The following is a 50,114-nucleotide window of genomic DNA, read 5'->3' on the forward strand; positions in this document are numbered from 1 at the left end:
CAAACGATCCAGAATATGCGTGCTCGTGATGTAGTTCATATCAAATGGCGGGTCTTGGCGTAGCCAGATCACATCCATTTCAGATAGATCGACATGGCGTTCAGGGCCAAGAAGGGCGTGTTCGCCTTGAATACGCTGCACCGTGAAATCATGGCCGCGCGCGGTCACGCGTCCTTCTTCATAGGCCAGCATATCCGGCGCGTAATAAAAAAGCTCATGGCCGCGCGCTTGCGCCTCTTCGGCCAAACGAAATGAGCTGTCCGCGTCAATGTTGACGTCCTCTATCGGGTCCATCTGGAATGCGATTTTCATGCACGGTCCTTTTTATTCTGCCCAACTTACATGGCGCAGCCTAGCTGCGGGTGCAATGGGCAGGCTATCAAAAGGCGGCGATAGCGTTCTCACAAATATGTATACGGCCCTGTCCATCAACAAATGCAGCGTCGATGCGCATCGGGGTGAGCGCGCCATTTGGCAATTGTGCGATGTATTCTTCGGCAGCAAGACACAGGCGTTGTTGCTGACGTTGTGAAATGCGATGGGCCGCGTCTTGCAAGCGACGCGCCTTTTTTACTTCAACGAAAATGATGTCGCCTTTCGCGGCAGCAAAAATCAGATCGATTTCGCCGGCCTTTCCGCGCCATCGACTTTCGCGCAAAATATGTCCTTGTTGCTCGTAGCGTGCTGCAACCTGCGTTTCGGCGCTTTGGCCCGAAAGATACGCGAGTTGTCCAGCAAGCTGTTTATTCATCAGAGCGATCTAATCCCAAGGCCATTTGATACACTTTGCGCCGCGCCATCCCGTGCGCACCCGCAACAAGTTCAGACGCATCTTTGACGGTCATCCGCGTCAGCGCCTCTCTCAGCTCTGCTTCTATGTCAGAGGTGTTAACAGAAACTTTCCCGGCGCGATCAATCACAACGACAATCTCACCCTTGGGCGGCGCTTCTTTCACGGAGGTCAGTATTTCAGACAAAGTTCCGCGCCGAATTTCTTCGAATTTCTTGGTCAATTCGCGGCACATTGCAGCTGGACGATCCCCTAAAACACCCTGCGCATCTTTCAACATGGCGCCGACGCGTTTGGGTGATTCGTAGAAAACCAGTGTCGCAGGCACTTCTTTCAGTGCCTCAATCGCGGAAATTCGCGCATTTTTCGTGCTTGGCAAAAAGCCCGCGAACAAAAATTTATCGGTGGGCAAACCGGCTAAAGTGAGCGCGGTCGCGATCGCTGTTGGTCCCGGCGCAGAGGTAACAAGATACCCTTCTGCTGCCGCCTCTTTGGAGAGGTCATAACCCGGATCGGCAATCATCGGTGTGCCCGCTTCGCTGGCATAGGCGACAGAGCAGCCTTCAGCCAAGTATTGCATTAATTTTGGCCTTGTTCGGCCCCCATTATGGTCATGATAAGAGAGCAATCTTCGCTCGCCTAAAGCAATGCCGTGGATGTCCATGAGGCGACGCAAGGAACGGGTGTCTTCAGCTGCCAAAACGTCTGCGGACGCGAGGATATCAAGCGCGCGCAAGGTGATGTCACGGGCTGTCCCGATGGGCGTGGCAACAAAGTATAAACCTGCCGCCAAATTGACTGTCTTTGCATTCACCTCTGGACCCGCCTTTCATGACGTTTATTATACCGCCTTGACCGACGGATCACTCACAGGCCGTCAATCAGGGGGTTTTTACTATGTTTGCTTTTTTGTCTTCGGCCCGCAAGGTGCTGACGCGCGGTGTTTTTGTTTCGGCGACCTTGGCTTTGGCTGCGTGTCAGCCGATTTCTATTGGCGGTATTGGTGGCGGCACCTCCGGCGGTGGATCAGGTCCGACAATCGATACATCTGTGCCTGTTCCAGTCGCGCTGCTTGTACCTAAATCGAACAAGAATGCCAGCTCAGTTGCAACATCGCTTGAAAACGCTGCGCGTTTGGCGATGGCTGATCTGACCAATGTGAAAATCGATCTACGCGTCTACGACACCGCAGGATCAACCGAACAAGCGGCATCGCTCGCTCAAAAAGCTGTGGCAGACGGTGCGAAGATTATTCTTGGCCCACTCTTTGCAGACGCGGCGAACGCTGCTGGCGTCGCAATCACGGGTCAAAATGTAAATGTCTTAAGCTTTTCGAACAACACATCGATCGCAGGCGGAAACGTTTTTGTGCTTGGGCCAACATTTGAAAACACCGCAGAACGTTTGATGAGCTTTGCAGCGCGCCAAGGCAAAACCAAAGTATTGATTGCACATCCAAACAACATCGAAGGACAGTTTGGCCGCAACGCAATTCAACAAGCCGCCACACGCAACGGGATTGCGGTAGCCTCCGTAAACGACTTTGAATTCAGCCAGCCAGGCGTTGTTGCCGCCGTGCCGCAAATCAAATCAGCAATGGATAGCACCGGCGCCGATACGATTGTTTTGACATCTAACTCGGCTGGCGCTCTGCCGCTTCTTGGCCAAATGCTGCCAGAGGCCGGCGTAAACCCGGCTAATGTTCAGTACATGGGTCTTGCGCGCTGGGACGTTCCTGCACAAACGCTAGAATTACCCGGTCTTCAAAACGGTTGGTTCACTATGCCTGATCAAGGCACTGTGAAGAATTTTGAAGCACGTTACACGCAAGCCTACGGCAACGCGCCTCACCAATTGGCAGGGCTTGCATATGATGGTATTGCGGCAATCGGCGCACTTGTGGAAGCAGGCAATAGCAAAGCACTTACATCAAGCGCGCTGACGCAAGGCGCTGGGTTCCAAGGGGTCGCTGGCGCGTTCCGCTTGCGCCCGAACGGAACCAACGAACGTGCCCTTTCCGTGGCAATGGTTCGTGACAAACAGGTGGTAATAATTGACCCTGCACCAACAAAATTCGCAGGCGCAGGTTTCTGAGCCAAAACTTATTCTTACACGTCCTGCGCCGGATAATTTGATCCTATCGGCGCAGGACATTTTTGACGCCCCATCTGTCTTAGGTCTTATCGAGACAGAAATAGCAGATGCAAAAGATGCGATGGCCGTGCGCAAGATCACGGTTACGCACCTTCTTGCCGCGCGAAAATCTGGCATGGCTGCAATCGCACAAGCGTTGCGCGACAATCCGTATGCTGCGCGTCCAATGACGCGTTCATATACGTTCCTGACCGATTGCTTGGTTGAGGCAGCTTTTCTCGTCGCCTCGAAAATATTGCACCCACTGTCAAATCCGACGGAACAAGAGCGCATCGCCTTGATCGCGGTTGGTGGTTATGGACGGGGTGAAATGGCGCCGCAGTCCGACGTCGATTTGCTTTTTGTGACGCCCTACAAAGTGACCCCTTGGGCCGAGAGCGTTATTGAATCGATGCTCTATATCCTTTGGGATTTGCGCCTAAAGGTGGGCCATGCGAGCCGCACGATTCGTGACTGCATCCGGCTTGGTGGCGAAGATTTCACTATCCGAACCTCCATGTTGGAGCTTCGGTTCCTGACAGGCGAGCAATCTCTTTCTGACAGTTTAGAAGAGCAGCTTTGGGCAGAATTGTTTTCGGGGACGACACGCGAGTTCATCGAAGCAAAACTCGAAGAGCGCGAAATTCGACATGAAAAGCAAGGCGGCCAGCGTTATGTCGTAGAGCCGAACATCAAAGAGGGCAAAGGCGGTCTGCGCGATTTGCAATCTTTGTTCTGGATCGCAAAATATGTTCACGGTGTTCAGGATGTTGCCGAGCTGGTTTCAGTGAATGTCTTCACTGAAGAAGACCTCGCAACGTTTGAAGATGCTGAGTGTTTCCTATGGGCTGTACGGGGGCATTTGCACTTAATTGCTGGCCGACCGATGGAACAGCTAACGTTTGATCTACAAGTCGAAGTCGCATCGCAAATGGGCTATGTCGATGTGAACGGGCGCCGCGGCGTTGAAATCTTCATGCAAGATTATTTCCGTCATGCAACCGCTGTTGGTGATTTGACGCGGATATTCTTAACGAAACTTGAAGCCATTCACGCCAAAAGCGCTCCACTCTTAATGCGTATCTTCCGTCGCAAACCGCGTATGAAAGCACCCTACACGGTTGTTCATGGGCGTCTCACAATCGGCGATTCAGAAGCGTTTCTCAGCAGTGGGCTCAATATTCTCAAGCTCTTTGAAGAAGCGCTGCGCACTGGCCTTCTCCTGCATCCTGACGCAATGCTGCTGGTCAAAGCCAATCTACATTTGATCGACGACAAAATGCGCGAAACGCCTGAAGCGCGCCGCATATTCCTTGATCTCATGTTGAAACACGGCAACCCAGAACGCTCTCTTCGGCGCATGAACGAACTAGGCGTGCTGTCTGCATTCATTCCTGAGTTTGAGCCCATCGTCGCGATGATGCAGTTCAACATGTATCATCACTATACGGTTGATGAACACACGATCCAATGCATCAAGAACCTTGCCGAAATCGAACGGGGAGAGCTGGAAGAAGAGCTGCCGGTTTCGACAGAAATTCTGACCAAAGATATCAACCGCAGGGTTCTTTATGTCGCCATGTTGCTGCATGATATCGGCAAGGGCCGCCCTGAAGATCACTCAATCCTCGGCGCTAAAATCGTGCGCAAGGTTGCACCGCGTCTTGGTCTTAATAAAGCCGATACCGATACAGCCGAATGGCTGGTGCGCTATCACCTCTTGATGTCTGATATGGCCCAAAAACGCGATATCGCTGATCCCCGAACTGTGCGCGATTTCGCGAAAGCCGTTCAGAACGTTAAGCGCCTCGACCTTTTGACCGTCCTTACCGTTTGCGACATTCGCGGCGTTGGTCCTGATACGTGGAACAATTGGAAAGCCGTGCTCATCCGCGCGCTTTATCGCCAAACGCGTTACGCGTTGGAGAATGGTCTCGAAGACCTGAACCGCGAACAGCGTGGGGCAGATGCGAAACGTGCCTTGCGTGCAGCCCTGCCCGATTGGTCCAAGAAAGATCTCAAGACAGAAACATCGCGTCATTACCCGCCTTATTGGCAAGGTCTTCACGTTACAGCGCATGTCATTTTCGCGAACCTTCTACGCAGTATCGTAGACGATGAAATCTCTTTCGACATCCACCCCGACGAAGACCGTGACGCGACGCGCGTGTGTTTTGCCATGGCAGATCACCCGGGAATTTTCTCGCGCTTGTCAGGTGCCTTAGCTTTAGTCGGCGCGAATGTTGTCGACGCGCGAAGCTTCACATCCAACGACGGCTACGCAACTGCTGCTTTCTGGATTCAGGATGGCGAAGAAGGCCCTTATGAATCTGCGCGTATTCCACGCCTTAAGCAGATGATCGAAAAGACCCTAAGTGGCGAAGTCGTTGCAACAACTGCCATTGCTGGTCGTGACAAAATCAAGAAACGCGAACGTGCTTTCAAAGTTCCAACGCATATCACGTTCGACAACGAAGGTTCGGAAATCTACACGATCATCGAGGTTGATACACGCGACCGTCCAGGTTTGCTCCACGATCTTACGCGTTGTTTATCCAGTATGAACGTTTACATTTCCTCCGCCGTTATCGCGACTTACGGTGAACAGGTGGTCGATACGTTCTATGTAAAGGATATGTTCGGTCTGAAATTCCATGCTGAATCCAAACAACGTACATTAGAGGCCAAACTACGCGAGGCCATCACACAAGGCGCAAAGCGGGCGACTGAATCATGAGTGCGGCGCGGATGTTATCAGGGATCTTTACGGTCAGCGTCTGGACGCTACTCAGCCGCGTACTTGGTTTTGTACGCGATGCATTGATCTTGAACTACCTCGGAACTGGGCCCGCTTATCAGGCTTTTGTCGTCGCATTTCGCCTGCCAAACATGTTCCGCAAATTTTTCGCAGAAGGCGCCTTTAACCTCGCCTTTGTGCCAATGTTCTCGAAACGGCTCGAAGCGAACGAAGACCCCAACGGTTTCGCAAACGAGGCATTTGCAGGTCTCGCAACGATCTTGATCATTCTCACCATCATTGCTCAAGCGACCATGCCGTGGCTCATCTATGCACTTGCGAGCGGCTTTGCCGGTACGCCCACATTCGATCTTTCTGTTGAGTTCGGGCGCATTGCGTTTCCTTACATTCTATTCATCTCGCTTGCCGCGCTTGCGTCAGGCGTTTTGAATGCAACCAAGCGCTATACGGCTGCAGCGGCTGCGCCTGTTCTTTTGAATGTCTTACTCGTGTTGGCCGTTCTAGTTGCTGCCCGTACAGGCGCAGACATCGCCCGCGCGCTCGTCTGGATGATCCCACTCGCTGGCGTCGCGCAATTCGTACTGGTTTGGGTAGCTGCCCGAAATGCAGGGTTTACGCTCAAAATGCAGCGCCCCCGCTTCTCCAAAGATATGAAAACTCTGGTCAAAGTGGCAATTCCTGCCGCGATGACTGGCGGCGTGATGCAGATCAACCTTTTGGTTGGTCAACAAGTTGCAAGTCAATTTGACCGCGCTATTGGCTGGCTCTTTGCGGCTGATCGCCTTTACCAATTGCCCCTTGGGGTCGTTGGGATCGCAGTGGGAATTGTCCTTCTGCCTGATCTCGCCCGGCGTGTGCAAGCTGGTGATGTAAGCGGTGCGAAAGCTGCTTTTTCTCGCGCGAACGAAATCTCTTTGGCGCTCACGATTCCCGCTGCCGTTGCTTTGATGGTTATCCCACTCCCTCTGGTGACAGTGCTATTCGAACGCGGTGCAATGACGTCGGATGACAGTGCAGCCATAGCAGTTGCCGTTGCAATCTATGGCCTCGGCTTGCCTGCATTTACGCTGCAGAAAACACTGCAGCCCTTATTCTACGCACGCGGCGATTCAAAATCGCCGTTTCGCTATGCATTGATCGCGATGGCCGTGAACGCGGTTCTTGCTTTCGGCCTTTGGCCCTTCATTGGGTGGATCGCTCCTGCGATTGCGACGACGATTGCAGGTTGGGTCATGGTCTATTGCTTTGCGGTCGGCGCACGAACTTTAGGCGATGTTGCCCGTTTTGATGCGCGCCTGAAAAGCCGGATTTGGCGCATTTGTCTCGCATCTGCAGGAATGGGCACCGTTTTGTGGCTCTTGACGGCCTTCATGTCGACATTCCTCGGAATGCCCGGTTGGCGTTATCTTGCCCTAGCGGTTTTGGTCACCATCGGGATCATCACCTACTTCGCCCTTGCACATCTATTTGGCGCTATGCGTATGTCAGAACTCAAAGGCGCGATGCGTCGAAGCGGTTAAGCCCTTTCGTCTTTCCAAATAAACTTCGGGGGACTCTGCCAAAGGCAGAGGGGGGCTGGCCCCCTCTTCGCGGCTCAATCGCGACGGAGTTTATCGCGGAGACGGGTAAATCCACCGGGGCTAAGGACAAAAGACATTGCAAACCCCGCGATAAAGCCAACACCATCCGCAACCCAATCGTTATGCCCGCCAAAGAGCAGTCCAAACACCAACTGGATACCCATAAGAAACCCAATGAGACTAAAGGCGCGAACTTGCTGTGCACCGAGTTCCCCGAGGCGCAGCCATAGCAAATAGGTAAACGCGCCGATCAACCCATAGACACCCGGGAAACCACCGATAAGCGGGGCTTGATCGTCGAGCAACGCAGCATAAGCAAGCGCTCCAATCACGCCAGAGCCAACAAACACCATCAGCGTTGCGAAACCGGAAAAGACTTCCCCTACCATTTTACCCAGCGCGAGTAGCATGACGCAGACCATTAGCGCATGGGTAAAACTACCATGGATAAAGAGATAGCTTACAAAGCGGATCAAGTGTTCTGTGGGCCAAATTCCATTGCTCCACATCCAGTCGTAGATCACGCCAGAAAACGCATAGGTTTGGATCGTTTCCAGCCGCCAGCCAATGCCACCCGGTCCACCAATGATACCGCGCGCCGCCAGCGACAAGGTCGCCTCAATCCCGACAATCATCAAAAACAGCGCCACCACAACAGGTGGCAACGGGTTCACAGGGCTGATCGTTTCGGGAGAGTCATAGGGATCTTCGGACATTCTGCTTTGCCTGCTTTGCTTGACGATGCTCACCCTCGTGGGTAAGCCAACCAGACCTATAATTCCAGATGGAGATTTATCATGACAGAGGTGGTCCACACACCCCGTGTCTTTTCAGGCATTCAGCCTTCGGGTGGCCTGACCCTTGGCAACTATCTTGGCGCGATCAAGCGCTTTGTCGATATGCAGGAAAGCGGCATCGAAACGCTGTATTGCATGGTCGATTTGCATGCCATCACTGTCTGGCAAGACCCTGCTGATCTGCGCCACAACACGCGCGAGCTGGCAGCCGGCTATATCGCCGCCGGTCTTGATCCCGCAAAATCCATCCTGTTCAATCAAAGCCAAGTGAGCGCGCATGCGGAGCTTGGCTGGATTTTCAACTGTGTGGCCCGCATGGGCTGGATGAAGCGCATGACCCAGTTCAAAGACAAAGCTGGCAAGAACGCTGAAAACGCATCGCTTGGTCTGTTTGGCTACCCGTCCCTAATGGCGGCCGACATTCTGATCTACCACTCCACGCACGTTCCAGTGGGCGAAGATCAAAAGCAGCACCTTGAGCTGACGCGCGACATCGCGGCCAAGTTCAATCATGATTTCGGGGTGGATTTCTTCCCGATCACCGAACCTGTGATCGAGGGCGCAGCAACCCGCGTGATGAGCTTGCGCGATGGGTCCAAGAAGATGTCCAAGTCTGATCCTTCTGATGCATCCCGCATCAACATGACGGATGACGCCGAAGCCATTGCCAAGAAAATTCGCAAGGCGAAAACCGATCCTGATGCGCTTCCTTCAGAGGCCGAAGGGCTAAAGGATCGTCCAGAGGCACGCAATTTGGTCAATATCTTCGCAGCGCTCAACGATCAATCGGTCGATGCCGTGCTTTCTGATGTTGGCGGCAAGCAGTTCTCGGAATTCAAGCCTATGCTGGTCGATCTTGCTGTTGATAAGCTATCGCCAATCAGCGGCGAGATGGCTCGTTTGATGAACGATCCGGCCGAGATTGACCGTATTCTTGGCGACGGTTCTCAGCGCGCGCGCAAGATCGCCAATCCAATCCTTGAAAAGACATACGACATCGTCGGTATGATCCGCTCGTAACACACTATGTAACAAGGCGCGCTAATCTGCGCCTTGTTACAAAACCTTTGCCTCACTGTCGCATTTCAGAGTCTGTGCACGCGTAATTCGCCCCTATCGAAAGCTAACCGATAGGAGAGCCACATGGCCCACGATGAGATTTCATTCGACGACTACGACGAACACATTAACCCAGCTCCAGAAACGACCGATTTCGACGATGTCGTCGAAACAGCACTGAGCCGTCGTGGATTTCTTGGCGGTGTTATGGCCTTTGGCGCGGGTACATTTGTTCTTGGAACGACAGCGCTCAGCACACCAGCCAGCGCAAGCGCAGATCGCTTCGGGTTTGAGCAAGTCGCAGCGAATAATCTGGATACAATCACGGTTCCGAACGGCTTTGAATGGAAGCCTGTCGCGCTTTGGGGCGATCCGCTTTGGTCCGATGTTCCTGAGTTTGATGAGGCCACACGCGGCACCGCAACCACGCAAGCGCGCGCATTTGGTGACAACAACGACGGCATGTCTGTATTCAACCAACATGGCAAAACGGTCATGGTTGTGAACAATGAATACACCAACCGCAAACTGCTGTGGGGCAATCGCCCGGATGCGAAACCAGCAAATGATGATGATGTCGAAAAGGGCATGATGGCGCATGGTGTTTCCGTGTTCCAAGTCACGGCTGAGGCCGATGGCTGGAGCATTGCGAAAGACAGCGATCTCAACCGCCGTATTACCCCGCGCACAGAGATGGACCTTACAGGCCCAGCAGCGGGCCATGATCTGATGAAGACAGACGCTGACCCAACAGGCACGAAAACGCTCGGCACTTGGAACAACTGCGGTAATGGCGAAACGCCTTGGGGCACGTACCTTGCGTGTGAAGAAAACTTCAACGGCTACTTCTCTGCAGAAGACGAAGCACATGAAGTCAGTGCAGAGCTGAAGCGCTATGGCGTGTCGTCCAAAGATTGGGGCTACGGCTGGGCGCAGGTTGATGAACGTTTCGACGTCTCAAAAAACCCGAACGAGCCAAACCGCGCAGGTTACGTTGTCGAAATCGATCCATTCGATCCGACATCGACACCAAAGAAACGTACCGCACTGGGCCGTTTCAAACATGAAAACGCCGAAGTCGTGATCGCCGCTAATGGCCGCGTCGTCGTCTACATGGGCGACGATGAGCGCGGCGAATATCTCTACCGTTTCGTTTCAAACGGCATCTACACACCAACCGGCAGTACCGAAGGTTTGCTGGATGATGGCACGCTTTACGTTGCAAAATTCAATGAGGATATGACAGGCGAATGGCTCGCACTTACGACAGAGACGACTGGGATGAGTTCTGCAGAGATCTGCATTCACACGCGCATGGCAGCGTCCAAAGTAGGCGCAACGACGATGGATCGCCCCGAATGGGTTGCGGCCAACCCTGCAAAGGTGGAGGCCTATGTCGCTTTGACCAACAACAAGAACCGCGGCGTGAAACCGAATGCGGGCGGTGATGATACATCTGCGAACGCGGTAAACCCCCGCGAGGAAAACCATTACGGTCAGATCGCGCGCTGGGTGCCAGATGCGGCGGATCACACGGCAAACGGTTTCATCTGGGATTTGTACGCTTTGGCAGGCAACCCTGAGGTCCACGACGACGCCAATGCAGGCTCGGACAACATCAACGCGGGTAATATGTTCAACTCGCCGGATGGTTTGGTCTTTGACAGCAATGGTCTGCTTTGGATCCAAACCGATGGAAACTACAGCGATGCGGACGGGTTTGCAGGTATGGGCAACAACCAGATGCTGGTTGGCGACACGTTCACTGGCGAAATTCGTCGTTTCCTCGTGGGGCCAAAAGAATGCGAAGTGACAGGTATGTGCTGGTCCCCTGACCGCCGCACGATGTTTGTCGGCATTCAGCACCCGGGCGAAAGATCAGGCAGCAACTTCCCACATGGCGGTGATGCGCTCGCGCGTTCAGGCGTTTTCGCAGTTTCTCGCACAGATGGGGCTGTTATCGGGTAACCGTCATACAACTGCAACAAATTGGGGCTAGCTTACTTATACCAGCCCCAAGTTTCCCTAAACGACGGGGATTTTAGAAAAGTCATTTCAAAAGTTCTGCCCCAAAGACATCACTGTCTTTGGGGCTTTCTTTTCTACATTCCGGTCCGTCACTCAATTGCGAAACCCGTTGCGCCGCTTCGGTCCTTGCGTCATGATCAACCTCGGCTTTCAAGGGGCGATGATATGCGGAAATTTCTTGTAGTTTTGGATGACAGCCGCGAATGTCTGAACGCAATGCGGTTCGCCGCGATGCGCGCGGCCCACACGGGTGGCGGCGTGGAAATTCTTTCCGTGATTCCACCAGATGAATTCAACCATTGGATCGGTGTCGGGGATATCATGCGCGAAGAAGCGCGCGAGCGTATCCATGCCCATTTCGAAGTGTTCGCCAAGTGGATGCGCGACAAACAAGGTGTTGATCCCGAACTCGTGATCCGCGAGGGCAACCCGGTCACAGAGATTCTCGCGCAGTGTAGCGATGATCCAGACGTCGGGGTTTTGGTCCTTGGTGCCAGCTCTGACAAGAAAGGGCCCGGCCCCTTGGTGACACAGCTCACACGCAATTCTGGAACGCTTGAAATTCCGATCACGATTGTACCGGGTGAGTTGAGCAAAGAACGGTTGGAAGCCATTACCTAACTACTTCGAATAGGAGCCAAGGCGATGGCCCAGCACATATCTGCCTTCGCAATTGTCGTGCCTGATTACGATGAGGGCATTGATTTCTATGTAAATACGCTCGGTTTTGAGTTGATCGAAGACACACGACAGAGCGATACAAAACGTTGGGTTCTGGTCGCCCCCAAAGGTGCTGACACGCGAATTTTGCTCGCTAAAGCAGTTGGCGCTGAACAATCAGCAGCGATTGGCAATCAAACAGGTGGGCGCGTCGGTTTTTTCTTGAACACGGATGATTTCGAGACCGACTATAAAAACATGAAAAACGCTGGCGTCTATTTTGAAGAAGACCCGCGATATGAACCATATGGCAGTGTTGCGGTTTTTCAGGATCCCTTTGGCAATCGTTGGGACTTGCTCCAGCTCAACGCTTAGTTTAGAATTATTCTAAATGTTGACAATGTGCTTCACGCCACACATATCAAAAGCAGGCTGTTAGAGAGACGCAAAATGTTTATTCAAACTGAATCCACTCCGAACCCCGCAACCCTCAAGTTTCTGCCGGGTCAAACCGTGCTTGAAATGGGGACAGCAGATTTCCCAAGCCCTGTTGGCGCGGAAGTCTCTCCGCTCGCTGCGCGTATTTTCGCGGTCGATGGTGTGAACGGCGTTTTCTTTGGAACGGATTTCGTGACGGTTACTAAAACCGATGCGGTTGAATGGGATCACATCAAGCCTGCGATCCTCGGCGCGATCATGGAGCATTTCCAATCTGGCGCAGCCGTCATGGCCGGCGACACAGCGCAGCCCAATTCAGGTCACGCAGAGCACACAGGCGAAGACGGTGAAATCGTCGGTCAGATCAAAGAGCTTCTGGATAGCCGTGTACGTCCTGCCGTTGCCCAAGATGGCGGCGACATCACGTTCCACGGTTTTGAACGCGGCGTCGTGTACCTGCACATGCAGGGTGCCTGCGCGGGTTGCCCATCGTCCACTCTGACGTTGAAAATGGGTATCGAAAACCTGCTGCGCCATTACATCCCTGAAGTCACCGAAGTGCGCCCTGTCGCTGTCTAAATGACTGCAATGACGATCACAGCGCGGTGCTATTGCGGTCATGTCGAGATGCGTAGCGAACTCGCGCCTGTGACCGTCGCCTTTTGTCATTGCATTGATTGCAAACGTTGGACAGGCAGCCCAGCGCCCGCGTTTGCGGCGTTCGACGTTGGCGCGGTACAGGCGACCCCAGACCTTGGTGCACCTGTTGTGACCAACGCGGGTGTTGAACGGTGGAATTGCCCGAAATGCGGCTCCCCCCTTGGTGCAACCTTTGACTATCTGCCTAATCAGTTTTACGTCCCACTCGGCCTAATTGATCAAGCCGACGCACTGCCTGCCGCGATACATTGTCATAGCGCACAACAACTGCCATGGCTGCGCATTCACGATAACGCGGACCGCGCCGCTAGGTCAGCGCGAGACACATTGAAAGTCAGCAAAACATGATCGTCCTCGGCTTTGACACCAGCACAGGCCATTGCGCTGCGGCTTTGGTAAAGGACGGTAAGATTCTCGCTGAAAAACGCGAAGAAATGAAGCGTGGCCAAGCGGAACGGCTTATGGTTTTGCTTGAAGAAATACTCGCTAGCCAAAGCGTGACATGGGGTGATCTCGACGCGATTGGAGTTGGCGTTGGCCCCGGAAATTTCACGGGTATTCGGATTTGCGTAAGCGCCGCTCGTGGCTTGGCGCTTGGGCTTGGCGTCCCTGCCATCGGCGTGAACCGTTTTGACATTATCAACTCTTATGACCTGAATGGTCTGCCTTGCGTCGTCGCACCCCAGAATAAGGTCTATGTTCAACGCGACGGGGGGCACCCTGAACATATGGCGCTGGAAGAGGCGGAGCAGCTTGGACAGCCTTTGGTGTTTGAGCCTGAGGACGTAAACCAAGCCATCGCGATTGCCCAGATTGCATCCAAGAGGGTCGGCAGCGATCAACCGCGCCCCGCACCGCTCTATATCAAAGCAGCGGACGCGGCCCCTGCCCGCGATGCACCGCCAAAGATCATCGCATGACGCCGCACGAATTGGCAGCGCTTCATACGCGCGCGAGCACATCGCCTTGGTCTGTGCAAAGTTTTGAAAACCAGCTCGCGCAAGCAGGCACGCTTTTATCTTGTTCGCAGAATGCCTTTGCAATTGGGCATGCTGTCTTGGACGAAGCAGAGCTTTTGCAAATTGCCACAGCCCCTGAGTTTCAGAACCAAGGGTTGGGTCGCAAAATGTTGCACTCCTTTGAACATGCGGCGAAAGCCAGAGGCTGTATGCGCGCATTTTTGGAAGTCGCCGAGAGCAACACACCTGCCCGTGCACTTTATTCAGGCGCTGGATGGAAAATCGACGGGACGCGTAAGGGATATTATAAACACCCCGATGGAACCCGCGAAGATGCCATTCTGATGTCAAAATCCCTCTGATCACAGATGCTTAGAAGTTGTGCTACGTGACGCTAAGTCAAGGCAGTTCAACCAAATTCACAAGGTTGAAAGCACAAGAATCGGTTGACCCCGCCGCGTCACTACGTCCTAATCGCTTGATGGAAGCGCAGATCAATGCGCCGAGGCTCGGCTCGTACGATTTGTGCGACGCGCTTATAATCCGAAATCAATTGGGAGAAACCAATGTCTGTAATGAAAAAAATCCTCGGCGGCGCAGCTGCTCTAGCACTCTCTGCTGGTGCTCTTGTCGCTGACCCTGCGATCATTTTTGATCTTGGCGGTAAATTCGACAAATCCTTCAATGAAGCAGCGTTCACTGGCGCTCAGCGTTGGGCTGACGAAACTGGTGGCAAGTTCTTTGAAATCGAACTGCAATCAGAAGCACAGCGTGAGCAAGCGCTGCGTCGTTTCGCAGAAGCGGGCGCGAACCCAATCATCACAACAGGTTTTGCTTTCGCAACACCAGTTGAAGCGGTTGCACCTGACTACCCTGACACAAAATTCGTAAACATCGATGGTTGGATGCCGGAAGTACCAGCAAACGTTCAGCTGATCGGCTTCCAAGAGCACCAAGGGTCCTACCTTGTTGGTATGATGGCTGCGATGGCGTCTAAGTCTGGCACAGTCGGCTTCATCGGCGGCATGGACATCCCGCTGATCCGTCACTTCGGTTGTGGCTTTGCGCAAGGCGTGAAAGCAGTAAACCCAGACGCGACGGTTATTGCGAACATGACAGGCACGACGCCAACAGCATGGAATGACCCGGTAAAAGGTTCTGAGCTGACAAAAGCACAAATCAGCCAAGGCGCAGACGTTGTTTATGCAGCGGCAGGCGGCACAGGCGTTGGTGTTCTTCAGACAGCTGCGGACGAAGGCATCTTGTCCATCGGCGTAGACAGCAACCAAAACCACATGCACCCAGGCAAAGTTCTGACATCCATGCTCAAGCGCGTTGATGTTGCGGTTTATGAATCCATGAAAGCAGGCGCAGAGCTCGAAACAGGTGGTTTCACAACGCTTGGTCTTGCTGAAGATGGCGTTGGCTATGCGCTCGACGACAACAACGCACCGCTCGTCAGCGACGAAATGAAAGCGGCTGTAGAAGATGCAAAAGCGAAGATCATCAGCGGTGATCTGGAAGTTGTTGCTTACTACGCGAACGACAGCTGCCCAGTGCTAGACTTTTAAGCACTTCTAAGCGAACGTATTTTGAAAGGCCGCGCTGCGCAGGTGGTGCGGCCTTTCTATTTATAGAATTTGGGGGAAATCACCGTGCCCGATGCAATTTCAGCTTTCTTTGACACTTGGGGTCTGAGCGACGACGCCGCACGCGCAGACGCAATCGCTGCCGTCTATTCCGAGACAGGCACTTACGCCGATCCGCGCGCGCAGGAGCCAATGATTGGGCCCGGCGCTATCGCGGACTACGTGAATATGTTCAGCGCCAATGCCCCCGGCTGGACCGCCAAAGTGGTCAAATCTGATGAAATCGCAGGGATGCAACGCGTGACCGTAGCCTTTGGCGGCAAGGGCCCGGATGGCAAGGAAATGTCCCAGCTAGGTCAGTATTTCGCTGAATTTAGCGATGAAAAAATTACCCGCCTGATTGGCTTTGTCGGCACAGGAGAAGCTGAATGAGCGTCGATCCAGCAATTGAGCTAAAAGGCATTTCCAAAGCCTTTGGCCCTGTTCAAGCGAACAAAGATATCTCAATTCGCGTCATGCCCGGTACGATCCATGGGATCATCGGAGAAAACGGTGCCGGTAAATCCACATTGATGTCGATCCTTTATGGCTTTTACAAAGCGGATAAAGGCGAGATCTTTATTGGTGGTAAGAAAACATCGATCCCTGACAGCCAAGCCGCAATTGCCGCTGGCATTGGCATGGTGTTCCAGCACTTTAAACTGGTTGAAAATTTCTCGGTTCTTGAGAACATCATTCTTGGAGCGGAAGATGGCGCTATGTTGCGTCCCTCGCTCGCCAAAGCGCGTCGTAGCTTGACCGAGCTGGCGTCTGAGTATGGCCTTGATGTCGATCCCGATGCGATTGTTGAAAACCTCAGTGTTGGACACCAACAGCGCGTTGAGATCCTGAAGGCGCTCTATCGCCAAGCGGATATTCTGATCCTTGATGAACCAACGGGTGTTCTTACGCCTGCCGAGGCGGACCAATTGTTCCGCATCCTTAATCGTCTGCGCGAAGAGGGTAAGACGATCATCCTGATCACCCACAAACTACGCGAGATCATGGATACAACGGACACAGTCAGCGTGATGCGTCGCGGTGAGATGACCGCGACCGTAAAAACGTCCGAGACCTCCCCCGCTGGATTGGCGGAACTGATGGTCGGGCGCAAAGTTTTGCTGCAAGTGGACAAGGTCCCCGCAACGCCCAAACAAACGATACTTGAAGTCGAGAACCTAAGCGTTACGGATGAAAAAGGCGTTGAGCGCGTAAAAGGCATCTCGCTGGACGTCAAAGCAGGTGAAATTCTGGGCATCGCGGGCGTTGCAGGCAACGGCCAATCCGAGCTGCTAGAGGTACTTGGTGGCATCACATCGGGTACAGGCATCATTCGCATGAATGGCAATGAGCTTGATCTCACTGGAAAGCTGTCTGATGGACGTTCCCGCCGCGCAAGGGGCATCGCCCATGTGCCCGAAGATCGCCAACGCGAGGGTCTGATCATGGACTACATGGCGTGGGAAAACACAGCCTTTGGCTATCACCGTGATCCTGCGTATCAATCCGGCTTGCTGATGAACAATGCCGCGATCCGCAAAGACACCGAAGAAAAAATGGAGCGCTTTGATGTGCGCCCACCTAATCCCAAGTTGACGGCCAAGAATTTCTCTGGCGGCAACCAGCAAAAGATCGTTCTCGCGCGCGAAATTGAACGCAACCCTGATCTGCTGCTGATCGGCCAACCCACACGCGGCGTTGATATTGGCGCGATTGAATTCATTCACCAACAGATCGTTGCACTGCGTGATCAAGGCAAAGCAATCTTGCTTGTCTCTGTTGAACTGGACGAAATTTTCGCCCTCTCTGATCGTATTGCAGTGATGTTTGATGGCAAGATCATGGGCTTCCGCGATCCTGCGGAGACAGATGAAAAAGAACTAGGCCTTATGATGGCCGGCGTTGTTGAGGAGGCCGCGTAATGGACAAGATGCCAGCATGGGCGGACGCGATCCTCGTCCCCCTCATTTCCCTCATTCTTGCGGCAATTCTATCCGCGCTCGTTATTATCGGCATCGGAGAAGATCCGATTGCGGCGGTTAAGCTAATGGTTCAAGGCTCCTTGGGGAGCACCTATGGCTGGGGCTATACGCTCTACTACGCGACGAACTTTATGTTCACAGGTCTCGCTGTTGCCGTCGCCTTTCACGCCCGCATGTTCAACATCGGCGGTGAGGGGCAAGCGATGCTTGGCGGCCTCGGCGTTGCTGTCGTTTGCCTATATATGCCTTGGCCGCACTGGTCGCTTGCGTTGATCTTTGCGACGCTCTCGGCAGCTGTATTCGGCGCGCTGTGGGCGTTCTTGCCTGCGTATTTGCAGGCGAAACGTGGCAGCCACACGTGATCACGACGATCATGTTCAACTTCATTGCCTCAGCTTTATTGAACTATCTACTCGTGAACGTCATGCGCCCCGCTGGCGCAATGGATCCAGCCACGGCCAAGTTCCCAGAGGCGACACATCTGCCAACACTACACGATCTCCTTGCGCCCTTTGGCATTGCCTTCTCCAAGGCGGCGCCTGCAAACATCTCTTTGCTCGTCGCGATATTGGCCTGTGTTGCGGTCTATTTCCTGATCTGGCGCACAAAGCTCGGCTATGAAATCCGCGCCTTTGGCCATTCGGAATCTGGCGCGAAATATGCAGGCATCAGCCCTGTAAAAATCACCATCGTTGCCATGCTGATTTCCGGTGGCCTCGCTGGCATGATGGCGATCAACAATGTCATGGGCGAAGGCGAACGCCTGATCATGAACGCCACCGAAGGCGCAGGCTTCATCGGGATTGCTGTTGCTCTGATGGGCCGCTCGCATCCACTGGGCGTGTTCCTTGCGGCGATCCTCTTTGGTTTCCTCTATCAGGGCGGCGCAGAACTCGCGCTTTGGACATCGATTCCACGGGAATTGATCGTTGTGATCCAAGCCCTGGTCATTCTCTTTACTGGAGCACTCGACAATATGGTGCGCATGCCGCTCGAAAAACTCTTCCTCGCTTTCCGTAAGGGAGACGCATGATGGATTTTCTTTCTATTATCCAAGTGCTCGACAGCACTGTTCGTCTTGCTACGCCTTTGCTCTTGGCCTGTCTTGCCGGTCTCTTTTCCGAACGCGCCGGTATTTTCGACATCGGTCTTGAGGGAAAGATGCTCGCAGCTGCATTCTTCTCAGCTGCAGTTGCGGCTGTCACAGGCTCTGTTTGGCTTGGTTTGTGCGCGGGCATTGCCGCATCTCTGGCGCTTTCGCTTATTCATGGCCTCGCTTCGATCACGTTCCGAGGCAATCAACTGATCTCAGGCGTTGCGATCAACTTTCTTGCGGCCGGGATGACCGTTCTCATCGCGCAAAGTTGGTTTAGCCAAGGGGGACGCACGCCTTCCCTGATGGGCGGCGGACGTTTCAATCCAATTGATCTGCCTTTCGCAGAGGCCCTTAGTGGTGTTCCCTTTCTGGGGCCTATCTATTCCGAACTAATCTCGGGCCATTCAATCTTGGTCTACGTTGCCTTTTTAACTGTGCCTGCAACATGGTGGATCCTGTTTCGCACACGCTTTGGCCTACGTTTACGAGCGGTTGGAGAAAACCCCGCCGCGGTTGACACGGCAGGTGTTTCTGTCGTTGGCCTTCGGTTTGCAGCAGTCGCAATCTGTGGCGTACTTTGCGGTATTGCCGGCGCCTATCTCGCAACGGGCCTGCAGGCTGGTTTCGTGAAAGACATGACTGCTGGCCGTGGCTTTATCGCCCTAGCGGCGCTGATCTTTGCGAAATGGCGTCCTTGGTATGCCCTCAGCGCTTGCTTGCTCTTTGGCTTCCTACAGGCGATTGCGCTCCGCTATCAGAACATCGAATTTGGTCCCGTGACACTGCCGGTCCAATTCATGGATGCGCTGCCTTATATTTTGACGGTTGTTATCCTCGCTGGCTTTGTCGGCAAAGCCGTGCCGCCACGTGCTGGCGGTGAGCCTTACGTCAAAGAAAGATAGCTTAACATATAGCCAGTTGCCGCGACCATTCCGCACCAGATGCGGAAAGCGCGGCGACTCATCTTGCACCTCCAACCCTTCGCGGTTTAGGAGTGGCCATGCAAATTTACCTGCCCATCGCCGAAGTTTCGGTCAATGCGTTCCTTTTGTTAGGTTTGGGTGGCCTTGTGGGCATCTTGTCCGGCATGTTTGGCGTTGGCGGTGGCTTTTTAATGACGCCATTGCTTTTCTTCATTGGCATCCCCCCTGCTGTTGCCGTTGCAACCGAAGCGAACCAAATCGTCGCCTCGTCTTTCTCGGGCGTACTTGCCCATGTGAAACGAAGGTCCGTCGATTTCAGGATGGGGACCGTCTTACTCATTGGCGGTCTGGCAGGCGCAGCCTTAGGTGTTTTGGTCTTCAACTACCTGCGTAGTCTTGGCCAAGTCGATCTGCTCGTAAAACTTTGCTACGTTCTTTTTCTTGGCATCATCGGCGCGCTAATGTTCGTCGAAAGCTTGAATGCTATACGCCGATCCAAAAAGCCCGGAGCTGTGCCCAAACGCAAGCAGCGTGGCTGGATCCATGCACTGCCGTTTAAAATGCGATTCCGTACCTCTGGTCTATATATTTCAGTAATCCCACCTTTGATGGTTGGTCTGGCAGTTGGCATTTTAGCCGCAATCATGGGCGTTGGCGGTGGCTTTATCATGGTGCCCGCAATGATCTATTTACTGGGTATGCCCACCAAAGTGGTTGTTGGCACATCCCTGTTTCAGATCATTTTTGTGACCGCATTCACAACGCTCCTGCACGCGACGACGAACTTTACGGTTGATATGGTACTGGCCGTTCTTTTGCTTGTTGGCGGTGTGTTTGGTGCGCAAATCGGAACGCGCATCGGGACACGACTGAAAGCTGAGCAGCTTCGAATTCTGCTTGCAGTCATGGTTCTGGCTGTCTGCGGAAAACTCGCGTTCGACCTGCTGCTAATGCCTACTGAGCTTTATTCACTCGGCGCGACAGAAGGTCACTGATGCTACGATATCTACTCCTCCTCGTGACGCTGGCATTGCCTGTGCAAGCCGATGAACAAGTTGTCCTTGGTTTGTCCCATGACAAAGTTTCCATCACAGCAAATTTTGACGGCTCGGAAATCCTGATTTTTGGCGCGGTTAAGCGAGAGACAGCAATCCCGAAAGACTCTCCTCTTGGCGTAATCGTCGCCATTCAAGGGCCATCCGAACCGATTACGGTACGCCGTAAGGAAAAACGATTTGGCATTTGGATCAACACGGACGCCGTTGAGGTCGATGCAGCGCCTAGCTTTTATGCTGTTGCAACCAGCGCCCCATTGGATGAAATCCTGAGCGCAACGGAGGATTTGCGTTACAAGATTTCAATCCCGCAAGCGATCCGCTCCGTTGGTGCGCCCATGACAGTCTCTGATCCGCAGAATTTCACCGAGGCCGTGATCCGCATTCGTAAAAGCAATGACCTATACCAACATCTGGACGGTGCGGTTGAGCTTAGCGAAGAAACACTGTTCAGAACCTCTATTGCGATGCCCGCTAATCTTACGGTTGGTGACTACCGCACCCGCATCTACCTCACACGCGCAGGGAGCGTTTTGTCAGAATATGAGACTGTCATTGACGTGCGCAAGGTCGGCCTTGAGCGTTGGCTGTTTAATCTATCGCGCCACCAGCCGCTCTTGTACGGCCTGTTGTCTTTGGCCATCGCAATCATCGCTGGATGGGGTGCATCTGCGATCTTCTCGCGCCTGCGCACAAACTAAACTTCATCTTTCAAAATAAACTTCGGGGGAGTCTCAGCCTGCTGAGACGGGGGCCGGCCCCCTCTCCCGTTTGCAAATTATTAGATGTCTTCGCTTTGTAGTGTCAGCGTCGCCGCTGGCGCTGCCTTCAAATCATCGACCCTCAGAACTCCAGTCGGGCGTGATAAACGATTCCGCGTGACCCAGATCAGTCGTTCTTGCGCCCGCGTAATGGCGACGTAAGCAAGACGTTTCCACAAGGGCTGCCCTGCCTCAACGCGCCCCATCCGCGCTGCGACGAAAAGGTCAGGAGAAAAGACCTGCACCGTATCCCACTGGCTCCCTTGCGCCTTGTGAATGGTCACCGCTGCCCCATGCAGAAACGTCGCTCCCATGCGCGCGGCAAAGGGGATAAAGGGTTCTTCCTCATCCGGTTTTTCGATCTTAACGATAGAAGCGGCAGAAACCTGCGGATCTTCTGCACCCATAACATGAAGGCGAGAAAAACCTGGTTTGCGGCCATGTCCGAGATAGATAACTTGTGCGCCTTTGATCAATCCACGCGCCTCTAGATCGAGGCGCTTTTTGCGATGCTTGAGCGGCAATTCAATACCATCACATATCAATGGTTCGCCCTCTAGGAGCTCATCCTCAGGCGCACCATGAACGCTGCGAAAGGCGTTGATCAAACGAATACGCGTTGCATTGCGCCAAACGAGAACAGGGGAACGCGCCATGAGATCGACCTCAACACGCTGTCCCCAAACAACACGTTCATCTTTGCGCGCAGCGTCCTCGACCATCCGTTCAAAACTTTGAAAATCAAGCTGCGGGTCTGCCAAGGCATGGGCCAGATCAAGGATCGGGTTGTCCGCATCTTGGCGGTGAATACGTTTGAGTTCCAACTTGTTGGGGCCTGACAATCCGTCAAAAACCATGCCACCCGATTGATTAACGGGCGCAAGCTGCGCTGGATCACCGAAAAGAACGAGGGTTGGAAAAATCTCTTTCAGGTCATTGAATTGCTTATCGTCCAACATGGAGGACTCATCCACGAAGCCAATATCAAGCGGGTCTTCGCGCCGCTTCCAGCCTGTGATGAAATCGGAGCCCCTTAGCCCAGCTGTCGCCAATGCGCCCGGAATGGATTTGTTGAGTTGAAAGAATTCAAACGCGCGATCAAGTGCCTCGTCCGTCAGCCCTTCAATCTGGGGCCGCTCACCATTTCCCGCCAGCCATTCAGCGACTTTTTCGTATTCTGGATCATAGACAGGGGTGTAGAGAATACGATGGATTGTCGTTGCTGGAACGCCGCGCATGCGCAGGACGGACGCCGCCTTGTTTGTAGGTGCAAGGATGGCCAACGTGCGTTTTTCTTTCTTTTTCCGGCTTTCGAAATCGCCAGAAACGATCTCGACCCCTGCCGCTTCCAATGCTTTGTAAAGCTCTGCAAGAAGAAGGGTTTTGCCCGAACCCGCTTTGCCAATAAGCGCCATCACACTTTGCTCAGAGGAACGCGGTGGCATGAGCAGGGAGTCGTCAAGATCAACGCCCGCGCTGCGCAACATTTCTGTTACGGCATCAAAGGCGGAAGCTTGGTCATCGGAAAGGGTAACTGTGGGAAGTGACATGAGGCGCAGAGTACCTGCGCCCCTGACTGAGTGCCAGCCTTGGTTTGCCTTCTCAGGCGCTAATTGACAGCTTTAATGCATCATTGCCAAAAGCATCTTCAAACCATGACCTAGAGAGCGCTTCGGAAATATCCGCCTTTTTCGAAACCCGCGCGCGCGCGTCATCGCTAAAAGCCCAGAGCCCAACACTGGTTTTATCGCGCCCCTCACCGACGCTCCCAAGCAAATCGGGGCTGGCCCCAATCATCCGGTAGATGCGCACCATACGCGCATCAAATACGCCAACAAAATGCTTCACACCGAAGTTTTCCATGACTTCACCGCCGGCGAGCATAAGCGCCGCTGCAGTGCGCGCTTCAGCTGTTCGCGAAAGGCAAAACCGTGTACATTCCCAAATTAAAGGGCTTCGGATTTCCACGCCATCCAAGATGTCTGAGAAGTGTTCGTTTACCATAATGCGGCCCATGCTTGGCAAGAGGCGCATCGAACCACCGTGTGTGCCGTCTGGTTTTTCGTAGATGACGTAGAGAGGGTTGAGCGCATCATATTGATCCCGCTCCCACCCGTTTTCATCTACGCTTACGTCCCAGCCGAGCCGCGTTTTGAACTGATCTGCCCGATCGAGAAACATGGTTTCTGCCAGTTTGGGCGTTTCATTCAGTTCATCGCCATAAAGATATCTGATCATAGTTGCTTTCCCCACTTTAATGACTGGGGAAAGTGCAACATCTGCCTGAATCTATGATGAACGCAGCGTTCGGTGTCTGTTAACCTTTATACGACGATCAAACCACGGCTCATCGCCCGTGCAACAGCATGCGTTGTGTTGATTGCGCCGAGCTTAAAGCGTGCGGATTCTATGTAGACCCGCAAGGTATGTTCAGAAATTGCCATCGTGTCGGCGGCCTGCGCGCGGTTGAAGCCCATCGCAAGAAAAGTCATCGCATCCGTTTCACGCGGGGATAGCGTACGCGCGGCCTCAGGAACGCGATTTGGTTCGAACTCTAATGCTTTTTGGTTGAAGAAATGTGCGAGCAAGATGAGTTGACGGCGGTGTTTTTTGGTAAACTCTTCCCATTCCTCGTCCGCACACCGATGTGACGCGGTAAAGAGCGCATATTGTCCATTCGGACCGCGCATGGGGATAGAAAAACCCTGATTTCCAACCCCAAACTTTATAGCTTCGGCTTGAAAGCTACGGGCTGCTTTGGACGACCAATCAAGGCGTTTCCAATCAACTGGGTGGAAGCGCTGATAGCATCCCAGAATGACTGGATCGATGCGAAGATACTCACGCTCAAGGTAACGTGTGACCCATTCATCTGAATACGTGCCGCACCCATATTGCTCACCCTGACTATTAACCCAGTGATATACGAAGTGATCGATTTTGAAGGCATCGCGTAAATCGACGATGGCTGCCTGCAGCTCTTCAAGCCCGGAAGCGCGTTCCAGCTCGGCTAGGGTGCGGTCTACGTCCGCAAGATGCAGTGTTTGAGCCAACAAGCGGCCTTTCTTTCATTGCTTCGATCTCTGCAATGGCCGTGCGGTGCGTGTCATCCAATTGCGCAGCGAGCGCAGGAAGACCGTTAACCGCTGCAAAGGTTTTCAAATCTGTTAATACGTCCAAGAGCCAATCATTTTTCAATTTAAGTCTCACTTGCAGTGGTTAATGAATCGTTAACACAACCATAGCACGAACGGGTTAATTGAAGGTATTCACGAGAAACAACTCCCCAGAAATAGGGAGGAGGCCCTAAATAAGCCTCTGAATTTACAGAACCGACCTTCCAGAACGCAAAACGCCCGCGAACACCTAAGTGATTCGCGGACGCATTGTTTCTTGTTTGGAAACGTTAAGAGCTTAACCAGCGTCCAACACATCTTCCAAAGTGCGCAGACCGGTCTTTGGCGCTTGAACAAGAACCGACATATTGCCCGGCTTATGCTCGTTCCGCAGCATCTTCATATGCGCGTCTGGCAGGTCGTTCCATTCGAACACCTCGGACATGCAAGGATCGAGGCGGCGTTCCACCATCAACTTGTTTGCGGCTGACGCTTGCTTGAGGTGCGCAAAGTGGCTGCCCTGCAGACGCTTTTGGTGCATCCACATGTAGCGCACGTCAAACGTCAGGTTGAAGCCGGACGTTCCTGCACAGATCACAACCATACCGCCCTTTTTCACAACGAAGGTCGACACTGGGAAGGTCGCTTCGCCAGGATGTTCAAACACCATGTCGACGTTGTTGCCTTTGCCAGTGATGTCCCAGATCGCCTTGCCAAACTTGCGCGCTTCTTTGAACCATGCCGCATATTCTGGCGTATTCACCGTCGGCAATTGGCCCCAGCAATTGAAATCCTTACGGTTCAACACGCCTTTTGCACCAAGACCCATAACGAATTCACGTTTGTCTTCGTCAGAAATGACGCCAATTGCGTTTGCACCAGCAGCGTTGATCAATTGGATCGCGTAAGAGCCCAAGCCACCAGAGGCACCCCAAACCAGAACGTTCTGGCCCGGCTTCAAATCATGCGGTTCGTGGCCGAACAACATGCGGTATGCCGTAGCAAGCGTAAGAGTGTAACAAGCGCTTTCTTCCCACGTCAGATGCTTTGGGCGCGGCATAAGTTGTTGCGCTTGCACATTTGTGAACTGGGCAAACGAACCGTCTGGCGTTTCATAGCCCCAAATACGCTGGCTGTTGGAATACATTGGATCGCCGCCATTGCATTCTTCATCATCACCATCGTCTTGGTTGCAATGAATCACAACTTCATCGCCAACTTTCCAACGTTTCACTTTGTCGCCAACGGCCCACACGATGCCAGACGCATCAGAACCTGCGATGTGAAACGGCTGACCATGACCATCAAAAGGAGAAATCGGTTGGCCCAAGGATGCCCAAACACCGTTGTAGTTAACACCAGCGGCCATCACGAGCACGAGCACTTCGTGGCTATCCAGAACAGGTACGTCGATCACCTCTTGCTGCATCGCAGTATCAGGTTCGCCGTGGCGCTCTCTACGAATTGCCCAAGCGTACATTTTCTTGGGAACAAAACCCAATGGTGGGATTTCGCCCATTTCATAGAGGTCTTTTTCAGGTGCGTCATACGATGCAATGCCGGTTTCTGTGTCCAGAGCCATAATGGCCTCCTGTATTGGTGTCCGCCGCAACGCAGAATCGTTGCTCTCCAACACGGGATAAAGTTCATCGCGCAACAATGCAACACCAGAAAGTAATTTTGAGTAACTTTATAACCCAGCAAATGCAGCATTTATCGCTGCACCTGCACAATCACTTAGAAAGATGGGCAATAGAATTGGCATAATATTGTAACGTGACCCGCTCCTTTTCCTCGATTTTGATCTGATCATTGTCCATTCGCACCAATCGGCGTTCGCTGATATGCTTGAAGGCGATCTCGGCAGCATAGCCAATATCATCACGCGGCATATGCACATGCGCGCCCTGCATGCGGTCCAAATGTTGCTGCATCAGCGCCGGCAACGCTTCCTTTGTTACGTGCGTCTCAGACAGCAAAACTGTCGCAAGAAGCGGCACAGGCACAACAGGGACCACATCCGCGATTTTTTCCATTAGCTCAGACGCGAGTTCTTTGGAATCAGGCGCGCCATGTTTGCTCACATGATCTTTCAAGGAGACGGGCGAACCAAAGCTAACAGCGGCATATCCAAATCGATGAAACCGACCGATGATCCGAAGCCAGATTTGTTTGAACATAAAGCCGGCAACAACAGAAATGCGCGCGCTAAAGCGCCTCGTCCCAGCCTCATCAGCAGCGATCAAAATACGGTCTTCGAGAACCCGATCATAATTCAAGGCAACCGGAACAAACAAAACATCGCGCCCGCCTTCTTCAAATCCATCGGTGATATATTTGAGAAGACCCATCTTAGGCGGGGCCAATTGACCATCGAGCGACAGCCCCCCTTCAGGGAACATTGCCTGTGTAACACCAGCTTGCGTGGCCAGATGAACGTATCTCGCTAAAACACGGCGGTAGAGATCACCACGTGAGCGACGCCGAATAAAATACGCGCCCATAGCCTTGATCAAACGGCTAAGCGGCCAAACACGGGCCCATTCGCCCACCGCATAGGCCAAAGCGGATCGTTCTGCTGCAAGGTAAGTCACCAAAACATAATCCATGTTGGACCGGTGGTTGATCACAAAGACGACCGTCGCCTCTTTGTCCAGACCGCTTAGCCCTGCTTCGTCGTGATAGCCAAGCCGCACACGGTAAAGCGCATTGCTTAGACCGCGGGCGATGCGAATAGCGACGCTGAAATAGGCCGTTGCGCTGAAGGACGGAACAATCTCTCGCGCATAACTGCGAGCGCGCTCAAACGCGACGTTTTCAGGAACTTTGTTCCGTTGCGCATATTCAGAAATCGCAAGACTGACCTCAGGATCATAGATCAATCGCTGAATCATATCGTGGCGGCGCGCCAGTTTGAACGGTTCGATTGGGCGTTCCAATCTTTCGTTCACGCGTTTCACCACACGTTCCATCCGACGGCGAAAGAACCATCTGACAGACGGAAACAGAAAATGGGACGCAAAAGTAATGACCGCAAAAAGCAGGATCAGGGCAAAAAGCCAGATAGGCATTTCAATGGTTTGCGTCATGGACGGAGCCTCGCAGTAAGGACGGCATCGGTAAACACGTTTCTCACTGGGGCAAAGCGGTAATTCACCACCTGTCAGTCTTTGGCATCACTTTCTAGCGCACAATGCGCGACCGAAACCCAACAAACGCTGCGCACGCAAAGCCTACATATGCCGCAATGCGGCAATTTTTGTGTTGCGCAAAATTCCATTTCATCCTATTCAAACGAAACATTATTACCTTTGCGATTCAGGGGCGTCTTATGACCGATACCAAAAATGCTATCAAAAAAGATCGCCCATGGCTTATCCGGACATATGCCGGTCACTCAACGGCCAAGGCGTCAAACACGTTATATCGCGGCAACCTCGCAAAAGGACAGACAGGTCTATCCGTCGCCTTCGACCTACCAACGCAGACTGGCTACGATAGCGATCATGTGCTCGCGCGCGGCGAGGTAGGTAAAGTTGGCGTACCCGTTTGTCACCTTGGTGATATGCGCACGCTGTTTGATCAAATCCCATTGGAGGACATGAACACCTCCATGACGATCAACGCCACCGCGCCATGGCTGCTCGCGCTTTATGTCGCTGCGGCTGAAGAGCAAGGCGCCGATGTTTCAAAGCTGCAAGGCACGGTTCAGAACGATCTGATCAAAGAATACCTATCGCGTGGCACATATATCTGCCCCCCTGCACCGAGCCTCAAGATGATCGCGGATGTGGCCGAATATTGCTACACGAACATTCCAAAATGGAACCCGATGAATGTCTGTTCCTACCATTTGCAAGAGGCTGGCGCGACGCCCGAACAAGAGCTCGCTTTTGCATTGGCAACAGCGACTGCAGTGCTTGATGAACTGCGTCCGCGCGTTCCTGCCGAAGATTTTCCAACGCTCGTTGGCCGTATCTCTTTCTTCGTGAACGCTGGTATCCGCTTCGTCACCGAGATGTGCAAAATGCGCGCGTTTGTTGATTTGTGGGATGAAATTTGCCGCGATCGCTATGGTGTTGAAGACCCCAAGATGCGCCGTTTCCGCTATGGTGTTCAGGTGAACTCGCTCGGATTGACGGAACAGCAGCCAGAGAACAACGTTTATCGTATCCTGATCGAAATGTTGGCTGTGACCCTCTCCAAAAACGCCCGTGCCCGCGCGGTTCAGCTCCCTGCGTGGAACGAGGCACTTGGCCTGCCGCGCCCTTGGGATCAGCAATGGTCGATGCGCATGCAACAAATCCTCGCATATGAGACGGACCTGTTGGAGTTCGACGATCTCTTTGATCAAAACCCGGCTGTTGATCGTAAAGTTGAAGAACTGAAGGCCGGCGCGCGCGCAGAGCTGGCGAACCTCGACAGCATGGGCGGCGCGATTAGCGCGATTGATTATATGAAGTCCCGCCTTGTCGACAGTAACGCGGATCGTCTCAACAAGATTGAGCGCAATGAAACCGTCGTTGTGGGCGTAAACAAATGGCAACAGGGTGAGCAATCACCGCTTCAGACCGAAGACGGCGGCATCATGGTTGTCGACCCTGCGGTTGAAGGTGAACAAGTCAGCCGCCTGCAAGAATGGCGCGCGAGCCGCGATGATGAGGCGGTGAAATCTGCCCTCGCCGCGCTGCGCGATGCATCTAGCAATGGTGAAAACGTTATGCCCGCGTCTATCGCCGCAGCGAAAGCGGGTGTAACCACCGGCGAATGGGCGGCGCAGATGCGCGCAGTACATGGCGAATATCGCGGACCGACAGGCGTATCTGCCTCCGTGTCGAACAAAACCGAAGGCCTTGATGACATTCGTGAGGCAGTAAACACTGTCAGCGATAAATTGGGACGTCGCCTTAAGTTTCTCGTGGGCAAGCCTGGCCTTGATGGTCACTCAAACGGCTCTGAACAAATCGCCTTCCGTGCACGTGATTGCGGAATGGATATCGAATACGACGGCATCCGCATGACGCCAGAAGAATTGGTCGCATCTGCCATTGAAACACAGGCACATGTTGTTGGGTTGTCTATTTTGTCCGGCAGCCATATCCCACTTGTGGAAGACCTAATGCAACGGATGCGCGCAGCGGGCCTTGGCGAAACACCTGTCATTGTCGGTGGCATCATTCCAGACGATGACGCAGAACGCTTGCTCGCGATGGGCGTCGCACGTGTTTACACACCAAAAGACTTTGAGCTGAACGCAATCATGTCAGATATCGTCACTCTCGCAGACCCCAGCGCTATTGCTGCTGAGTGATTGACCCCCGCGTGCGACGCCCCTACCGTCGCGCGCATGAATACACCCGTTACGATACGACCGCTTGAGCAAAGCGATGAAGCTGATTGGCGCCGTCTTTGGACCGCCTATCTGAAATTTTACGAAAGCAGCGTGCCCGAAGAGGTCTACCAAACGACGTTTGAACGTTTGATCGATCCCGCACGTACAAATCAATGCGCCGCGCTTGCCGTTGTAGATGGCAAGGCGGTCGGCCTTGTTCATTGGATTTATCATCCGCACAATTGGAAGATCGAAGATGTCATCTATCTTCAGGACCTTTATGCAGATCCAGCAGTTCGAGGCAAAGGCCTTGGGCGCGCATTGATCGAACACGTGTATGATGTGGCAGATCAGGGTGAAACGCCAACTGTCTATTGGATGACCCAAGAATTCAACACCACCGCGCGCCAACTTTATGATCGCATCGCGGCCAAGACCGTATTTGTACAATACAAACGCTAGGATATTCACATGACAATCCACATTGGGGCCGAGAAAGGCCAAATCGCAGAAACTGTTCTCATGCCAGGTGATCCCTATCGTGCGAAGTGGGCTGCCGAGACATTTCTTGACGATGCAGAACTCGTGAATGAAGTGCGCGGCATGCTCGGGTTCACCGGTACATGGCGCGGAAATCGCGTGACAATCCAAGGCAGCGGCATGGGCATGCCTTCGCTTTCGATCTACGCGAATGAATTAATGAAAGACTACGACGCAAAGACGTTGATCCGCATTGGGTCATGCGGCGGCATGCAGCCACACGTAGGCATTCGCGATGTCATTATTGCGATGACCGCCAGCACGTTGACCTCTCCCTCAAAAGGCTTCTTCAAAGAATTGAACTATGCGCCTTGCGCCGATTGGAGCCTGTTGCGCGCAGCAGTTAATTCCGCTGAAGGCAAAGGTACCAAGACGCACGTTGGCGGCATCTATTCCTCTGATGTGTTTTATGATGAACGCCCTGATCTGAATGAACAGATGGTGCGCCATGGTATCTTGGGTGTCGAAATGGAAGCGGCGGAACTTTACACGCTCGCCGCACGCTACAACGCGCGCGCGCTGGCGGTTCTCACCGTGTCTGATCACCTGCAAACGGGTGAAGCGCTTCCGTCTGAGGATCGCGAAACCAGCTTTGGCGAAATGGTAGAAATCGCGCTTGAAGCGGCCTTTGCCTAACGACCATGGGAGCGATCATAGCCGCTGGGCTTTGGTGGCTCCCATCCATCGAGAGCACCTGCTTTGGGCGCAAAGACTTCAACGAGCAGTGGATGGCATTGCGCCTCATCACTAGAATGCACCGTTGAGCAGTCTCCACCGGGGCAGGCACTTAAGCCGCCAAGCAAATCAATCTCCGCGAACAGTTCTAGGTAATCCGTTTTGCGTACGGGGCTGGCTTTCATAAAATACTGTCCCGTATCGCGGGTAAAACCGGTACACATGAAGACATTAAGAACATCATGGATATGCGACTCTGCCTCTCGCAGCGAGATACCAAGGTGATCAGACAGCGCGCGGGTCAGATTGGAATGGCAACAGTGATGGTACTGCGTTCCTGACAAGAGATTGCCCGTATAAGGATCGCAGCGCGTACCGATCACATCGTGAACCGATCCACCAAATTCATCGATGCCGTACCAACCAAGTGTGTCTTCCGTGATCGTCGCCATCGGGCGCAGATTGGGAAATGAACTCCAGAGTTGTTCCTTCGTGGTGACATGCGTTCCATGCAACGCACGGGTTTTGCCAGAATAGAAGCGCTCGCTCAGGTCATCCGCGTTCCAAAGGTTGAGATCGCCAACTTGCGACCCTTCTGGGCAAGACATGCGAACGAAATTGCCTGCCGGCACGCTAAAGCATCGCGCATCCCGTGCTGGCACCAAGGTTTCGCATACTTTCTCTGCCCCAATGCGGGCCTTTTGATAAAGCGCTAGGTTTGGCTTTGGCAGACCTTCGACGGGATAGCAGATGACAGGTTCAACTGCGCGGCGGGCGTCTGCATCGGATGGAATGTGCATGGGGTGGGCTCCTGAGTGTTGCGCAAACTATTGCGCCCATCGGCTTCCCACGCAAACCTTTTCGACACGAAAAACCCGCCACAAATCTGCAGCGGGTTTTCCAAGTCTTTAATAAGGCAAACGCTTAAACGGTGCGTTCGACCATCATCTTTTTGATTTCTGAAATCGCCTTGGCCGGGTTCAAACCCTTAGGGCAGGTTTTGGCGCAGTTCATAATCGTGTGGCAACGGTAGAGCTTGAATGGATCTTCCAATTCATCCAGACGCTCACCCGTCGCTTCATCACGGCTATCGATCAACCAACGGTACGCATGAAGCAGCGCTGCTGGTCCAAGATAGCGATCGCCGTTCCACCAGTAGCTTGGGCAAGATGTAGAGCAAGACGCACACATCACACACTCATAAAGACCATCAAGCTTTTTACGATCCTCGATAGACTGGCGCCATTCTTTCGCAGGGCGGTTCGTCTTGGTTTCAAGCCACGGCATGATAGACGCGTGCTGTGCATAGAAATGCGTCAGGTCAGGGATCAAATCCTTCACCACTTCCATATGCGGCAGTGGGTAGATTTTCACATCACCCTTGATCTCATCCATACCATAGATGCAGGCCAAAGTGTTGATGCCATCGATGTTCATTGCGCAGGAACCACAGATGCCTTCACGGCAAGAGCGGCGGAACGTCAACGTCGGATCAATCTCGTTCTTGATTTTGATCAACGCGTCCAAGATCATCGGACCACAGTTGTCCATATCAACCCAATAGGTATCAAGGCTTGGGTTTTTCCCATCGTCAGGGTTCCAACGGTAGATTTGGAACTTGCGAAGGTTGTTCACGCCTTCAGGCTTTGGCCATGTTTTGCCAGTCACCATGCGGGAATTCTTAGGGAGGGTCAGTTGTACCATCGTCTCACTCCTTTAAAGAAACAGGCCAAGGCCGTTTTGGGAAATGCAGCTCACCGTATCAGGGCGGGCTGCGATTGTTGTGACGGTTTCAACGGTGTCGGCTGTGACACCAGTTGCGCCCGCTTTCGCGATTTCGAAAATCTCAGCCGCAGACGCCGCGTCGATGATGCAATCCGTGATTGGAGATGCATCAACGCCAGGGAACTTATCTGCAACAATGCCATTCACAACGCTCTTGGCCGTCGTGCGGGCAAGTTGATCTGCCGTGTCTGATGCGGTTGAGACACAAGCCCCAAGCGCAACAGCTGTAATAAGTGGAAAAACAAGCCGCATTAGAAAGTCCGCTCTTTCGGAGCGATCTTCTTGAGCGAAATACCACCGTCTGCTTCTTTGGTCAGCGGATCTTTCACAACAGGGCGATGGGACAGGTCAACCTTTGGACCATCCACGCGGGCAATTGTGTGAACACGCCAATTTTCATCGTCACGCGTTGCGTAATCCTCGTGTGCATGCGCACCGCGGCTTTCTTTACGCGCTTCAGCGCCAACAATAGTTGCCATCGCGTTTGGCATCAAGTTGGTCAGCTCCAATGTTTCCATCAGATCAGAGTTCCACACCAATGAGCGATCTGTCACTTTGATGCTGTCCATTTTGCCAGCAACTGCTGTCATCTTCTCGACACCCTCTTTGAGGGTTTTGTCGGTCCGGAACACAGCCGCGTCCGCCTGCATGGTTTTCTGCATCTCAAGACGCAGTTCAGCCGTGCTTGTATCACCAGATGCATTGCGCAGGCCGTCAAAACGATCAAAGGCCGCATCAACAGATGATTGGTTCAGCTCTGCATTTGGTGTCTCTGGATCAACAACCTTACCCGCACGGATCGCAGCAGCGCGACCAAAGACCACGAGATCGATCAAAGAGTTTGAACCAAGACGGTTCGCACCATGCACGGAAGCACAGCCCGCTTCACCCACCGCCATCAGACCCGGAACAACAGCGTTCGGATCTTTTGCAGTCGGGTTGAGCACTTCACCGAAGTAGTTCGTCGGAATACCGCCCATATTGTAGTGAACCGTTGGTAGTACCGGAATAGGCTCTTTGTTGACGTCAACGCCTGCAAAAATCTTCGCGCTTTCCGAAATACCCGGCAGACGTTCTGCCAATGCTTCCGGTGGCAGGTGCGACAGGTTGAGGTGAATGTGATCACCGCCAGTACCAACACCGCGCCCTTCGCGAATTTCCATTGTCATACAGCGCGAAACATAATCGCGCGGTGCGAGGTCTTTGTAGTTTGGCGCATAGCGCTCCATGAAACGTTCGCCTTCGGAGTTGGTGAGGTAACCACCCTCCCCGCGTGCACCTTCTGTGATCAAGCAGCCAGAGCCGTAGATGCCTGTCGGGTGGAACTGAACGAATTCCATATCCTGAAGTGGCAGACCCTGACGCGCAACCATGCCGCCACCGTCGCCTGTACATGTATGAGCAGATGTCGCGGAGAAGTAAGCGCGGCCATAACCACCCGTCGCCAGAACAACCATCTTCGCATTGAAGACGTGCATTGTACCGTCGTCGAGCTTCCAGCAAACAACACCTTGGCATTGGCCATCTTCGGACATGATTAGGTCAATCGCGAAGTACTCGATGTAGAATTCCGCGTTATTCTTGAGGGACTGACCATAAAGCGTGTGCAAGATCGCGTGGCCGGTACGGTCAGCAGCTGCGCAAGTACGCTGAACGGGCGGGCCTTCACCAAATTCGGTCGTGTGACCGCCGAATGGGCGCTGGTAAATTTTGCCCTCTTCCGTGCGGGAGAACGGAACGCCGTAGTGCTCCAACTCGTAAACCGCTTTGGGCGCTTCACGGGCGAGGTATTCCATCGCATCTGTGTCGCCGAGCCAGTCAGAGCCTTTGACCGTGTCATACATATGCCACTGCCAGTTATCTGGCCCCATGTTAGACAAGGACGCCGCGATGCCACCTTGCGCCGCAACAGTGTGCGAACGCGTCGGAAAAACCTTGGTTACGCAAGCAGTGCGAAGACCTTGTTCCGCCATACCAAGCGTTGCTCGAAGACCCGCGCCACCAGCGCCGACCACCACAACATCATAGTCGTGGGTTTCATATTCATAAGCTGCCATTTGGTTGCTCCGAAACTTAAAGGGCGATTTTGGCGAGGGCGATCAGGCCGACGGCAATAACTGTGTAAGCGAAACCTTGTGTCGCAACGAGCGCGAGCTTTTGCGCAGTGCCATGCACATAGTCTTCGATGGCTTCATGCACTTCACGTAGCAGGTGCAACATGCCAACGATCAACGTCAGAACAGTCACGATCAGCGGGAATGGGCGCGCGTAGTAAGCCACCACTTCTTCTTGAGTACCGCCAAGGCTGTAAGCGAATGTGAAGACAAACAACGGGATCAGCACTTGCAAAAGGATTGAGCTTACGAGGTGCTGCCAATGATGATGCGTACCTTCACGAGCGGAACCCATGCCAACAGCGCGTTTTCGGTCAGTTAGAAATCTCATATCTCGCTCCTCAGAATATGATTGCGACGAGGAATGCCATGGCAACCGACGCAATGATCATGATGATCGCCATATTTTCCGACTCGCGCACCTCAACAAAATAGCCAAGGTCCCAGATCGCGTGGCGCAAACGGCCAAGCATGTGGTAAAAAATTGCGAATGTCGCGCCGAACAATACAAGATCACCCAGCCAACTGCGCATAAGGCCATCGATAAATGCGAATGCCGATTCAGATGTCGCGGCGGCCAAAAGCCACCATGCGGGGAAAATTGCGAGCGCGAAAATGGCAATCGCAGTAATCCGAACGAAGATAGACGACATTGAAGTCAGTTGCGGGCGGTAAATCGTCAAATGCGGCGAGAGCGGACGATTGCTCTGTTTCGTTTCAGCCATGTGCTTTTCCTTTCGGTACGCTTGGCACTGTTTTAACGCATAAATCCCTGCTGTCACCTTACCTAAATGTGACAATTTGGGGTTTTTTGATAGAAGTTGGAAAAATCTTGCACATTTGTGATCACACACATTAAGTCAGTGATCACAAATTAAATTCATAGTGTTTTTGTCGGAAAATATGACTCGGATTCGTATATCCAACCTTAGCGCTAACATGAAAAAATCGGCTATGAGGTGAGCTAATTGCAAAACCACAGCCGATTTCATTCGTGATCACAAAAATGCGAGCGCCGTGTGATCTATGGAATTTCATCCAGAGATCAACGCGTTTTCATCACTTTGGCATCAAAGCCCAGTAGTCGAGGTCTAGCAATACGCCCGGCAGATACTTGCCATCATCGCCCTTCAATTCAAAGGCTGCTCCAGCTTTATATGCTACCAAGCGCAGTCGGATAGCGCCTACGCCTGGCGCGTTTGTATCCGCTTTGTCCAACACTTCGGACCAAGCACGCACAGTATCGCCGCTAAAGCACGGATTTGCATGTGCGCCGCCATTGAGCCCAGCGATCATTTGCGCATTGGCCAAACCGTTGAAGGACAGCGCACGCGCCATTGATATCACATGACCACCGTAGATAAGGCGTTTGCCATCTTCGCGGTTGGTCGCGTCGAAATGAACCTTGGCCGTATTTTGCCACAAGCGCGTTGCCATCATGTGTTCGGCTTCTTCAATCGTCACACCATCAACGTGATCAATCGTTTCGCCCACATCATAATCGCCCCAACGATGTGGCTCTCCTGCGAGGGTCGTATCGTAGTCCGTAAAATCAAGACCAGCAGGAATACTGAGATCAGCGGCATCGAGGGTCTTCTTTAGTGTTGGCACAACAGTGTCTGGCGCTGGCGCGTCGACATCGCGTTTGCGCACCATGACCCAACGTACAAATTCCATCACCGTTTCATTGCGTTGGTTCAAACCAGAGGTGCGCACATAAACGACACCAGTTTTACCGCTCGAGTTTTGTTTGAGACCGATCACCTCAGAAACAGAGCGCAACGTATCACCCTCGTTTACAGGGAGCAGCCAGCACCCTTCTGCGTAACCAAGGTTGGCCACCGCATTCAGGGAAATATCAGGAACCGACTTTCCGAACACAACGTGAAATGCAGCCAGATCATCGATGGGAGACGCCTGCAAGCCACTCTTGCGCGCAAATTCGTCCGAAGAGTACAGCGCATGTCGTGCAGGATAAAGCGCATGATAAAGCGCGCGCTCGCCCCCTGAGACGGTTCGCGGTACGGCGTGCGCGATCACATCGCCAATACGATAGTCTTCAAAAAAGCGGCCTGCATTTGTCTTTAACATCTATTGCTGTCCCAGTTTCATTTCGGGGGTGTAGTCGGCATCCACCTCTTTGGTCACCGATTGCCCGCACCGCATAATGCCCTTAACGGGGTCAAACGTTTGCGTGGGCGAACCATAAAGCTCCCAACCCTTGGACAAGGCCTCGGACACTTTGTGACAGAATGCGGATGTATCATCTTCGCTTAAAAAGCGGTAAATCTTAGTCATGGCTTAGCCTCCAAAGGGCGAAACGCCCAGTGCTGTGTGGATCGCAACTGTGATCGCGAAAGTCACGAGCGTGATCACGACGAGCAGGATGTCTTTCTTTGCATCGCCCGGCTCTGGTCGCTCCCAAGGCCCAGCGCGGTTGATCAAGATGACAGCCCCAATCGCCCATGCCAGCATGCCACCGAACAAGATGATCGAAGCGAGATCACCGTTCACTAGCAGGTGAGCACAGGCCCAAGTTTTGACAGCCATCAATTGAGGGTGACGCAATTTACCGCGCAAACGCCCCGTTGTGGCGCTCATCCCGAATAGAAAAAACGCACCCAGCATCATCAGATTGTTGATGTGCGTAAAAAACGAAGGTGGTGACCAAACAGGAATAAACGCAGCCCAGCGATATCCAAAGATCATCATCAAGAGGCTGATGACGACCGCGATCGTGACAAACACACTTCCCTTGCCCCTATCCTCTAACGTCTTGCGATGCACTGGCAGCACGCGCCCAAAACTATGGGCAGCGGTCCAGAGAAGAAGGCCGAGAATGAGAAGGGTCATGGGGGATTACTCCGTAGCGATGGCTTCGATTGCCTTTGCTTTTGCCAGAGTTTCCCGTGCTGTCGCAACGTGTAGATTTTCTACGATCTTCCCATCGACCACTGCAACGCCCTGCCCGCTTGCCTCAACTTCGTCAAACGCTGCGATCTGGCGCTGTGCCAATTCGACTTCTGCCGCGCTCGGTGCAAAGGCCGTATTGGTCACCTCTACCTGCGCCGGATGGATCAATGTCTTGCCATCAAAACCCATGTCGCGACCCTGATCGCATTCAACTTTCAAACCTGCGTCATCTTTAAACGCGTTGTAGACACCATCGACAATGATCAAACCTTCGGCCTTCGCTGCGAGCAAGCAAAGCTGAAGCGACGTCAGCATCGGCAAACGATCCGCGCGATCACGGCTTTGCAGTTCTTTCGCCAAATCATTTGTTCCCATGACCATACCAGCCAATTTTGGATGAGCGGCGATTTCAGCAGCATTCAACATGCCACGTGGCGATTCCATCATAGCCCAAATCGGTAAATCACCTGTTATTTCAGCAAGGGCGTCAAGATCCGCCGAACGCGCGACTTTGGGCAACAGGATTGCATCGGCATCCATTTCAGTGACCGCCTTTGCATCAGAGGTCCCCCATTGGGTGTCCAAGCCATTGATGCGTACAATCTTAAACCGCGCCCCATAACCACCTGTTGCCAGCGCCTCTTTCAACGTATCACGCGCTGCTTCTTTTTCATCGACGGACACTGCGTCTTCCAGATCAAAGATGATCGCATCGACAGGCAAGTTACGGGCTTTATCCAGCGCGCGCGGCTTGGAACCAGGGATGTAAAGAACCGAGCGAAACGGGCGTTGGCGCATGTCCATGGAAATTCTCCTCGCAATAAAGTTGCGCACAACTAGCAAATTATTTCCATTTTATTCAAGAGCATTTTGCCGCATCGCAGCAAAAACATCTAAACTTCGACGCAACGTTCGTTGCTTTAACCATATCTATAGAGCTGATCCCGCATGTTTTGTCTCATCGCTGCGACTGGAACGCGAAGAAATCCTTGGTTGGAAACTTTGTTCCGACATCACGGCGAACGAATGAGCATTGAGCCCGTTTGGCAATACCGAGCCGACAAAGGGCCCAAGGAACTGTGAAGGAGACTGCAATGAATAGGCGAACTATGATCGGCGCTTTGGGCTTTGGAATTCTTGCGCTCGCGGCAACAACTGGCTTTGCGCAAAGCGCACGCAACTGCGCGCCTCGCGACGTTATCGTCGAACGATTGGCTGAAAAGTACGGTGAAGCACGCCAATCCGTTGGCCTTGGCGCCAATAATTCGATGGTGGAAGTGTTTGCGGCCAATGAAACCGGCACTTGGACAATCACTGTGACCATGGCGAATGGGCTGACCTGCCTTGTCGCCTCTGGTCAAAACTACGAAACTCTGGCCGAAGCATTACCAGCAAAAGGGTCGGACGCTTAGGCTTAATGAGATCAGATCACACAGTGTTAGCATTTGAGATCAGAGCAAAGCTAGCGCAAAACAGGCCTCTTCCTATTGAAACCACCTCGCTCGCGGTAAGCGTACTGATCAATTCCCCCCTAACCAGACGCCAAGATCGATCCGCAGCTAAGACCCGTCGTTTAAGCCTTAGCGCAGTGGTTGTGGTCAACAATTCTTCTGATGGCCGATCCCAAATAACGAAATAGGCTGTATGTAGCTTAAATTCGCTCTTCGAAGGATCAGAAATGTTGGTTAACGCGATCGCAGGGTGAACACGAACTCTAGGCGGGAATCGCAACGAATTCAAAACCTACGCGGGTGCTTTGGTCCTGTTTACCCCCCCTGTTCAAGCCCTTCACAGGGCGTGATCACAAAAAAGGTACGAACAAAAAGCGTCAAAGTGTTTTGGATATTTTCCTAGAACTTTTACACCTTTAGCGCGCGATTGCACAAAAATCTCTCATCACAAATGTCGTTGCCGCGTTGCAGCACACTTGCGCCAAAGCGCAAAGCGCACTAGCCATGCGGCGAATTTAACGGACCGGAGAGAGATCCATGGCCAGACCTAAGATAGCACTTATTGGTGCAGGACAGATCGGTGGCACACTTGCACACCTAGCAGCACTTAAAGAATTGGGCGACGTCGTCCTGTTCGATATTTCCGAAGGTACACCAGAGGGCAAAGCTCTCGACCTCGCAGAATCTGGCCCAGCTGAAGGCTTTGATGCGAACCTGTCAGGCACGCAGTCCTACGAGGACATTGCGGGCGCAGATGTTTGCATCGTCACTGCCGGCGTTCCACGCAAACCAGGCATGAGCCGTGATGACCTTTTGGGCATCAACTTGAAAGTTATGAAGTCCGTTGGCGAAGGCATCCGCGACCACGCTCCAGACGCATTTGTGATCTGCATCACCAACCCGCTCGATGCTATGGTTTGGGCACTTCGCGAATTTTCTGGCCTACCACACCACAAAGTTTGCGGCATGGCCGGTGTTCTGGACAGCGCACGCTTCCGTCACTTCCTCTCTGTCGAATTCGGCGTATCCATGCGTGACGTGACAGCGTTCGTTTTGGGTGGCCACGGCGATACCATGGTTCCACTTGAGCGCTATTCAACAGTTGCAGGTATTCCTTTGCCTGATCTGGTTGAAATGGGTTGGACAACTCAGGACAAAATGGACGCGATCATTCAGCGTACCCGTGATGGCGGCGCCGAAATCGTTGGCTTGCTGAAAACAGGTTCTGCGTTCTACGCCCCTGCGACCTCTGCAATCGAAATGGCAGAAGCCTTCTTGAAAGATCAAAAACGTGTTCTGCCATGTGCAGCGTATGTTGATGGCGCATTCGGCCTCGACGGTTTCTACGTTGGAGTTCCAACAGTGATCGGTGCTGGCGGTGTTGAGAAGATCGTCAACATCAACATGAACAAAGACGAGCAAGCGATGTTCGACAAATCTGTCGACGCGGTCAAAGGCTTGGTTGAAGCATGCAAAGGCATCGACCCATCCCTCGCGTAATCACGCACAAATAGCTTCGGAAAGCCCCAGAGTCCCACTCTGGGGCTTTTTCGTTTCTAATGAGTCGTTTTTTCCATTCTTTGCGAAACGATTCATATTTTGTGATCACACTGAAAATCCATGTGATCACAAATGTCGGAATTATTCTAATTACACAAATTTTTCATTTAAGCCGACGTTAATTCTAGCGTTATAGTCCCAGTTAATCGAAGCAAGACGGGACCGTTTCTAATGAACATCCACGAATACCAAGCCAAGGCTCTGCTCAAGAGCTATGGCGCACCTGTTTCAGACGGCCGCGCCGTGCTGAAAGCAGAAGATGCTAAAACAGCTGCTGGCGAATTGGACGGCCCACTTTGGGTTGTCAAAGCGCAGATCCATGCAGGTGGTCGCGGCAAAGGCACATTCGTCGAGGCAGACGCAGGCGAAAAGGGTGGCGTGCGCCTCGCTTTCTCCGCAGCTGAAGCGGCTGAAGAAGCCAAGAAAATGCTCGGCCGTACATTGGTCACGCACCAGACTGGCCCAGCGGGCAAGCAAGTCAACCGCATCTACATCGAAGATGGCTCTGACATCGAGGCGGAACTCTATCTCGCGCTTCTCGTGGATCGTCAAACGTCCCGCATCTCCTTTGTCTGCTCCACTGAGGGCGGCATGGACATCGAAGAGGTTGCTGCAGCGACTCCTGAGAAAATCGTCAGCTTCTCTGTTGATCCAGCGACAGGTTACCAACCTTACCATGGTCGTCGCGTTGCATTCTCCCTCGGCCTTAAAGGCGCGCAGGTTAAGCAGTGCGTTGCATTGATGGGCAAGCTTTACCAAGCCTTCGTTGAAAAAGACATGGAACAGCTAGAGATCAACCCGTTGATCGTTCTGGAAGGGTCTGGCGATCTTAAAGTTCTCGACGCGAAAGTCGGCTTTGATGGCAACGCACTTTACCGTCACGCGGACATCATGGAACTTCGTGATGAGACCGAAGAAGACAGCAAAGAGCTTGAAGCGTCCAAGTACGACCTCAACTACATCGCGCTCGACGGTGAAATCGGCTGCATGGTAAACGGTGCTGGCCTCGCGATGGCGACAATGGACATCATCAAACTCTACGGTGCTGAGCCTGCGAACTTCCTCGATGTTGGCGGCGGCGCGACCAAAGAGAAAGTGACAGAAGCTTTCAAAATCATCACCTCTGATCCACAGGTCAAAGGCATCCTCGTGAACATCTTCGGCGGCATCATGCGCTGCGATGTCATCGCGGAAGGCGTTGTCGCTGCGGTGAAGGAAGTTGGTCTGCAAGTTCCGCTCGTTGTGCGCCTTGAAGGCACGAATGTGGAAGAAGGCAAAGCAATCATCAACAACTCCGACGTTGATGTAATTGCGGCGGACGACCTCAAGGATGGGGCCCAGAAGATCGTTAAGGCGGTTAAGGGTTAACTAGATGCGAGTTTCGTCCTTTATTCTTGCGAGTTTTTTGAGCTTGAGTTCCTTATCAGGAGCTCAAGCCCAAAATGCAGGAATTGGACCTGGTGATCGATCTTTGAGCTTCGAGTATACGATTAATCTGTTCGTAGCAGTTTGCGTGAAACCAAAATTGGTTCTCACAAAGTCTGTTGAAACTTTAATTGCAAACAAATTCAAAGCTCATCCACAGACGGGAACCTACTACAACAATGTTTCCGACGTTTCGTTCAAGTTGAACCAAGCGTCTGGTCAGAAAACTTGCTCAATGGCCTTTTCTTCTAAAGAAAAAGCTATCGAGTTAGCGACGGCCTTAGCTATCTCAAGCGCCAATGGCGGCAAAGTAAACATTGATCCCAAAACAAACCGTTCACAAACGAAGTCCAGCCGAAACTCTTATATGACCTTCACGCCGGTTAGACGGCACAACGGTCGAAACTATTACCGCGCTGTTATCAGCACGGCGAAATGATCAAAGGAGCCAACTAAATGGCAGTCCTCGTAGACGAAAACACAAAAGTAATTTGCCAAGGCCTCACAGGCTCGCAAGGCACATTCCACTCCGAGCAAGCGATTGCTTACGGCACGAAAATGGTTGGCGGCGTAACGCCGGGCAAGGGCGGCACAACGCATCTTGACCTGCCGGTCTTCAACTCCGTGCATGAAGCCAAGCACGTCACCGAAGCGAACGCTTCTGTGATCTATGTTCCTCCCCCCTTCGCAGCAGATTCAATTCTTGAAGCGATCGACGCTGAAATGGAATTGATCGTTTGCATCACCGAAGGCATTCCAGTTCTCGACATGGCGCGTGTTCAACGCGCGCTTGAAGGCTCTTCTTCACGCCTTATCGGACCAAACTGCCCGGGCGTTATCACACCCGACGCTTGCAAAATCGGCATCATGCCGGGCCACATTCACAAGCGCGGCTCTTGCGGTGTTGTGTCCCGTTCCGGCACGCTGACGTATGAAGCGGTTAAGCAAACAACAGATCTCGGCCTTGGCCAATCTTCTGCTGTTGGCATCGGCGGCGACCCTATCAAAGGCACAGAGCACATCGACGTGCTGGAAATGTTCCTCGCGGATGATGAAACACAATCCATCATCATGATCGGTGAAATCGGCGGTTCTGCTGAAGAAGAAGCAGCGCAGTTCCTCGCAGATGAAAAGAAGAAGGGCCGTTGGAAACCAACAGCTGGTTTCATCGCTGGCCGCACGGCGCCTCCCGGACGCCGCATGGGCCACGCTGGCGCGATTGTTGCGGGCGGCAAAGGCGATGCAGAAAGCAAGATCGAAGCAATGCGCTCCGCTGGGATTGTTGTGGCCGATAGCCCAGCAACACTTGGTGAAGCTGTGATCGAAGCGATCGGTTAAAACACTTTGGGTGCGGGATATTCATTGATCCGCACCCAATATAACCTCCGAGACTGGAAGCAACGCGTGAAACAATATCAAAGCATAACGCACCGAACCTTTGCTGGGCATCGCCCAATCGCAAAAGTTTGCTCTGCGTTTGGGCGATATGTGATCTAATGCTCGTCTCACACACACATAAGTTTATTTTTCTCAAAACGAGAAAAACAGCAGGAACCTCGCTCGAAATGCTGTTTCAGCCCTTTTGCACACCTTCAGGGCATCTCGTGACTGAGCGCTGTGAAGGCTTGAACACATCCTTCGGAATTGTAGGCCACCGCTTATTGGATGCTGCGTCCAATGCGGCAGACGCCGTAAGAAAATTCCGCGCGCATCTACCCGCGGACAAAATCAAAGAAGTGCTTACCAAGGACCAGTGGAACAACTATTTTTGGTTTACCGCTGTGAGAAATCCGTTCTCTCGTTGTGTCTCTGGCTACTATTGCGAGAAGGCAGCGTATAAACTGGGTATCCCTGAGAATTTCGCCGCATTGAAACGTGATTTCGTCAGCTATTTGAAAAGCCCAAGCTTTCAAAATGATGAAAACGTAACGCACCGAGAAGGCGAGTTCATCATTCAGGACGCCATACGTTTTGAGACTATCCACGACGATATTTCTAGAATTGCTAAGAAGATTGGCGTTGAGAAAGACCTTGCGGAGTTGCCCGTCACCAAGAGACTTGCATCACGCGAAACCCGGCGACCGACCGCAGACTACTACCTAGACGAAGCCCGCGAGCTCGTTTTGACCCAAATGAAATGGGTTTTTGAACACTACGACTATTCAACAAACCCAAGAGACGCTTGAGTTAAGGATCACATATGACTGACCAAAGCCCCAACGACGTGTTCCACGCCTCCTCTTTTATGCAAGGCCATAACGCCGAGTATTTAGAGCAGCTTTATGCGCAATATGCGAGCGATCCAAATGCCGTCGATGCTGCATGGCAGGACTTCTTTTCCCAGCTTGGCGATGCCGATCTGGATGTGAAGGCCGAAGCCGCAGGCCCCTCTTGGGCGCGCGCCGATTGGCCGCCTGTTCCCTCTGACGATCTGACCGCCGCGTTAGACGGACAATGGCCTGCACAGCCCGAAACGAAGGCAGCGGGCGACAAAATCAAAGCTAAAGCAGCCGCTAAGGGTGTTGAGGTCAGTGACGACGCTATCAAGCGCGCTGTTTTGGACTCCATCCGCGCGCTGATGATCATCCGAGCTTACCGTATTCGTGGTCACCTTGCGGCGGACCTTGATCCGCTCGGTATGCGCGAAGAGTCCAAGCACCCTGAGCTTGACCCAAAATCCTACGGCTTCACCGATGCTGACATGGATCGCCCGATCTTTATCGATAACGTTCTGGGCCTGCAAATCGCATCCATGCGCCAGATCATTGAGATCGTAAAGCGCACCTATTGCGGCACTTTCGCGCTGCAATACATGCACATTTCCAACCCCGAAGAAGCGAGCTGGCTGAAAGAGCGCATCGAGGGTCTGGGCAAAGAAATCCAGTTCTCCCGCGAAGGTCGCAAAGCCATTTTGAACAAAATGGTTGAGGCGGAAGGTTTTGAGAAGTTCCTTCATGTGAAGTACATGGGCACAAAGCGTTTCGGCCTTGATGGCGGCGAAAGCTTGATCCCTGCGATGGAGCAAATCATCAAACGCGGCGGCGCGCTTGGCGTGCAGGATATCGTGATCGGTATGCCCCACCGTGGCCGCCTGTCTGTTCTTGCCAATGTGATGAGCAAACCCTACCGCGCGATTTTCAACGAATTCCAAGGCGGTAGCTTTAAGCCAGAAGACGTCGATGGGTCTGGCGATGTGAAATATCACCTCGGTGCCAGCTCTGACCGTGCTTTTGATGGCAACAATGTTCACCTGTCTCTGACGGCAAACCCTTCCCACCTTGAAGCGGTCAACCCCGTCGTGATCGGTAAAGTTCGCGCCAAGCAGGATCAATTGAACGACGAAGACCGCACAAAGGTTATGCCGATCTTGCTGCACGGCGATGCCGCGTTTGCGGGCCAAGGTGTTGTTGCAGAATGTTTCGCCCTGTCCGGTCTGCGCGGTCATAAAACTGGCGGTACAATGCATATCGTTGTGAACAACCAAATCGGGTTCACTACAGCGCCGCATTTCTCACGCTCGTCTCCTTACCCGACGGACAACGCACTGGTGGTGGAAGCGCCGATTTTCCACGTGAACGGCGATGATCCAGAAGCGGTTGTGCACGCGGCTAAGGTCGCGACCGAGTTCCGCCAAAAGTTCCACAAAGATGTGGTGATCGATCTCATTTGCTACCGCCGCTTTGGTCACAACGAGGGCGATGAGCCCATGTTCACCAACCCGGTGATGTATAAAAAGATCAAAACTCACAAAACCACGCTCAGCCTATATACAGAGCGTCTTGTGAAAGACGGCCTCATCCCTGAGGGCGAGATTGAAGACATGAAAGCCGCGTTCCAAGCACATCTGAACGATGAGTTTGAAGCAGGCAAAGACTACAAACCGAACAAGGCCGATTGGCTGGACGGCAAGTGGTCCCATCTTGATCGCAAAGAGGACGAATACCAGCGCGGCGCGACGGCAATTGCCCCAGAAACGCTCGCAGAGGTTGGCACAGCGCTGACGCGCGTTCCTGATGGGTTCCCACTGCACAAAACAGTTGGCCGCTTGCTCGATGCAAAAAAGAAGATGTTCGAAACCGGTGAAGGTTTTGACTGGGCAACTGGTGAAGCTTTGGCCTTCGGTTCGCTTTTGACCGAAAACATGGCCGTTCGCCTCTCTGGACAGGACTCAACGCGCGGCACATTCTCGCAGCGTCATTCCGGTATCGTGAACCAAGACACCGAAGAGCGTTACTACCCGCTAAACAATATCCGTGAAGGGCAGGCCCGATATGAAGTCATCGACTCCATGCTGTCTGAATACGCGGTGCTCGGTTTTGAATACGGCTACTCCATGGCTGAACCAAACGCATTGACACTTTGGGAGGCACAGTTTGGCGATTTCGCCAACGGCGCGCAGATCATGTTCGACCAGTTCATCAGCTCTGGTGAAAGCAAATGGTTGCGCATGTCTGGTCTAGTCGTCCTTCTGCCACACGGCTTTGAAGGTCAGGGACCAGAGCACTCTTCAGCACGCCTCGAGCGCTTCTTGCAGATGTGTGGTCAAGACAACTGGATCGTTGCGAACTGTACAACGCCAGCAAACTACTTTCACATCCTGCGTCGTCAGTTGCACCGCAACTACCGTAAACCACTGATCTTGATGACGCCGAAATCTTTGCTGCGTCACAAATTGGCGGTCAGCAAAGCGGAAGAGTTCACGACAGGCTCCAGCTTCCACCGCGTTCTGTGGGATGATGCGCAACATGGTAATTCAGACACCAAGCTGGTCGCAGATGATAAGATCAAACGCGTCGTGATGTGTTCGGGTAAGGTTTACTACGACCTGCTTGAGGAACGCGATGCACGCGGTATCGATGACATTTACATCATGCGTTTTGAGCAGTTCTACCCATTCCCGGCCAACTCCGCGAAGACAGAGCTCGGTCGTTTCAAGAACGCCGAAATGGTCTGGTGCCAGGAAGAGCCAAAGAACCAAGGGGGTTGGACCTTCATGGAACCGAACCTCGAATGGGCTCTGGAACAAGTCAAAGCAAAACAAACACGCCCTGTCTATGCAGGCCGCTCCGCAAGCGCCTCGCCTGCGACAGGTCTCGCAAGCCAGCACAAAGCACAACAAACAGCGTTGATCGACGACGCGCTGACACTGAAAGGGAAATAACCCATGAGCACTGAAATTCGCGTCCCAACTCTGGGCGAATCCGTGACAGAAGCCACAGTGGCCACATGGTTCAAGAAACCCGGTGATGCCGTGGCTGTTGATGAAATGCTCTGCGAGCTGGAAACTGACAAAGTGACGGTAGAAGTTCCGGCAACTGCTGCTGGCGTCATGGGCGAAATCGTCGCCGCAGAGGGCGATACGGTCGGCGTTGATGCGCTTTTGGCAACCATCGTCGCGGGCGAAGGCGCGGCGCCAGCGCCTGTTGCCGCCAAAACAGAGGCAGCGCCAGAAAGCGCTGCAAGCGTTGATGTCATGGTCCCAACACTGGGCGAATCTGTTACAGAAGCAACCGTTAGCACATGGTTCAAAAAGGTCGGTGACACCGTCGCGCAGGACGAAATGCTCTGCGAGTTGGAAACTGACAAAGTATCTGTCGAAGTACCTGCGCCAGCAGCTGGCGTCTTGTCCGAAATCACGGCGCCTGAAGGCTCAACAGTTGATGCATCCGCGAAATTGGCTGTGATCGGCGGCGCAAGCGCGTCTGCAGCGCCAAGCGCGGCCCCTGCAGCTGCACCTGCCGCGTCCACTAGTGGTAAGGACGTTGAAGATGCGCCTTCTGCCAAGAAAGCAATGGCCGAAGCAGGCATCAGCGCGGACGCCGTTACTGGTTCTGGTCGCGACGGCCGCATCATGAAAGACGACGTTGCAAAAGCTCTTGCTTCTGCGCCAAAAGCAGCGCCAGTCGCAGCTGCGCCGCGCGCGCCAGTTCCAGCGGATGATGCATCGCGCGAAGAGCGTGTGAAAATGACGCGCTTGCGTCAGACAATCGCTAAGCGTTTGAAAGACAGCCAGAACACAGCCGCCATGCTGACCACCTATAACGAGGTGGACATGACGGAAACGATGGCTCTGCGCAAAGAGTACAAAGAACTCTTTGAGAAAAAGCACGGTGCGCGTCTCGGCTTCATGTCCTTCTTCACCAAAGCCTGCTGTCATGCTCTGAAAGAGGTTCCAGAGGTCAACGCAGAGATTGATGGCACGGACATCGTCTATAAGAACTTCGTTCACATGGGCATCGCCGCTGGCACGCCAACGGGCCTCGTTGTTCCTGTCATTCGTGACGCGGACAGCATGTCTTTTGCGGAAATCGAAAAGGCGATCGCTGAAAAAGGTAAACGCGCACGTGACGGCAAACTGTCTATGGCAGAAATGCAAGGCGGCACATTCACCATCTCCAACGGCGGTGTGTACGGCTCCTTGATGTCCTCACCGATCTTGAACCCACCACAGTCCGGTATCCTCGGTATGCACAAGATCCAAGACCGCCCAATGGCGATCAATGGTGAAGTTGTAATCCGTCCGATGATGTATCTGGCGCTGTCCTACGATCACCGTATCGTCGACGGCAAAGGCGCGGTGACCTTCCTCGTGCGCGTTAAAGAAGCGCTGGAAGACCCACGTCGCTTGCTCATGGATCTCTGATAGGACATCCCGTGACCCAGGCTTCACAAGAAAAGACGGCCCTTGTTGCGTGCATGCGCAATGAGGGTCTCTTTATCCTAGAATGGGTCGCATATCATAAAGTGATAGGCTTCGATCAGATTGTCATCTGCTCGAACGATTGCACCGACGGTTCCGACATTTTGCTCGACGCACTGAGCGACGCAGGCGAAATCATCCATTTGCCGCATGTCGTAGGCGCAGACGATACGCCACAAGACAGCGGCATACGCGCTACTTTTTTGCACTTGGCTCAAACAGATATTGAATGGCTGGCGCATATAGATGCGGATGAATTCGTGAACATCGGGATTGGAGCAGGGAAAGTCACCGATTTGCTTGTTTCCGCCGGCATGGGCGACGTCATTGCCCTGCCGTGGTGGGCCTTTGGTGACAACGGTCACAAGGCGTGGCCCGGCGGCGTGCTTGAACATTTCACCCAAGCGGAAGAAAGCCCCGTTCCTGGACGTGCCAAATTCAAATCTATGTTCCGCTTCCGCAAGTTTGGCCACGCGAATGATCATATGCCTAGCCTTGCGTACGACGAGCATCCTGACGTTCGCAGCGCGGAGGGTGCGAAGCTGTCTGACGAAGGTGTGCACGCGAAAAAACGGGCAAAATATCGCCCCATTGATCTCGCGCTTTGCCCAGAGGTCGCCTGTATCAACCACTACGCTGTGCCTTCACGCGATGTCTTCTTGATGAAGAATGATCGCGGCGACGGACAAGGAAAACAAACTGATAAGTATCGAATTGGATCGCGCTGGCACCAAATCGCCAACCAAAACGCTAAACCAAACCACAGCATTCAACGCCATCTTGATGCCACTCAACAAGAGATGACGCGTCTGCGCGAAAACACTCAAATCGCACATGCTGAAACAAACTGCCTGTCTTGGTTTCATGCGCGGTGTCGCGAACTGCTCAGCGACACACAAATCGCAAGTTGGACAAAGAGAAAAGTATCGTCATGACACCTGAACTGACCGCCCTCGGCCTCGCTGCTCTTTTACAAGTCCTGCAGTTTTGTGCATACTCTTTAACATCCGTGAAACAGGTTGGCGTAAAAAAAGCGGCAGGACCACGCGACAACGCGATTGTCTTGTCAGGCGTCGCAGGTCGATTGCAGCGCGCCATGAATAACCACTTCGAAGCGTTAACACTCTTCACGATTGCCGTCGTCCTGATCACCTACTCCGATCAATCTAGCCCGGTCACAATGCTCTGCGCGTTCA

Annotated in this window: 48 protein-coding genes and 2 pseudogenes; 31 read left to right on the plus strand and 19 right to left on the minus strand. The window is 53.0% G+C overall.

The window, feature by feature from the left end:
- From ABJQ89_RS21235 to rsmI, 3 genes and pseudogenes are all read right to left on the minus strand, one after another.
- Positions 1–312, minus strand: a pseudogene (locus ABJQ89_RS21235) (glutathione synthase); the annotation flags it as partial.
- A gap of 67 nt (positions 313–379) precedes the next feature.
- Positions 380–751 (minus strand): YraN family protein, encoded by a 372-nt coding sequence (locus tag ABJQ89_RS21240; protein ID WP_348498145.1) that lies wholly within the window; start codon positions 749–751, stop codon positions 380–382.
- On the minus strand, positions 744–1,604 hold the full coding sequence (gene rsmI / locus ABJQ89_RS21245) for a 16S rRNA (cytidine(1402)-2'-O)-methyltransferase (RefSeq protein WP_348498146.1): 861 nt from the start codon (positions 1,602–1,604) through the stop codon (positions 744–746). Before rsmI ends, ABJQ89_RS21240 begins: the two co-directional genes overlap by 8 nt.
- Positions 1,605–1,687: 83 nt before the next feature.
- Between rsmI and ABJQ89_RS21250 the strand changes: the two genes are divergently transcribed.
- The 3 genes from ABJQ89_RS21250 to murJ are packed head-to-tail and all read left to right on the plus strand — an operon-like array spanning position 1,688 to position 7,201.
- Positions 1,688–2,884 carry a penicillin-binding protein activator gene (locus ABJQ89_RS21250; RefSeq protein ID WP_348498147.1) on the plus strand — a complete coding sequence of 399 codons (1,197 nt, stop codon included), beginning with the start codon at positions 1,688–1,690 and terminating at the stop codon, positions 2,882–2,884.
- Positions 2,850–5,660 carry a [protein-PII] uridylyltransferase gene (locus ABJQ89_RS21255; protein WP_348498191.1) on the plus strand — a complete coding sequence of 937 codons (2,811 nt, stop codon included), beginning with the start codon at positions 2,850–2,852 and terminating at the stop codon, positions 5,658–5,660. The genes ABJQ89_RS21250 and ABJQ89_RS21255 overlap by 35 nt, the downstream gene beginning before the upstream one ends.
- Positions 5,657–7,201 (plus strand): murein biosynthesis integral membrane protein MurJ, encoded by a 1,545-nt coding sequence (murJ, locus tag ABJQ89_RS21260; protein ID WP_348498148.1) that lies wholly within the window; start codon positions 5,657–5,659, stop codon positions 7,199–7,201. Before ABJQ89_RS21255 ends, murJ begins: the two co-directional genes overlap by 4 nt.
- Positions 7,202–7,275: 74 nt before the next feature.
- Here the strand turns inward: murJ and ABJQ89_RS21265 are convergent, their stop codons facing one another.
- Entirely contained in the window at positions 7,276–7,977 is a 702-nt protein-coding gene (locus ABJQ89_RS21265; protein ID WP_348498149.1) for a rhomboid family intramembrane serine protease, read from the minus strand.
- A gap of 81 nt (positions 7,978–8,058) precedes the next feature.
- Here ABJQ89_RS21265 and trpS point away from each other — a divergent pair, with 81 nt between their 5' ends.
- From trpS to ABJQ89_RS21340, 15 genes and pseudogenes are all read left to right on the plus strand, one after another.
- A complete protein-coding gene (gene trpS / locus ABJQ89_RS21270) occupies positions 8,059–9,078 on the plus strand; it encodes a tryptophan--tRNA ligase (RefSeq protein WP_348498150.1) in 1,020 nt (339 codons plus the stop codon).
- A 123-nt stretch (positions 9,079–9,201) separates the two neighbouring features.
- Entirely contained in the window at positions 9,202–11,085 is a 1,884-nt protein-coding gene (locus ABJQ89_RS21275; RefSeq protein ID WP_348498151.1) for a PhoX family phosphatase, read from the plus strand.
- A 225-nt stretch (positions 11,086–11,310) separates the two neighbouring features.
- On the plus strand, positions 11,311–11,766 hold the full coding sequence (locus tag ABJQ89_RS21280) for a universal stress protein (protein WP_348498152.1): 456 nt from the start codon (positions 11,311–11,313) through the stop codon (positions 11,764–11,766).
- 24 nt (positions 11,767–11,790) lie between these two features.
- On the plus strand, positions 11,791–12,180 hold the full coding sequence (locus ABJQ89_RS21285; protein WP_348498153.1) for a VOC family protein: 390 nt from the start codon (positions 11,791–11,793) through the stop codon (positions 12,178–12,180).
- Positions 12,181–12,255: 75 nt separating this feature from the next.
- A complete protein-coding gene (locus ABJQ89_RS21290; protein ID WP_348498154.1) occupies positions 12,256–12,822 on the plus strand; it encodes a NifU family protein in 567 nt (188 codons plus the stop codon).
- Positions 12,823–13,251 carry a GFA family protein gene (locus ABJQ89_RS21295; protein WP_348498155.1) on the plus strand — a complete coding sequence of 143 codons (429 nt, stop codon included), beginning with the start codon at positions 12,823–12,825 and terminating at the stop codon, positions 13,249–13,251.
- On the plus strand, positions 13,248–13,823 hold the full coding sequence (gene tsaB, locus ABJQ89_RS21300; protein WP_348498156.1) for a tRNA (adenosine(37)-N6)-threonylcarbamoyltransferase complex dimerization subunit type 1 TsaB: 576 nt from the start codon (positions 13,248–13,250) through the stop codon (positions 13,821–13,823). Before ABJQ89_RS21295 ends, tsaB begins: the two co-directional genes overlap by 4 nt.
- The gene (gene rimI / locus ABJQ89_RS21305) at positions 13,820–14,224 is read left to right on the plus strand and encodes a ribosomal protein S18-alanine N-acetyltransferase (protein ID WP_348498157.1); all 405 of its coding nucleotides are present in this window, start codon (positions 13,820–13,822) and stop codon (positions 14,222–14,224) included. The genes tsaB and rimI overlap by 4 nt, the downstream gene beginning before the upstream one ends.
- A 204-nt stretch (positions 14,225–14,428) precedes the next feature.
- Positions 14,429–15,433: a BMP family ABC transporter substrate-binding protein gene (locus ABJQ89_RS21310; RefSeq protein ID WP_348498158.1), complete on the plus strand. Its 1,005-nt coding sequence runs from the start codon at positions 14,429–14,431 to the stop codon at positions 15,431–15,433.
- 84 nt (positions 15,434–15,517) lie between these two features.
- Complete coding sequence (locus ABJQ89_RS21315) at positions 15,518–15,883, plus strand: nuclear transport factor 2 family protein (RefSeq protein ID WP_348498159.1); 366 nt, start codon at positions 15,518–15,520, stop codon at positions 15,881–15,883.
- A complete protein-coding gene (locus ABJQ89_RS21320) occupies positions 15,880–17,412 on the plus strand; it encodes an ABC transporter ATP-binding protein (RefSeq protein WP_348498160.1) in 1,533 nt (510 codons plus the stop codon). Before ABJQ89_RS21315 ends, ABJQ89_RS21320 begins: the two co-directional genes overlap by 4 nt.
- Positions 17,412–18,505: pseudogene (locus ABJQ89_RS21325) on the plus strand (ABC transporter permease). Before ABJQ89_RS21320 ends, ABJQ89_RS21325 begins: the two are co-directional and overlap by 1 nt.
- Positions 18,505–19,470 carry an ABC transporter permease gene (locus ABJQ89_RS21330; RefSeq protein WP_348498161.1) on the plus strand — a complete coding sequence of 322 codons (966 nt, stop codon included), beginning with the start codon at positions 18,505–18,507 and terminating at the stop codon, positions 19,468–19,470. The pseudogene ABJQ89_RS21325 and the gene ABJQ89_RS21330 overlap by 1 nt, the downstream one beginning before the upstream one ends.
- A gap of 98 nt (positions 19,471–19,568) precedes the next feature.
- Positions 19,569–20,486: a sulfite exporter TauE/SafE family protein gene (locus ABJQ89_RS21335; RefSeq protein ID WP_348498162.1), complete on the plus strand. Its 918-nt coding sequence runs from the start codon at positions 19,569–19,571 to the stop codon at positions 20,484–20,486.
- Positions 20,486–21,247, plus strand: a complete 762-nt coding sequence (locus tag ABJQ89_RS21340) for a TIGR02186 family protein (protein WP_348498163.1) — start codon at positions 20,486–20,488, stop codon at positions 21,245–21,247. The genes ABJQ89_RS21335 and ABJQ89_RS21340 overlap by 1 nt, the downstream gene beginning before the upstream one ends.
- An 80-nt stretch (positions 21,248–21,327) precedes the next feature.
- Here ABJQ89_RS21340 and ABJQ89_RS21345 read toward each other — a convergent pair whose 3' ends face one another.
- The 5 genes from ABJQ89_RS21345 to ABJQ89_RS21365 all read right to left on the minus strand — a co-directional run bounded on the left by ABJQ89_RS21345 (position 21,328) and on the right by ABJQ89_RS21365 (position 27,512).
- Positions 21,328–22,857 (minus strand): AAA family ATPase, encoded by a 1,530-nt coding sequence (locus ABJQ89_RS21345; RefSeq protein WP_348498164.1) that lies wholly within the window; start codon positions 22,855–22,857, stop codon positions 21,328–21,330.
- 52 nt (positions 22,858–22,909) lie between these two features.
- On the minus strand, positions 22,910–23,545 hold the full coding sequence (locus ABJQ89_RS21350; protein ID WP_348498165.1) for an acyl-homoserine-lactone synthase: 636 nt from the start codon (positions 23,543–23,545) through the stop codon (positions 22,910–22,912).
- Positions 23,546–23,631: 86 nt separating this feature from the next.
- The gene (locus ABJQ89_RS21355; protein WP_348498192.1) at positions 23,632–24,360 is read right to left on the minus strand and encodes a LuxR family transcriptional regulator; all 729 of its coding nucleotides are present in this window, start codon (positions 24,358–24,360) and stop codon (positions 23,632–23,634) included.
- Positions 24,361–24,721: 361 nt separating this feature from the next.
- Positions 24,722–26,005, minus strand: a complete 1,284-nt coding sequence (gene ccrA / locus ABJQ89_RS21360; RefSeq protein WP_348498166.1) for a crotonyl-CoA carboxylase/reductase — start codon at positions 26,003–26,005, stop codon at positions 24,722–24,724.
- Positions 26,006–26,156: 151 nt separating this feature from the next.
- A complete protein-coding gene (locus ABJQ89_RS21365) occupies positions 26,157–27,512 on the minus strand; it encodes a 1-acyl-sn-glycerol-3-phosphate acyltransferase (RefSeq protein ID WP_348498167.1) in 1,356 nt (451 codons plus the stop codon).
- A 242-nt stretch (positions 27,513–27,754) separates the two neighbouring features.
- On the opposite strand from ABJQ89_RS21365, the gene ABJQ89_RS21370 reads away from it, so the two are divergent.
- Genes ABJQ89_RS21370 through deoD form a run of 3 tightly spaced genes read left to right on the plus strand, consistent with a single transcriptional unit; the run spans position 27,755 to position 30,931 of the window.
- Entirely contained in the window at positions 27,755–29,734 is a 1,980-nt protein-coding gene (locus tag ABJQ89_RS21370; RefSeq protein WP_348498168.1) for a protein meaA, read from the plus strand.
- Positions 29,735–29,770: 36 nt separating this feature from the next.
- Positions 29,771–30,217, plus strand: coding sequence for a GNAT family N-acetyltransferase (locus tag ABJQ89_RS21375; protein WP_348498169.1), 447 nt, complete (start codon positions 29,771–29,773; stop codon positions 30,215–30,217).
- Between the two features lie 9 nt (positions 30,218–30,226).
- Positions 30,227–30,931 carry a purine-nucleoside phosphorylase gene (gene deoD / locus ABJQ89_RS21380; protein ID WP_348498170.1) on the plus strand — a complete coding sequence of 235 codons (705 nt, stop codon included), beginning with the start codon at positions 30,227–30,229 and terminating at the stop codon, positions 30,929–30,931.
- On the opposite strand, the gene ABJQ89_RS21385 is transcribed toward deoD, so the two are convergent.
- The 10 genes from ABJQ89_RS21385 to ABJQ89_RS21430 form a co-directional block, all read right to left on the minus strand.
- The gene (locus tag ABJQ89_RS21385; protein WP_348498171.1) at positions 30,928–31,770 is read right to left on the minus strand and encodes a DUF1989 domain-containing protein; all 843 of its coding nucleotides are present in this window, start codon (positions 31,768–31,770) and stop codon (positions 30,928–30,930) included. The genes deoD and ABJQ89_RS21385 overlap by 4 nt on opposite strands.
- A gap of 124 nt (positions 31,771–31,894) precedes the next feature.
- A complete protein-coding gene (locus ABJQ89_RS21390; RefSeq protein ID WP_348498172.1) occupies positions 31,895–32,674 on the minus strand; it encodes a succinate dehydrogenase iron-sulfur subunit in 780 nt (259 codons plus the stop codon).
- A 12-nt stretch (positions 32,675–32,686) separates the two neighbouring features.
- Positions 32,687–33,007: a succinate dehydrogenase gene (locus tag ABJQ89_RS21395; RefSeq protein ID WP_348498173.1), complete on the minus strand. Its 321-nt coding sequence runs from the start codon at positions 33,005–33,007 to the stop codon at positions 32,687–32,689.
- The gene (gene sdhA / locus ABJQ89_RS21400) at positions 33,007–34,812 is read right to left on the minus strand and encodes a succinate dehydrogenase flavoprotein subunit (protein WP_348498174.1); all 1,806 of its coding nucleotides are present in this window, start codon (positions 34,810–34,812) and stop codon (positions 33,007–33,009) included. Before sdhA ends, ABJQ89_RS21395 begins: the two co-directional genes overlap by 1 nt.
- Before the next feature lie 16 nt (positions 34,813–34,828).
- A complete protein-coding gene (sdhD, locus tag ABJQ89_RS21405; RefSeq protein ID WP_348498175.1) occupies positions 34,829–35,200 on the minus strand; it encodes a succinate dehydrogenase, hydrophobic membrane anchor protein in 372 nt (123 codons plus the stop codon).
- 10 nt (positions 35,201–35,210) lie between these two features.
- Positions 35,211–35,594, minus strand: coding sequence for a succinate dehydrogenase, cytochrome b556 subunit (gene sdhC / locus ABJQ89_RS21410; RefSeq protein ID WP_348498176.1), 384 nt, complete (start codon positions 35,592–35,594; stop codon positions 35,211–35,213).
- 334 nt (positions 35,595–35,928) lie between these two features.
- Positions 35,929–36,960: a MaoC family dehydratase gene (locus ABJQ89_RS21415; RefSeq protein WP_348498177.1), complete on the minus strand. Its 1,032-nt coding sequence runs from the start codon at positions 36,958–36,960 to the stop codon at positions 35,929–35,931.
- Positions 36,961–37,167, minus strand: a complete 207-nt coding sequence (locus ABJQ89_RS21420) for a DUF1737 domain-containing protein (protein WP_348498178.1) — start codon at positions 37,165–37,167, stop codon at positions 36,961–36,963.
- A 3-nt stretch (positions 37,168–37,170) separates the two neighbouring features.
- Positions 37,171–37,722, minus strand: coding sequence for an NnrU family protein (locus ABJQ89_RS21425; protein ID WP_348498179.1), 552 nt, complete (start codon positions 37,720–37,722; stop codon positions 37,171–37,173).
- Between the two features lie 6 nt (positions 37,723–37,728).
- Positions 37,729–38,586 carry a CoA ester lyase gene (locus ABJQ89_RS21430; RefSeq protein ID WP_348498180.1) on the minus strand — a complete coding sequence of 286 codons (858 nt, stop codon included), beginning with the start codon at positions 38,584–38,586 and terminating at the stop codon, positions 37,729–37,731.
- A 290-nt stretch (positions 38,587–38,876) separates the two neighbouring features.
- Here ABJQ89_RS21430 and ABJQ89_RS21435 point away from each other — a divergent pair, with 290 nt between their 5' ends.
- The 10 genes from ABJQ89_RS21435 to ABJQ89_RS21480 form a co-directional block, all read left to right on the plus strand.
- On the plus strand, positions 38,877–39,194 hold the full coding sequence (locus ABJQ89_RS21435; RefSeq protein ID WP_348498181.1) for a hypothetical protein: 318 nt from the start codon (positions 38,877–38,879) through the stop codon (positions 39,192–39,194).
- A gap of 576 nt (positions 39,195–39,770) precedes the next feature.
- Complete coding sequence (mdh, locus tag ABJQ89_RS21440) at positions 39,771–40,733, plus strand: malate dehydrogenase (protein WP_348498182.1); 963 nt, start codon at positions 39,771–39,773, stop codon at positions 40,731–40,733.
- 231 nt (positions 40,734–40,964) lie between these two features.
- Positions 40,965–42,161, plus strand: a complete 1,197-nt coding sequence (gene sucC / locus ABJQ89_RS21445) for an ADP-forming succinate--CoA ligase subunit beta (RefSeq protein ID WP_348498183.1) — start codon at positions 40,965–40,967, stop codon at positions 42,159–42,161.
- Positions 42,162–42,165: 4 nt separating this feature from the next.
- Positions 42,166–42,657 carry a hypothetical protein gene (locus ABJQ89_RS21450; RefSeq protein ID WP_348498184.1) on the plus strand — a complete coding sequence of 164 codons (492 nt, stop codon included), beginning with the start codon at positions 42,166–42,168 and terminating at the stop codon, positions 42,655–42,657.
- Positions 42,658–42,674: 17 nt separating this feature from the next.
- Complete coding sequence (gene sucD / locus ABJQ89_RS21455; protein WP_348498185.1) at positions 42,675–43,556, plus strand: succinate--CoA ligase subunit alpha; 882 nt, start codon at positions 42,675–42,677, stop codon at positions 43,554–43,556.
- A gap of 158 nt (positions 43,557–43,714) precedes the next feature.
- Positions 43,715–44,404, plus strand: coding sequence for a sulfotransferase family 2 domain-containing protein (locus ABJQ89_RS21460; RefSeq protein WP_348498186.1), 690 nt, complete (start codon positions 43,715–43,717; stop codon positions 44,402–44,404).
- Between the two features lie 14 nt (positions 44,405–44,418).
- The gene (locus ABJQ89_RS21465) at positions 44,419–47,379 is read left to right on the plus strand and encodes a 2-oxoglutarate dehydrogenase E1 component (protein ID WP_348498187.1); all 2,961 of its coding nucleotides are present in this window, start codon (positions 44,419–44,421) and stop codon (positions 47,377–47,379) included.
- A 3-nt stretch (positions 47,380–47,382) separates the two neighbouring features.
- Positions 47,383–48,861: a 2-oxoglutarate dehydrogenase complex dihydrolipoyllysine-residue succinyltransferase gene (odhB, locus tag ABJQ89_RS21470; protein ID WP_348498188.1), complete on the plus strand. Its 1,479-nt coding sequence runs from the start codon at positions 47,383–47,385 to the stop codon at positions 48,859–48,861.
- 11 nt (positions 48,862–48,872) lie between these two features.
- Positions 48,873–49,853 (plus strand): glycosyltransferase family 2 protein, encoded by a 981-nt coding sequence (locus ABJQ89_RS21475; RefSeq protein ID WP_348498189.1) that lies wholly within the window; start codon positions 48,873–48,875, stop codon positions 49,851–49,853.
- Positions 49,850–50,114, plus strand: a 265-nt coding sequence (locus ABJQ89_RS21480) for an MAPEG family protein (RefSeq protein ID WP_348498190.1), incomplete at its 3' end; no start/stop codon positions are given. The genes ABJQ89_RS21475 and ABJQ89_RS21480, both read left to right, overlap by 4 nt.

Origin of the sequence: Planktotalea sp. (assembly GCF_039984035.1) — a bacterium.
Taxonomy (GTDB): Bacteria; Pseudomonadota; Alphaproteobacteria; order Rhodobacterales; family Rhodobacteraceae; genus Planktotalea.

Excerpts from the sequence above, each read along its gene's own strand:
- ABJQ89_RS21295 (WP_348498155.1), top strand. The coding sequence starts at position 12,823 with ATGACTGCAATGACGATCACAGCGCGGTGCTATTGCGGTCATGTCGAG.
- ABJQ89_RS21330 (WP_348498161.1), top strand. The coding sequence starts at position 18,505 with ATGGATTTTCTTTCTATTATCCAAGTGCTCGACAGCACTGTTCGTCTT.
- ABJQ89_RS21450 (WP_348498184.1), top strand. The coding sequence starts at position 42,166 with ATGCGAGTTTCGTCCTTTATTCTTGCGAGTTTTTTGAGCTTGAGTTCC.
- sdhD (WP_348498175.1), bottom strand. The coding sequence starts at position 35,200 with ATGAGATTTCTAACTGACCGAAAACGCGCTGTTGGCATGGGTTCCGCT.
- tsaB (WP_348498156.1), top strand. The coding sequence starts at position 13,248 with ATGATCGTCCTCGGCTTTGACACCAGCACAGGCCATTGCGCTGCGGCT.
- sdhC (WP_348498176.1), bottom strand. The coding sequence starts at position 35,594 with ATGGCTGAAACGAAACAGAGCAATCGTCCGCTCTCGCCGCATTTGACG.
- ABJQ89_RS21390 (WP_348498172.1), bottom strand. The coding sequence starts at position 32,674 with ATGGTACAACTGACCCTCCCTAAGAATTCCCGCATGGTGACTGGCAAA.
- trpS (WP_348498150.1), top strand. The coding sequence starts at position 8,059 with ATGACAGAGGTGGTCCACACACCCCGTGTCTTTTCAGGCATTCAGCCT.
- murJ (WP_348498148.1), top strand. The coding sequence starts at position 5,657 with ATGAGTGCGGCGCGGATGTTATCAGGGATCTTTACGGTCAGCGTCTGG.
- ABJQ89_RS21430 (WP_348498180.1), bottom strand. The coding sequence starts at position 38,586 with ATGGACATGCGCCAACGCCCGTTTCGCTCGGTTCTTTACATCCCTGGT.
- ABJQ89_RS21425 (WP_348498179.1), bottom strand. The coding sequence starts at position 37,722 with ATGACCCTTCTCATTCTCGGCCTTCTTCTCTGGACCGCTGCCCATAGT.
- ABJQ89_RS21370 (WP_348498168.1), top strand. The coding sequence starts at position 27,755 with ATGACCGATACCAAAAATGCTATCAAAAAAGATCGCCCATGGCTTATC.
- ABJQ89_RS21285 (WP_348498153.1), top strand. The coding sequence starts at position 11,791 with ATGGCCCAGCACATATCTGCCTTCGCAATTGTCGTGCCTGATTACGAT.
- sucD (WP_348498185.1), top strand. The coding sequence starts at position 42,675 with ATGGCAGTCCTCGTAGACGAAAACACAAAAGTAATTTGCCAAGGCCTC.
- ABJQ89_RS21250 (WP_348498147.1), top strand. The coding sequence starts at position 1,688 with ATGTTTGCTTTTTTGTCTTCGGCCCGCAAGGTGCTGACGCGCGGTGTT.
- ccrA (WP_348498166.1), bottom strand. The coding sequence starts at position 26,005 with ATGGCTCTGGACACAGAAACCGGCATTGCATCGTATGACGCACCTGAA.
- ABJQ89_RS21435 (WP_348498181.1), top strand. The coding sequence starts at position 38,877 with ATGAATAGGCGAACTATGATCGGCGCTTTGGGCTTTGGAATTCTTGCG.
- ABJQ89_RS21415 (WP_348498177.1), bottom strand. The coding sequence starts at position 36,960 with ATGTTAAAGACAAATGCAGGCCGCTTTTTTGAAGACTATCGTATTGGC.
- ABJQ89_RS21460 (WP_348498186.1), top strand. The coding sequence starts at position 43,715 with ATGCTCGTCTCACACACACATAAGTTTATTTTTCTCAAAACGAGAAAA.
- sucC (WP_348498183.1), top strand. The coding sequence starts at position 40,965 with ATGAACATCCACGAATACCAAGCCAAGGCTCTGCTCAAGAGCTATGGC.
- rimI (WP_348498157.1), top strand. The coding sequence starts at position 13,820 with ATGACGCCGCACGAATTGGCAGCGCTTCATACGCGCGCGAGCACATCG.
- ABJQ89_RS21310 (WP_348498158.1), top strand. The coding sequence starts at position 14,429 with ATGTCTGTAATGAAAAAAATCCTCGGCGGCGCAGCTGCTCTAGCACTC.
- ABJQ89_RS21290 (WP_348498154.1), top strand. The coding sequence starts at position 12,256 with ATGTTTATTCAAACTGAATCCACTCCGAACCCCGCAACCCTCAAGTTT.
- ABJQ89_RS21375 (WP_348498169.1), top strand. The coding sequence starts at position 29,771 with ATGAATACACCCGTTACGATACGACCGCTTGAGCAAAGCGATGAAGCT.
- ABJQ89_RS21265 (WP_348498149.1), bottom strand. The coding sequence starts at position 7,977 with ATGTCCGAAGATCCCTATGACTCTCCCGAAACGATCAGCCCTGTGAAC.
- ABJQ89_RS21280 (WP_348498152.1), top strand. The coding sequence starts at position 11,311 with ATGCGGAAATTTCTTGTAGTTTTGGATGACAGCCGCGAATGTCTGAAC.
- sdhA (WP_348498174.1), bottom strand. The coding sequence starts at position 34,812 with ATGGCAGCTTATGAATATGAAACCCACGACTATGATGTTGTGGTGGTC.
- ABJQ89_RS21320 (WP_348498160.1), top strand. The coding sequence starts at position 15,880 with ATGAGCGTCGATCCAGCAATTGAGCTAAAAGGCATTTCCAAAGCCTTT.
- ABJQ89_RS21395 (WP_348498173.1), bottom strand. The coding sequence starts at position 33,007 with ATGCGGCTTGTTTTTCCACTTATTACAGCTGTTGCGCTTGGGGCTTGT.
- odhB (WP_348498188.1), top strand. The coding sequence starts at position 47,383 with ATGAGCACTGAAATTCGCGTCCCAACTCTGGGCGAATCCGTGACAGAA.
- mdh (WP_348498182.1), top strand. The coding sequence starts at position 39,771 with ATGGCCAGACCTAAGATAGCACTTATTGGTGCAGGACAGATCGGTGGC.
- ABJQ89_RS21465 (WP_348498187.1), top strand. The coding sequence starts at position 44,419 with ATGACTGACCAAAGCCCCAACGACGTGTTCCACGCCTCCTCTTTTATG.
- ABJQ89_RS21385 (WP_348498171.1), bottom strand. The coding sequence starts at position 31,770 with ATGCACATTCCATCCGATGCAGACGCCCGCCGCGCAGTTGAACCTGTC.
- ABJQ89_RS21275 (WP_348498151.1), top strand. The coding sequence starts at position 9,202 with ATGGCCCACGATGAGATTTCATTCGACGACTACGACGAACACATTAAC.
- ABJQ89_RS21340 (WP_348498163.1), top strand. The coding sequence starts at position 20,486 with ATGCTACGATATCTACTCCTCCTCGTGACGCTGGCATTGCCTGTGCAA.
- ABJQ89_RS21335 (WP_348498162.1), top strand. The coding sequence starts at position 19,569 with ATGCAAATTTACCTGCCCATCGCCGAAGTTTCGGTCAATGCGTTCCTT.
- ABJQ89_RS21240 (WP_348498145.1), bottom strand. The coding sequence starts at position 751 with ATGAATAAACAGCTTGCTGGACAACTCGCGTATCTTTCGGGCCAAAGC.
- ABJQ89_RS21345 (WP_348498164.1), bottom strand. The coding sequence starts at position 22,857 with ATGTCACTTCCCACAGTTACCCTTTCCGATGACCAAGCTTCCGCCTTT.
- ABJQ89_RS21365 (WP_348498167.1), bottom strand. The coding sequence starts at position 27,512 with ATGACGCAAACCATTGAAATGCCTATCTGGCTTTTTGCCCTGATCCTG.
- deoD (WP_348498170.1), top strand. The coding sequence starts at position 30,227 with ATGACAATCCACATTGGGGCCGAGAAAGGCCAAATCGCAGAAACTGTT.
- ABJQ89_RS21350 (WP_348498165.1), bottom strand. The coding sequence starts at position 23,545 with ATGATCAGATATCTTTATGGCGATGAACTGAATGAAACGCCCAAACTG.
- ABJQ89_RS21420 (WP_348498178.1), bottom strand. The coding sequence starts at position 37,167 with ATGACTAAGATTTACCGCTTTTTAAGCGAAGATGATACATCCGCATTC.